This is a genomic window from Deltaproteobacteria bacterium GWA2_45_12, assembly GCA_001797365.1.
In the GTDB taxonomy this organism is placed as follows: Bacteria; UBA10199; UBA10199; order UBA10199; family UBA10199; genus UBA10199.
The window spans coordinates 255-45,848 of sequence record MGPH01000058.1 but is presented as its reverse complement, the minus strand read 5'-3'; the positions used below and the strand labels follow the sequence as shown (position 1 = coordinate 45,848).

The 45,594-nt window shown below is 45.1% G+C and carries 37 protein-coding genes, 1 other RNA gene and 1 pseudogene (1 of these 39 cut by a window edge); 16 read left to right on the top strand and 23 right to left on the bottom strand.

Features of this window, described 5'->3' with window-relative positions:
- Nucleotides 1-376 precede the first annotated feature (376 nt).
- Nucleotides 377-4,609 carry a hypothetical protein gene (locus tag A2048_04520; protein ID OGP07843.1) on the top strand — a complete coding sequence of 1,411 codons (4,233 nt, stop codon included), beginning with the start codon at nucleotides 377-379 and terminating at the stop codon, nucleotides 4,607-4,609.
- Nucleotides 4,610-4,614: 5 nt separating this feature from the next.
- Here A2048_04520 and A2048_04515 read toward each other — a convergent pair whose 3' ends face one another.
- A complete protein-coding gene (locus A2048_04515; protein OGP07842.1) occupies nucleotides 4,615-5,040 on the bottom strand; it encodes a hypothetical protein in 426 nt (141 codons plus the stop codon).
- A gap of 305 nt (nucleotides 5,041-5,345) precedes the next feature.
- On the opposite strand from A2048_04515, the gene ffs reads away from it, so the two are divergent.
- The 6 genes from ffs (at nucleotide 5,346) to A2048_04485 (ending at nucleotide 9,163) form a co-directional block, all read left to right on the top strand.
- Nucleotides 5,346-5,444, top strand: an RNA gene (gene ffs, locus A2048_04510) — signal recognition particle sRNA small type.
- Between the two features lie 84 nt (nucleotides 5,445-5,528).
- Nucleotides 5,529-7,166 (top strand): DNA polymerase III, subunit gamma and tau, encoded by a 1,638-nt coding sequence (locus tag A2048_04505; GenBank protein OGP07841.1) that lies wholly within the window; start codon nucleotides 5,529-5,531, stop codon nucleotides 7,164-7,166.
- Nucleotides 7,167-7,234: 68 nt separating this feature from the next.
- Nucleotides 7,235-7,546, top strand: coding sequence for a nucleoid-associated protein, YbaB/EbfC family (locus tag A2048_04500; GenBank protein ID OGP07840.1), 312 nt, complete (start codon nucleotides 7,235-7,237; stop codon nucleotides 7,544-7,546).
- Between the two features lie 94 nt (nucleotides 7,547-7,640).
- The gene (locus tag A2048_04495; protein ID OGP07839.1) at nucleotides 7,641-8,228 is read left to right on the top strand and encodes a recombination protein RecR; all 588 of its coding nucleotides are present in this window, start codon (nucleotides 7,641-7,643) and stop codon (nucleotides 8,226-8,228) included.
- On the top strand, nucleotides 8,229-8,465 hold the full coding sequence (locus A2048_04490) for a hypothetical protein (protein OGP07838.1): 237 nt from the start codon (nucleotides 8,229-8,231) through the stop codon (nucleotides 8,463-8,465).
- A gap of 53 nt (nucleotides 8,466-8,518) precedes the next feature.
- Nucleotides 8,519-9,163, top strand: coding sequence for a fructose-6-phosphate aldolase (locus tag A2048_04485; GenBank protein OGP07837.1), 645 nt, complete (start codon nucleotides 8,519-8,521; stop codon nucleotides 9,161-9,163).
- An 11-nt stretch (nucleotides 9,164-9,174) separates the two neighbouring features.
- On the opposite strand, the gene A2048_04480 is transcribed toward A2048_04485, so the two are convergent.
- Nucleotides 9,175-9,756, bottom strand: coding sequence for a hypothetical protein (locus A2048_04480; GenBank protein ID OGP07836.1), 582 nt, complete (start codon nucleotides 9,754-9,756; stop codon nucleotides 9,175-9,177).
- 26 nt (nucleotides 9,757-9,782) lie between these two features.
- Nucleotides 9,783-10,298, bottom strand: a complete 516-nt coding sequence (locus tag A2048_04475) for a 2-amino-4-hydroxy-6-hydroxymethyldihydropteridine diphosphokinase (GenBank protein OGP07835.1) — start codon at nucleotides 10,296-10,298, stop codon at nucleotides 9,783-9,785.
- 45 nt (nucleotides 10,299-10,343) lie between these two features.
- Here A2048_04475 and A2048_04470 point away from each other — a divergent pair, with 45 nt between their 5' ends.
- Nucleotides 10,344-11,579 carry an LL-diaminopimelate aminotransferase gene (locus tag A2048_04470; GenBank protein ID OGP07834.1) on the top strand — a complete coding sequence of 412 codons (1,236 nt, stop codon included), beginning with the start codon at nucleotides 10,344-10,346 and terminating at the stop codon, nucleotides 11,577-11,579.
- A 40-nt stretch (nucleotides 11,580-11,619) separates the two neighbouring features.
- Here A2048_04470 and A2048_04465 read toward each other — a convergent pair whose 3' ends face one another.
- Nucleotides 11,620-12,186 carry a hypothetical protein gene (locus A2048_04465; protein OGP07833.1) on the bottom strand — a complete coding sequence of 189 codons (567 nt, stop codon included), beginning with the start codon at nucleotides 12,184-12,186 and terminating at the stop codon, nucleotides 11,620-11,622.
- Nucleotides 12,187-12,274: 88 nt separating this feature from the next.
- On the opposite strand from A2048_04465, the gene A2048_04460 reads away from it, so the two are divergent.
- Nucleotides 12,275-13,474 carry a 4-hydroxy-3-methylbut-2-enyl diphosphate reductase gene (locus tag A2048_04460; GenBank protein ID OGP07832.1) on the top strand — a complete coding sequence of 400 codons (1,200 nt, stop codon included), beginning with the start codon at nucleotides 12,275-12,277 and terminating at the stop codon, nucleotides 13,472-13,474.
- A 9-nt stretch (nucleotides 13,475-13,483) separates the two neighbouring features.
- Here the strand turns inward: A2048_04460 and A2048_04455 are convergent, their stop codons facing one another.
- The 3 genes from A2048_04455 to A2048_04445 form a co-directional block, all read right to left on the bottom strand.
- A complete protein-coding gene (locus A2048_04455; protein ID OGP07831.1) occupies nucleotides 13,484-15,730 on the bottom strand; it encodes a DNA internalization-related competence protein ComEC/Rec2 in 2,247 nt (748 codons plus the stop codon).
- A gap of 78 nt (nucleotides 15,731-15,808) precedes the next feature.
- Complete coding sequence (locus A2048_04450; GenBank protein OGP07830.1) at nucleotides 15,809-16,489, bottom strand: hypothetical protein; 681 nt, start codon at nucleotides 16,487-16,489, stop codon at nucleotides 15,809-15,811.
- A 53-nt stretch (nucleotides 16,490-16,542) separates the two neighbouring features.
- On the bottom strand, nucleotides 16,543-16,908 hold the full coding sequence (locus tag A2048_04445; GenBank protein ID OGP07829.1) for a hypothetical protein: 366 nt from the start codon (nucleotides 16,906-16,908) through the stop codon (nucleotides 16,543-16,545).
- A 241-nt stretch (nucleotides 16,909-17,149) separates the two neighbouring features.
- Between A2048_04445 and A2048_04440 the strand changes: the two genes are divergently transcribed.
- The 3 genes from A2048_04440 (at nucleotide 17,150) to A2048_04430 (ending at nucleotide 19,257) form a co-directional block, all read left to right on the top strand.
- Nucleotides 17,150-17,725, top strand: a complete 576-nt coding sequence (locus tag A2048_04440; GenBank protein OGP07828.1) for a hypothetical protein — start codon at nucleotides 17,150-17,152, stop codon at nucleotides 17,723-17,725.
- Entirely contained in the window at nucleotides 17,722-18,339 is a 618-nt protein-coding gene (locus A2048_04435; protein OGP07827.1) for a hypothetical protein, read from the top strand. The genes A2048_04440 and A2048_04435 overlap by 4 nt, the downstream gene beginning before the upstream one ends.
- 111 nt (nucleotides 18,340-18,450) lie before the next feature.
- Complete coding sequence (locus tag A2048_04430; protein ID OGP07826.1) at nucleotides 18,451-19,257, top strand: hypothetical protein; 807 nt, start codon at nucleotides 18,451-18,453, stop codon at nucleotides 19,255-19,257.
- A gap of 252 nt (nucleotides 19,258-19,509) precedes the next feature.
- On the opposite strand, the gene A2048_04425 is transcribed toward A2048_04430, so the two are convergent.
- Entirely contained in the window at nucleotides 19,510-19,740 is a 231-nt protein-coding gene (locus tag A2048_04425; protein ID OGP07825.1) for a hypothetical protein, read from the bottom strand.
- Nucleotides 19,741-19,840: 100 nt separating this feature from the next.
- Here A2048_04425 and A2048_04420 point away from each other — a divergent pair, with 100 nt between their 5' ends.
- From A2048_04420 to A2048_04410, 3 genes are all read left to right on the top strand, one after another.
- Complete coding sequence (locus tag A2048_04420; GenBank protein ID OGP07844.1) at nucleotides 19,841-21,814, top strand: acetate--CoA ligase; 1,974 nt, start codon at nucleotides 19,841-19,843, stop codon at nucleotides 21,812-21,814.
- 87 nt (nucleotides 21,815-21,901) lie between these two features.
- On the top strand, nucleotides 21,902-23,188 hold the full coding sequence (locus A2048_04415) for a hypothetical protein (GenBank protein OGP07824.1): 1,287 nt from the start codon (nucleotides 21,902-21,904) through the stop codon (nucleotides 23,186-23,188).
- A gap of 126 nt (nucleotides 23,189-23,314) precedes the next feature.
- Nucleotides 23,315-25,036, top strand: a complete 1,722-nt coding sequence (locus A2048_04410) for a hypothetical protein (protein OGP07823.1) — start codon at nucleotides 23,315-23,317, stop codon at nucleotides 25,034-25,036.
- 22 nt (nucleotides 25,037-25,058) lie between these two features.
- Here the strand turns inward: A2048_04410 and A2048_04405 are convergent, their stop codons facing one another.
- The 8 genes from A2048_04405 to A2048_04370 form a co-directional block, all read right to left on the bottom strand.
- On the bottom strand, nucleotides 25,059-26,384 hold the full coding sequence (locus A2048_04405) for a hypothetical protein (protein ID OGP07822.1): 1,326 nt from the start codon (nucleotides 26,382-26,384) through the stop codon (nucleotides 25,059-25,061).
- An 82-nt stretch (nucleotides 26,385-26,466) separates the two neighbouring features.
- Nucleotides 26,467-27,699: a hypothetical protein gene (locus tag A2048_04400; protein ID OGP07821.1), complete on the bottom strand. Its 1,233-nt coding sequence runs from the start codon at nucleotides 27,697-27,699 to the stop codon at nucleotides 26,467-26,469.
- A gap of 51 nt (nucleotides 27,700-27,750) precedes the next feature.
- The gene (locus tag A2048_04395) at nucleotides 27,751-29,520 is read right to left on the bottom strand and encodes an acetolactate synthase, large subunit, biosynthetic type (GenBank protein OGP07820.1); all 1,770 of its coding nucleotides are present in this window, start codon (nucleotides 29,518-29,520) and stop codon (nucleotides 27,751-27,753) included.
- Nucleotides 29,521-29,633: 113 nt separating this feature from the next.
- Complete coding sequence (locus A2048_04390; protein ID OGP07819.1) at nucleotides 29,634-29,897, bottom strand: acyl-CoA-binding protein; 264 nt, start codon at nucleotides 29,895-29,897, stop codon at nucleotides 29,634-29,636.
- Nucleotides 29,898-29,980: 83 nt separating this feature from the next.
- On the bottom strand, nucleotides 29,981-31,258 hold the full coding sequence (locus tag A2048_04385) for a hypothetical protein (GenBank protein OGP07818.1): 1,278 nt from the start codon (nucleotides 31,256-31,258) through the stop codon (nucleotides 29,981-29,983).
- Nucleotides 31,227-32,066, bottom strand: coding sequence for a hypothetical protein (locus tag A2048_04380; GenBank protein ID OGP07817.1), 840 nt, complete (start codon nucleotides 32,064-32,066; stop codon nucleotides 31,227-31,229). Before A2048_04380 ends, A2048_04385 begins: the two co-directional genes overlap by 32 nt.
- A 137-nt stretch (nucleotides 32,067-32,203) precedes the next feature.
- A complete protein-coding gene (locus tag A2048_04375; protein ID OGP07816.1) occupies nucleotides 32,204-34,813 on the bottom strand; it encodes a hypothetical protein in 2,610 nt (869 codons plus the stop codon).
- Nucleotides 34,814-34,897: 84 nt separating this feature from the next.
- Entirely contained in the window at nucleotides 34,898-35,260 is a 363-nt protein-coding gene (locus A2048_04370; GenBank protein OGP07815.1) for a hypothetical protein, read from the bottom strand.
- A gap of 109 nt (nucleotides 35,261-35,369) precedes the next feature.
- On the opposite strand from A2048_04370, the gene A2048_04365 reads away from it, so the two are divergent.
- Entirely contained in the window at nucleotides 35,370-36,227 is an 858-nt protein-coding gene (locus tag A2048_04365; GenBank protein OGP07814.1) for a TIGR02757 family protein, read from the top strand.
- Here the strand turns inward: A2048_04365 and A2048_04360 are convergent.
- The 7 genes and pseudogenes from A2048_04360 to A2048_04330 all read right to left on the bottom strand — a co-directional run.
- Complete coding sequence (locus tag A2048_04360) at nucleotides 36,206-36,934, bottom strand: hypothetical protein (GenBank protein OGP07813.1); 729 nt, start codon at nucleotides 36,932-36,934, stop codon at nucleotides 36,206-36,208. The genes A2048_04365 and A2048_04360 overlap by 22 nt on opposite strands.
- A 29-nt stretch (nucleotides 36,935-36,963) precedes the next feature.
- Entirely contained in the window at nucleotides 36,964-37,398 is a 435-nt protein-coding gene (locus tag A2048_04355) for a hypothetical protein (GenBank protein ID OGP07812.1), read from the bottom strand.
- A gap of 232 nt (nucleotides 37,399-37,630) precedes the next feature.
- Nucleotides 37,631-37,888, bottom strand: coding sequence for a hypothetical protein (locus tag A2048_04350; GenBank protein ID OGP07811.1), 258 nt, complete (start codon nucleotides 37,886-37,888; stop codon nucleotides 37,631-37,633).
- A complete protein-coding gene (locus tag A2048_04345) occupies nucleotides 37,885-38,595 on the bottom strand; it encodes a hypothetical protein (GenBank protein OGP07810.1) in 711 nt (236 codons plus the stop codon). Before A2048_04345 ends, A2048_04350 begins: the two co-directional genes overlap by 4 nt.
- 45 nt (nucleotides 38,596-38,640) lie before the next feature.
- On the bottom strand, nucleotides 38,641-39,459 hold the full coding sequence (locus tag A2048_04340) for a hypothetical protein (GenBank protein OGP07809.1): 819 nt from the start codon (nucleotides 39,457-39,459) through the stop codon (nucleotides 38,641-38,643).
- A gap of 88 nt (nucleotides 39,460-39,547) precedes the next feature.
- A complete protein-coding gene (locus tag A2048_04335; protein ID OGP07808.1) occupies nucleotides 39,548-44,518 on the bottom strand; it encodes a hypothetical protein in 4,971 nt (1,656 codons plus the stop codon).
- Between the two features lie 132 nt (nucleotides 44,519-44,650).
- Nucleotides 44,651-45,594: pseudogene (locus A2048_04330) on the bottom strand (hypothetical protein); it runs 154 nt beyond the window's last position.

Here is a 45,594-nt window from a genome sequence, read left to right as displayed (position 1 = left end):
CCTATAAAACATTAGCAGCTTCGCTGCTACCCGCTTTCACCCACGGGCTTACGCCCGTGGTCCTCAGCGGGGTTCTGATAGAAATGCAGAAGGTCTCCCCATCTGTTCCCACGTCAGTGAACAAGATACCCAAAATTGGAGAATGGTCCTTGGTGCCGTTGATATTGGGTTAGGAGAAACCTCTCAAAAGATAACTCCACCCGAAGATATTCATTTCAAGGAGTGTGGGTGTACTAATATTCCAGTTGCCGTTGGAAATAGTTATAGAGACAGCACTCCTATCCAATTACCGAGGGATATACAGACACGTGTCGATGCTATTGAACACCGGTGTAGTAATATTAGCGGGGATTGTCCCTTCTCTAATATTGAAACAGTGGACGAAGATAGGAAAATTGGTTCGATCGAAACAGAGATTCGTAATCATCGCAATTTTCATCTTCGCATCGGCGGGGCTCCACCGGAGGCACCAGGTGTTATTCATATCCATCACGGCAATGGGAACATCATAGGCGCTGATGATTCTTATTATGTTCCCGGGTGCCAAGGGGCTGAGGCGGCTGGTGGACAAGTAGCAGGTAATTTGGAACGTGGCGTGATTACGAATGCTTTACTCTGCGAAGTGAATGTTCGCAAAGTTCTACGGTTTGAAGAACTGGGCGCCGAATACATTAATGAGCAAACGGGTCGATGCTTAGAAGAACAAGGTTTGAGTCCTGAGCTTGATCTTGACGTCATTACAAGCCCTGGGGTTACCCCCGATAGCAATCGTGATGATCGGGAGAGAAGGGCCGTAGATTTTGCGATAAACAGATTAGCAACCGACCCATGGCCCGAGGTCACCGAATGCATTCGTCAATCGGTGGAGCTGTTTTATCAGGCTCCCCTCCGTAATCTTTATATGAGTGAGGGTTACGATTATGAAAATCCAGATACCGATGGAGATGGTGTCTGTGATTTGCAAGACACCTGCGTTCAACTTCCAAATTTTGACGATTATCCTGATGTTGAATCGGATGAGGGTCCTGATCCATTCGACAATGATGGTCTTGGATATAGTTGTGATAATTGCCCAAGGCATCCCAATCCTAAAAACGAACAAGGAATTCAACCCGAAAGCGATGGAGATGGAATTGGAGATGCGTGTGATATTTGCCCTGGTGACCATGCGATGCCCTTTAATGTAGAAGATCCTCTTCGAGACTTCGATCTCGATCACGTTAATGATCAATGTGATAATTGTCCTGAGATAGCCAACCCTCTACCTATAAGAGTAGGAGAGAATCGACAACTAGATCAAGACGAAGATGGTTTAGGGGATGTCTGCGATCAATTTCCCTATGATAGGAATAATGATTGTGATGGCGATGGAGTTCCTGGAAGAGTAGCAGCCAATTCTGGAGAACGCGTCGATTTATTCCCATTCGATCTAAATAGTATTGAACAGGATTCAGATGGGGATGGGATTCAGGCCTGTAGTTTGGATACTTCTTGTCCCATTGCAGATGTGCGATGCGATAATTGTCCGACGCATAACAATCCCAGCCAAAGCAATACCGACAAGGATCTTCCCTCTGGAGACCCTCAAGGAGATGCCTGTGATGACGACGATGATGGTGACGCGTTAATTGATGATCTTGACAACTGCCCTTGGCATTTTAATGACAATCAAGATGATACCGATGGTGATGGTTCTGGAGATGCCTGCGATCCCCCCGACAGCGATCATGATAACATCATTGATGAAGCGGATAATTGTCCACACGATTTTAATGAAGCCCAAACGGATCGTGATCAAGACGAAAAGGGAGATATTTGTGACAGATGCCCCGACTTAAACAGTGCAACGCAAGATTACGACCAAGATTGTGTCGCTGATAGCGATGACAATTGTCCACAAACAAAAAATGGGCGTCTAGAATCAAACGACCAAGGGGATCTTGACGGCGATGGAGTGGGTGATGTGTGTGATAGCTGTGTTCGAAATGCAAATGCCGGACCGCAACAAAATTTAGATACTGATGGAGATGGGGTGAAGGATACGTGTGATAATTGCCCCTCCCTACCAAATGCCGACCAAAGGAATAGTGACGGAATACTGACTGGAGATGCCTGTGAAATCATCGTTCTCTCGCTCACAGGGACAACCCTCTACATTGATTGGGATGATTTGAACGAACAAAGAAGGTCTGTTCAAGCCTTTTTTGTAGCAAATCCTATTGGAAATGCCCGTTTGGGAAATGTTCGGTGTTTCATTAAAGATTCAAACAATCAACATATCAGTGAATGCACACGGGTCGAGATGGGAATAAATAATCAAAACCTACCGATAGGAAATCTAACTTGGAATGGACGAAAAGAGGACGGTTCGGTTGCCATTCCCGGGATTTATAAAATGGAACTGCAAGGGCAAACTTCTGATGGACGAGATATCTCTCCACCAGCTCCGGTGATGTTTACAATCCACCGCATCCAATTTTTTAAAATGGCACAAGGATTAGCTCAGTCGGGAGGAAATGGAGCCAATAACAATCTGCCGCCCATCGAAAAATTAGTGCTCTATGTCAATAATGACGATGACGACCGTGATTTTCTTGAAGATCTAGCTGATAATGAAACACAAAACGACAATGACATCGTTCCTCTGACTATACGGATGGATCCTCCATTGAGAGGAGAGTTAACAGTTCGGATTGTTGGTGATAATCCTGAGGATCCCCAGCCTCCGGTCAGTCTATGGTTAAATCCTTCCCATTCAAACGCTTTGGCACGCCCTTATGTTATTGAAACGGGAGAAAATCCTACCTCAGTTATTTATATTGAAGGAGGAAAAGGGGGAAAACAGCAACTACAAGTTGAATGGAATTCTCGCGAAGCTGGGGGTCAAGGACTTGCTCTCTCCGAAAAAAGATTGCCTTTAAGCATCATTCAAATTGATGTGGTGAAAGATAAAAACAACAATCAGCGAACAGAGTGTGCCCCCAACCAGCCTGATAATTGCGGAATTGGTATTGTGGATAAAACAAATAACCCTGTAGATTATTTGCAAATCGCTCGATGGGAGAGAGGATTCTATAAGGAAGTCGTGAGAGATGATCAGGGAATTGAGACTGGCATTCTCCAAATTTATAATGAAGGAGATCCTTCACGCAATTTTATTGACCGAGATTCTGAGCGATTTTATATACGTATGATTAACCCAGAGGCCAACCTTAATTCTCACGCCATTGATATCATTCAAAGCACTAATCCCTTTTCTCTTTCTCTTGGAACTGTTCGTCAATCGGCTTCTTTTGACGATCTAACTCCGATCACATTGACGGAAACAGGTCCCAATACAGATATTTTTGTTTCCAAGTCCCAAATTTTAACAACAGCCACCATGGGGATGACTTTAGATAATGATAGCAATGCTGAGGACCTGATGACTTGCCACATTTCTCATCGATGTTCTGATGATCAGTTTAATGCCCATGATGGTTTAGTCGGTCCCGTGGTAGATGATGCTCCAGAAGATAGAACTCACATGACACTAATCGATGGTTCTGTCCGGGTGCGCTTTCAGGCATCAGAGCAAATTGGGGCAATCGAAAAAGAAATTTCTATCTGCCAAAGAGAACCCGATCAAAGAAAAATGGTTCAGATGCGAATTTTTGTTTTTAAAGAATCATTTTTGGATACAGGAATTAGATTACCTGATGGTAATATCGTTGGGGCAGGAAATGGTCGTTTTGACTATGAAGATCGGGATCAAAACGGCATTTGCAATGACTCCAACGGTTGGGAATGCGAGCCTTTTGCTGATATTAATACTAAAAACGAAAATAATAAGAATGAAATATTTTATCTAGACAATCTAACTATTGACATGTTCTTGCCAAGTGGCGTTAGAAATCCCATCATTGACTCTTCCCTTGGAAGTTCTATTCGAATCACAAATATACTTTGGCAACAAGGATGTGTTGCCATCCTACCTGAATCAATTCAAATTATCGAACCTCCACGGAATCCGGGATCAGAAGTAGATATTTTTTACGAACCCGGGACCGTTAATATCGAAGACATAACTTTAGCAAGGATTATTAGAGAATTTAGAGGTCAGCTTTTAGTAGAGGGACTGAATGTTTTTGTAGTACCTGGGCTCATGATTAGGGCTGATGGGCAACTTATGGCTGGGGCATATTTTGGTCCCGATACAATGTCAGAGTTTGGATTGCCTGGATTTGAAGGAGGCATTATTTTTGTCGACAATTATTATACGGTTATGAGTGGTGTTATTGCCCATGAAATAGGCCATGCTTTCGATAATTTGGCTCATGAGGGTTATCCTCCAATTTCTTCGGAAAATTCAATTTTTGAGAAAATTTATTTCTACCCTTATGGTAAAATGGAAGATCTTTTTTTAATAACAAGTAATAGAAGATTATCTTCCCTTGCCATCAGTAGTGCCCATGTTCAAAGGTCCCCAGGGGCATTCCAAACTCCGGGCAATAGAATACTTGTTCAATTTGATCCCAATATAGATATAGAAGATACTATTCAGAATTTTATTAATAATCTTGCAGAAAATCCCGCAGTTAATATTCAAGAACCCCCAACCCCACCATAAAATGATTATTCACAAGAGTTTGTATGATCACATGAAGAACAGGATGTTGTGTTACCCTGAAGGAAATCTGCTTCTTGAAAAAGGGAATAAGCCACATTATTAAAAATATAAGGATTTGAATTGCGTTCAATAAGCATTTTTGAAAAATAATCTTCCCTGTATCGGAACTCCGACCAAAAAGCCGTTGCTTTTGCCAGCGCTCTTGTTTGCTCTTGAGGTGATATTTTTAAATCCCGGTTCCGGTCTTCAACAATCACGTAATAACGGCTAACTGCGAGAGCCAGGTGATCTATTTCAGATTTAAGAATTTTAGTATCAATGGCAGGAACAATTTGAGAGGCATCCCTTATTAATAACAGGTTTTCTCTCGTTAACGTTCCCAGAATAGCTTGCGCTGCGCTTTGTACGCTATTATCTACAACTTGGCTCATATTGATATTTCACTTTCTCCACTTTTTTCGTCAATTTCCAAAAAAAGTTGCCATATAACCGGCTATTTTTCACTTTTTTATTCTTAGCTTTTTAAGCATTTAAAAAATGCCGGACCATTTGTAAAGCCAACAATATTCATATCTTAAGCAATACCTGTGAGAGCTGGCCGATGACAAGGCATGTTGGCTCTTTTATCGATTTACAGGTTCAAAAACTGGGATTGGCTCCAGAATGGGCATTGGCCAAAAAATTCTAACCATTTTTCCCTTGGAAATGAATAGGTGGAGATGCTAGCTAAATTCCTAGCCGGGGCCCGTGCGGGGGTTTTTAAGCCCAAACCCGCCAGGTTCGGAAGGAAGCAACGGTAAGCTTGTGGCCCGGTGCTACGGGTTTCCCGGCTATTTTGTAGAAGCTGAGTTATGGGTTATGGGTTATGAGATGTTCAAAAAGATGTCTCATAACTCATAACTCATAACTCATAACTATTTTGAGTTATCAAGTTTTCGCCCGCAAATATCGCCCTCAGCATTTTGACGAAGTCATTGGCCAAGAAGCGGCTGTCACCACGCTTAAAAACGCCATTGATTTAAAGCGCATTCATCATGCCTATCTTTTTTGCGGGGCCCGGGGTGTGGGGAAAACTTCATTGGCCCGTATTTTTGCCAAATCACTCAATTGCGAAAAAGGCCCCACCACCACCCCTTGTCAAACCTGTTCTTCCTGTGTCGGTATCACCAAGGGAACATCTATGGATGTGTTGGAAATTGATGGGGCCTCAAACACTTCAGTCAATGATGTGCGTGAATTAAGGGAACAAACAAAGTTTCTACCTTCCCACGGCAAGTATAAAATTTATATTATTGATGAAGTGCACATGCTTTCCACCAGCGCTTTTAATGCCCTGCTTAAAACATTGGAAGAGCCACCCCCGCATATCATTTTTGTGTTTGCCACAACTGAACCTCACAAAATACCCATCACCATTCTCTCACGCTGCCAGCGCTTTGACCTTAAAAGGCTCCCTCAAGACAAACTTGCGGGGCATTTAAAAAACATCATGTCCCAGGAAAAAGTGACCCTTGATGATGAAAGCATTCATCTTCTCATCGGCGCCTCGGAAGGGTCGGTGCGCGATAGCCTTTCTCTTTTGGACCAAGTCATCAGTTTTTGTGGCAATCACCCTTCAAGCGAGCAAATTCGGGATATTCTGGGGTTGGCCGACCGTGTATTGCTTCTTGAAACCCTCAGGGCCATCCTTTCAGAAGATATTGGCCACGCCCTCAAACAGGTGGAAGGACTTTTTAACAAGGGTTTTGATCTAAAAATTTTTGCCGAAGGGCTCTTGGAGCTTTTACGTGATGCTCTCATTGTTAAAGAAAGCCCCTTATCTCCCACAAGCCTCTCACAGCAAGAAAATGAAAACCTCAAAGATTGGACACAAAAAATTCCCTCGACTCATTTGCTGATCTTGTTTCAAATTTTATTGCGCGGCACCGAAGAAATTTCGCGAAGCAGTCTTCCCAAAATCGTTTTTGAAACCACTCTGATTAAAATGATGAAAGTACGCGAACTCGTTTCGATACCGGAATTGGTGGAGAAGTTAAACGCTGAGAATAACCCACCAAACATGGTTCGACTTAGGCTTCAGCCGGAACCAGCAACTAGCAACCAACAATCCTCTCCTCCCTCTTCTACCCACGAGCGACCAGCGACAAGTCAACCATCCCCCGACCTCCACTCCCTCTGGCGATCCTTTGTCCAAAAAGTTTTGGAGACCCGGCCCCAAATTGGGGCCATTTTGGAACATGCCCGCCCCTTGAAAAAAGTGGAAAACCTCATTTCTCTTGGCTTTGATCCCCAATCCATCTACCCTGACATGCTCAAAGACCGGCTTAAAACCATTGAAGAAATGGCGGTTGGATTTTTCAAACAGCAGATTCATTTTTCATTGGAAAAATCGGCGGAAAATCAGAAACAAGGTGGCCCTACAGTGGCCCAACAAAAACAAGAAGAGCAAATTCAACGTTCAACCAAATTAAGAGAAGATGCGTTAAATGACCCAAGCATCAAACTGGCCCAAGAGATTTTGGGAGCCAAAGTAAAAGAAATCAGGGAAATCAAATAAGTCGGCTATCATCAACGGGCCATCGTAAAACTTTACGATGCCCGACAAACGATGGTCGGCCAGAAAAAATGAACATCAACCAAATCATGAAGCAAGCCCAGCAGCTTCAAAAAGAATTGAAAAAACAGCAGGAAATGCTTGCCACCAAGGAATTTGAGGCGTCAAGCGGCGGAGGCATGGTCACCTGTAAGGTAAATGGACGTGGAGAAGTGCTCAAAATAACCATTGATCCTGAAGTAGTTAATAAAGACGATATCGACATGCTCCAAGACCTCATTATGGCTGCCGTTAATGAAGCCACCAACCGCGCACAAGAAGCCCAACAAGACCAAATGGGTGGCATGATGGGTAATCTTGGATTGAAAATCCCCGGGATGTAAAAAACTCATTTGCATGCAAGTTCCGGTCCCTGAGCGGAGTCGAAGGGACCACCTCGACTCCGCTCGGTGACCAGCCAAATGACCACCCCAAAAAATGACCTCTCTTGACCTTCTCACACATGAATTATCAAAACTTCCCGGCGTGGGGAATAAAACGGCCCTACGCCTGGCTCTTTTTATCACGCGTCAACCGGCTCAATATGCCCTCAGCCTGGCAAAAGCCTTAACCGAGGTCACTTCAAAAATCCGTTTTTGTTCGGTTTGTTTTCATTTAACAGACCAGGAACTATGCTCCGTTTGTACCAACCCCATGCGGGATCATAAAATTTTATGTGTGGTTGAAGAATCTTCTGATCTTATGGCCCTGGAAAAAACGAAAATCTATCGCGGCCGTTATCATGTGTTACAAGGGGCCCTTTCTCCCTTGGATGGCATTGGACCGGACAATCTGCGCGTTAAAGAATTAATCCAACGATTGCGTTCCGAGCCCGTGGAAGAAATCATTCTGGCTACTTCCCCCAATGTCACAGGGGATGCCACAGCCCTGTATGTTTCAAAACTGATCAAACCTCTGGGGTTGCGCATGACCAAATTAGCCTCAGGGCTTCCCGTGGGAGGCGACATTCAGTATGCTGACCCGGTCACACTTTCTCGCGCTTTTGAACACAGGATGGAGTATTAAATGGGTTTGTTCAGATTAATTCTATTATTTCTTTTATGTTATTTTTTGTTTAAGTTTCTTTTTCGACAAAAACTAACACCATCTGGAACCCAAGAATCTTCTAAAAAAATTTTAGACACAATGATTGCCTGTCCCGCTTGCGGTGTTTATAATCCACAAAAACAGGCGTATGCAAAGGATCGAAAATATTTTTGCAGTGAGGAATGTTTTAAAAAAACGTGTAAGGGCAATTCATGAATTGCCCTTACCGGAATTGCCCCTACCGGAAATCATGAACCACGGAGAAAATTATGAAAATCTTCATCGACAGTGCCGATATTAAAGAAATCAAAGAAGCCCATGCCATGGGAGTTATTGATGGGGTGACCACCAACCCGTCGCTAGTCGCCAAAACGGGGCGCAAATTTGAGGATGTACTCAAAGACATTGTCGCCGTCGTCGATGGCCCCATTTCCGCAGAAACAGTCACCATCAAGCATCACGAAATTGTTGAAGAAGCCAAGATTTTGGCCAAAATCCATCCCAATATCGTCGTTAAAATCCCCTTGATTGAAGAAGGCCTGAAAGCCATCCGCACCTGCACAGAACTTGGTATTAAAACCAATTGCACTCTTTGTTTTTCGGCCAATCAGGCGTTACTCGCCGCCAAAGCGGGAGCTACTTATATTAGTCCTTTTGTGGGAAGACTTGATGATATTGGGCAGGTAGGCATGGATCTCATCAAACAAATTAAAACCATTTATACCAATTACCGGCTAAAAACAGAGATTTTGGTGGCCAGTGTACGCAACCCCATCCACTTTCTTGATGCCGCCCTCATCGGAGCGGATGTGGCAACAGTCCCCTTTGCAGTTATTCAACAACTGGCCAAACACACGCTTACCGATCTTGGATTAAAGAAATTCTTGGATGACTGGCAGAAGGTTCCAAAATGATGGGACACGAATCATACCTCTTTTAAATTTAATACCACCTGGCGGACGCATTCTTTAAAGGCATCCACAACACCCTGGCCCTTAATGGCCACAGTTTCAAAATCAGCCCAGTGATAAATGTTGAGGGTTTTTCGCAATTCATCCACTTGCGGTGCGGAAGGGAGATCTCTTTTATTGTATTGCAACACGGTGGGGATATCCCCCGGCACATAGCCCATGGCCTGCAAATGATCCCTTAATTCACTCATGCTGCGGATATTGTCTTCCAATTTTTCCAGGCGTGAATCAGCGACAAAAAGAAGGCCATCCACTCCTTTTAGCAAAAGCTTCCGGGAATCCTCGTATAAGACCTGCCCAGGAACGGTATAAACCTGAAATTTGGTTTTGTACCCTCCAATGGCTTCAGAAGAGAGTGCTAAAAAATCGAAAAAAATGGTTTTATCCGTTTCGAGGTTCTTTTTGATTTTGGATTTTTTGGACACCTGAATACCCTCTTGAACTGCATGAATTGAAGAGGTTTTTCCGGATCGGGCTGGCCCGTAATAAACTATTTTAAAATTAATTTCTTTCTTGTTTGAATCAATAACAGCCATAGAAACGATATGCTAAAGAAGGCTTTCTAGCGAGTCAACAACATTAATGGGGTTATTTTCTGATTTTGTCCCATGAGTTGGACCATTTCCCCCACTGTTTTTTTCAAAACAGGGTGCATCCACTGGGGGGCTATTTCACAAAGGGGGACCAAAACGAAGGAACGATGGGCCATTTCAGGGTGGGGGAGTGTCAGTTGGCTCGAATTTAAGACCACGTTCTCATAGGCCAAAAAATCCAGATCAATGATTCGTGATTCCCACTTGGCCCGGCGCTCCCTTCCCATCTCTTTTTCAATTTGAATGAGGATTTCCAAAACTTTGGCCGGGCTAAGCTCTGTGGTCATTTCACAAACAGCGTTGACATAGCAAGGCACAGTTTTGGGCGAAACCCCGCCGGGCACTAAAGGTTCCGACTCATAGAAAGACGAGGTTCTGACCAAATGAAGTTGGGGATGCCCTGAAAGAAGCGTTAAAGCTCTTTGACATTGAGCCAAAGGACTCCCCAAATTAGCTCCGATACCGATGAATATTTGCTTTTGCATGCAAGTTGACCTTTAAAATTGAATACGTTAAATCAACCATCTTTTATGGCTCAAATCAACGACAACTATCTCAAACTGGCCGCCGGTTACTTGTTTCCTGAAATCGGGCGACGTGTAAAAACCTTTCAGGAAAAAAATCCCAAAGCCGATATCATCCGCTTGGGCATTGGCGACGTGGTACGTCCCCTCTCCCCAACGTTGATCAAGGCCTTCCACCAAGGGGTGGACGAAATGGCCAAAAACGAAACATTCAAAGGATATGGTCCGGAACAGGGATACCCGTTTTTAATCCAGGCCATTATTGAAAACGATTTCAAACCTCGCGGCGTTTCTTTAAAAGCAACGGAAGTTTTTGTTTCCGACGGTTCCAAATGCGACACAGGCAATATTCAGGAAATCTTTAGCATCAACAATAGTGTGGCCGTTACCGACCCTGTTTACCCCGTTTATGTCGACACAAATGTAATGGCCGGACGTACAGGCCCCTTGGATAAAAGCGGACGTTATGCCGGGCTTGTCTACATGCCCACCACGGCCGAAAATAATTTCACACCGGAACTTCCCAAACAAAAAGTGGATCTCATTTATTTGTGTTCACCCAACAACCCCACGGGGGCTGTGATGGACAAAGCCACTCTTCAAAAATGGGTGGACTATGCCCGTAAAAATGAAGCCGTCATTTTGTTTGATGCTGCCTATGAGGCTTTTATTTCAGAGGCTCAAATTCCCCATTCCATTTATGAAATCGAAGGAGCCAAGGAAGTGGCTATCGAATTCCGGAGTTTTTCAAAAACCGCCGGGTTCACCGGGACGCGTTGCGCCTACACGGTAATTCCTGAAGAGCTGAAAGTAAAAGATTCACAGGGTAATAAAGTATCTGTCAACAGTCTGTGGAGCCGCCGTCACACCACCAAATTCAATGGGGTAAGCTACCCCGTTCAAAAAGCGGCCGCCGCCTGCTTTAGTCCTGAAGGAAAAAAAGAAATCCGCGAGACCATTGCCTATTACATGAATAACGCCAAACTCATCCGCGAAGGCTTAAGTTCGTTGGGCATCCAGGTTTATGGTGGGGTAAACGCCCCCTATATTTGGCTTAAAACCCCTGCCAAACTTTCTTCCTGGGAATTTTTCGACAAACTTCTTTCCGAATGCCACGTCGTGGGCACCCCTGGCGCCGGCTTTGGTCCTTCGGGCGAAGGCTATTTCCGCCTTTCAGCGTTTGGATTTACAGAAAAAATCGAAGAGGCGATTGAACGGATTAAAACGCAGTTGAAACTATAGGACACCCTGAGGCTCTCGAAGGGTGACTCTGCAACATTAATTACGGACAAAATTTCTTACCTTGAATGAGCAGTTCAGCTTCTTGGCGATTAACATAGTCTTGCCAGTCTTTTTGTGAAAAAGAAGCCTCGTTTGCCCTAATTTCGTCCGGAAAAGCTTGATTATAAATGATGAGGGAAGAATCATCTATGTCCGTTTGCAAATTGACACTGCCATCTTTGAGTTGGCCTTTAAATTTCTCAAACTCCCTTTTAAAGTAAACTTTTTCCAAAGGAGGCAGATTGGCATAGCCTCGGACAATCGAATTGATGACCTGAGTAGGAAAAACATCCCAGTTGGCAGTGGGTTGAAGAAGAGGAACATCCAGAGTGTAGTTTGGTTTCATCTTACTTTGGGCTTCCATGTTTTCAATGGTTTGGTCAACCCAGAAAATCAAACCCAAAACAAGCCCTCTGGCAGCTTCTGGGTCAGGCGCCTGAAGGGCCTTTAAACTTAACCCCAAAAGCATCTTTCGCGTCATTTGAAAATGATGGATGGCATGTAATTCTTCAGCGCAAATCAAGTCATCGCCACTAATGTCATAAGTTTGAAATGAAACAGAAGTCATAGTGTTTTAATTATCGGTTTTGTCACCAGAAAGTTGCCCCACATTCCCCCTTGTATTCCTCCTTCAACCTGACTAAATAAGGACCCCCATGACTGTAAACGAAAGCATTTTGGATTTTAAGATGAACCGCAAGGGCTTTGGGCTTAAGGACGATATCAAGACTGATCTTGACCGCTATTATAAGAGCCAACTTGTTGAAGAAATTAAAGCCGCCGGTTACTCCAAAACCTATGGGCCCCTTACCATCCACTTGGCCAAGGAATTTGGATTTTGTTACGGTGTTGACCGAGCGGTGGAGCTGGCTTACGAAACCCGCAAACGTTACCCTGACAAACGCGTTTTTCTCACCACCGAAATCATCCATAATCCCTTGGTTAATACCGATCTTCAAAAAATGGGCATTCGTTTTTTAGCGGGCCAATACAAAGACGCCGATTTTGATGAAATTAAGGAAAATGACGTCGTCATCGTACCCGCCTTTGGCACCACCGTGAACATGCTTTCAAAGCTCATGGACAAAAAATGCGAACTCATCGACACTATTTGCGCTTCCGTGATTGTGGTGTGGAAGCGCATTGAAAAATACGCCAAAAACGGGTTCACCGTGGTTGTTCACGGAAAACATTACCACGAAGAAACGCAGGCAACGACGTCCCGTGTCTCTGTTTTTCCAGATGGAAAATACATCGTTGTTTTCAATGAAAAAGAAGCCCAGGAAATATGCGACTATATTGTTAAAGGTGAAAACAAAGAAACCTTTATCGAAAAATTCAGGGAAGTGATGTCCCCCGGTTTTGATCCTGACCGCGATTTTATAAAAATTGGTTTGGCCAACCAGACCACGATGCTGTCTTCTGAATCGCTGCAAATTGCCAACATGATCAAACAGGCCCTTATCAAACGTTATGGCGAAACCGCTTTAAACGAACACTATATGTCCTTTGACACCATTTGCAACGCCACGCAAGACAGACAAGATGCCATTGTAAAATTGAAGGAAAAAAATCCCGATTTTATTTTGGTGCTTGGGGGTTACAACAGTTCCAACACCAATCACCTGTGTGAAATGGCTGAAAAAATCGCCCCTACCTATCATATTGACCGCACCGAATGCCTGGTTTCATCCACCTTAATCCGCCACAAGCCTTTTGGAAAAAAAACTGAAATTGAAACAAGGCAATGGCTTAAAAATGGCGCCCTTTCAGTGGGGATTACTGCCGGCGCTTCCACACCCAATATCGAAATAAGCCGGGTGGTTGAAAAACTATTGTCGTTTGTCCAAGCCTAAAGGTACTCTTTAGTATCTCAGAATAAAAACTTTCTCTCCGACAAATCTATCCACCAAAAAACCACCCTCTTTAAAGTGAATCGTAATGGCTCCGTCACGATCCGTCCGGAAAAATGGAATTCCCCATTGTCCCAAACGTTCCACCACTTCCGGATGCGGATGGTGAAAACGATTACCTTCTTTAAGCCCTGCCGTGGCCAATTGGGGATGAACCGCTTGTAAAAACATTTCGCTGGAAGAAGTGCGGCTTCCGTGATGCCCCAGTTTTAAATAATCCGCAGATTGTAATAATCCTTCCTCAACAAGGCTGGCCTCCGAAGGAAATTCCGCATCTCCCGTAAGAAGCGCCGTATGCTCTTTTACTTTTATTTGAAGTACGATGGATTCGTTATTGTCCTTTTTTTGCTGCATTCCTGCAGGGGGCCAAAGCACACTGACCTCGGCTTGATCCATTTTCGTCTTCATCCCTTTTGTCATTTCACGTACGACGATTCCTCTTTGTCTGGCTGATTTTATTAATTGATTGTAACGTTCATCCTCCGAGACAAACCCGTTCCACCACAGTTCACGCACCGGATATTTTTCCAAAAGGGTTTGTAATCCAAGATAATGGTCCGTATCGGCATGCGTTACACAAACCACATCAAGGGCGGGAATGCGGCGGTAAAGAAGATTTGGGATAAGAACATTTTCTCCCATATCAAAATAAGCAGACCCTCCCCCATCTACTAAAATGTTCTTATGACCTGGTAATTCCAACAAAAGGGAATCTCCCTGGCCAACATCTATTTGTGTAATTGAAAATTGATTTCCGGGTTTGAAAAAACCAAAACTCCATCCCACTTCTGACACCAAAATCAAGACAAGGATGGCAACCCCACTCCACTTCACTTTGGATGAAAATCGAAAAAACAAAAACATCAAAATCAAATAATACAAAACGAGTTCTCCTTTATACGGTGGGTAAAAGAGAGGTGGTGGGTCTAAAAATGAATCCAACCCATGCAAAACCGTAAGAAAAAAAGCGGTCAGTTTAAGGCCCATCCATAAAAAGACTTTAGCCAGGCCGGGCACAAGGGGGGCCAGCACCAGTCCTGCCAAACCCAAGGGCACCACAAGCATTTCAACATACGGGATGGCCCACAGGTTCATCCACAAACCATGGGGTTGCAGGGTGTGGAAATAAAAAAGAAGCAGGGGCCCCAACCCGATAAAAACAGCCAGAGAAGAGCTGACAAGATTGCCTGCAAAATTTCCAAATCGGCCAAACTTTGTAAAAAAAATGGCCATTTTATTTTTAAAAGTGGGCTGAAAAAGGATGAGGCTTAAGACAGAAACAAAAGAAAATTGAAACGACACTTCAAACAAATCATACGGATTTAAAATCAGGATAAGAAGGGCGGCCAAAAATAAAATATTGAGGGGATCGCGGTCCTTTTTAAAAACAAGGGCAATCAGATAACAGCTGATACCAATATAGGCTCGCATCACCGAAGGGCTTGACACACAAATAAACAAATAGATGTTTACCAGAGCCAAGGTGCCCACAGCCGCCACCTGCCGCCAACCATACAAATAAACTTTGGGATAAATTCGCCCCAAAAATAAAAGCCCCTTAAAAAACAGGGCCGCCACAACAACAAATTGCAATCCGGACAAAACCAAAAGATGGGAAAGCCCCATTTTGCGAAATAATTCGTTTGTTTCCTCACTCAAATGGCTTTCATCCCCCCACACCATGGCAATGAGCACGGCTCCGGCTTCCTTGTTGGGATCACGATGAATCCACCGGGTCATTCTTTTCTGAAACCTGTTTTTGGCTTCGACAAAAAAATGGGTGTGATCCTTTACCTTATGAAGGGTGGAAAGATTGGAAACAAAAGCCGTGGCTTCGATATTGTGGCGGTAAAGATACTGCCGGTAATCAAATCCGCCCGGGTTTTGATAATGAGCCGGCTTGGATAATTTGATGGAATCAAAATGAAATTCATCGCCTGCATTCCACGAAGCCGGGATGGGTTCGGCCGTTGTGATTTGGATCTTGCCTGAAAAATCGGTTAATAACGCATTTCCTTTTAAAGGTTCAACAATCAATTTGTTTTTGGATGGATCTTTTAAAAGAAGTTTGGCCTCCAAAGAAAATTTTCCTTTGGGTAAATGAATGTCATGGGCTCTAAAAAATGAATCATGAATAAGAACCGAAAGAATCAAAACAAGCAGGGGCCAAATTAGGGGACGAGAAAAAAATTCTCGCAAAGAATAACCGTTCACGGAGGCGGGGTATCATAAAGGGCCATGTAAGGGCAATTCATGAATTGCCCTTACGAATTGCCCTTACGAATTTTCCAACAACCTCTCTTCTTCAATAATTCTCTTTAATTCATCATCAATTTGATGGAACAAACTCACAGTGGTCTCGCGTATTTTTTCGTAGGCGGGGCTGCGGCTTTTATTGGCGACCATCAAGGCCAGCCTGTTCTTTAAACCCCTTAAAAAGACTTGAGCTTTCTTGCTGGGATACTGGCGTGTCATTTCAATGAAGGAAGTTACATTCATTCCATTTAAAATAAGCTGCCCCTCTTCATCTAACTTAAAAGTAATGCCATCTGTTTTTTCGTCGTATCGACGTTTTAATATGCGTGAAATCTTGGCCACATAAGCATCCACCAAGGCCATGATGTGGCTTAACTCCCCTGTAGGATCAATGCTGTCGGGATCACGGTGTTTTTTCCCCAAACGCCGGCGTCGTTTGGCCCATTTCGTATAAAAAGTGTAATTTTGGTAAGCGGCCAATTCCCGGGCAAAATGGGATAATTCGGCGGGGCTTTTGTCGGCGAGCTGATTCACCACTTTAGCCACGTCTTCTCCATTGACCAAAATATGTCCGTTGGAATAACGCCAATCCCCTGCAGGTGGTTTGGGAAGGGGCGGTAATTTGGATAATTTAACTCCTGAAGGTGCCGGAGTGATCTGAGGCTTATCTAAGGGAAGGATGGATCTAAGAACTCGAACCATGACTTATTGTCTCTTAAATAGAGGGCCTGCTTCAAGGGAAGTTTAGAAACATTTTAACGTAAACTTTTTTTAAGATAGGCTTGATGGGACAAATCGAAATCGCCAATCATGTCTTTGGTTCCTGGATTTTTGATTAAAGCTTGGCGAAATTTTTCGAGATGGGCCTGTTGAATATTGCTTAATTCTATATTTTCAATATTGTGCCCTTTGTAAAAAATGGCCTTGCGATCACGATCAAAATGAAGGGAAATGACTTCGTTATCTCCAACAAAAGTGTAAGTCACCTTGGAAGCACTATGAAGAAGCTTGCCATCGTAGACCCCCTTCTTCTTATAAAACTGTCCCAGGCGAGGAGACTCTAATGTTGGCCTTGGTGGTAACGGTGATATTGGTTGATCTAAAATACCCGGACTTTTCATGACCTTAAACCCCAACCCCCTGCAAGGTAATAATGCAGGTTCTATGCCAAGCCCAAAATATTAGGTAACTTATTGATCTATATATATTTTTAGGGTCTGTTTTTTGACGTTTGGGGGAAGTTAGAAGATTTCAAAGTGAGAAGTTCTCGAATTGAGATTCTTGAAAATAATTATTTTTCGATTTTAAATAATTATTTCAAAGTCTTATAAATTAATTCCCCATTTGGAAAAGGTGCAAAAAATGCCTACAAAAACGTCTCCTTTTTTATTTTATGAATATGCATCGCCTATAGGAGCCTTAAAAATTCAGATTTCAGGGCATGGAATCCAGAAAATTTCCTTTATAAGGGCTGAGTTTCCCCGCCCAGGGCGCGGAAACCGCGCCCCTACGAAAAATCCCCCTCTTTCCCCCTTTATTTCCGCCAAAGGCGGATCAGCCTCTGGCCGAAAAGGGGGACGTAAGGGGGATTTAAAAACTAAAATAAATTGTTGGCTTGATGCCTATTTCAAAGGGTCAAATAAACCTTTTCCGTGGGAGTTAATTGATTTGCCCTTTGGAACAAGCTTTCAAAAAAAAGTGTGGAAGCAATTGTGGAAGATTCCTTATGGAAAAGCGATCAGCTATAAGACGCTGGCCCAAAAAGTGAAGCTCCCCAAAGCCGCACGCGCCGTGGGCAATGCGAATGGAAAAAACCCCCTGCCCATCATCATCCCCTGCCACCGCGTGATCGCGGCGAATGGAGGGATTGGGGGGTATAGCTGTGGAGTGGGTATTAAGAAAAAATTACTGGCCATAGAAAACATTAAAGTAGGATGACCCCTTTTTTTAAGCCAATGGATATTCAAAAACCTCGTCACGAATTTTTCATGCAACAAGCCCTCAAAGAAGCCCAAAAGGCCTTCGATGCCGGTGAAATTCCCATTGGGGCTGTTTTAGTGGAAGATGGAAAAATTATTGCTCGTGCTTATAACACGCGGCAGAAGACGCGTAATCCGCTCCACCATGCTGAAATGATCGTGCTTACCAAAGCGGGGAAAAAGAAAAAAGATTGGCGGCTTACCAACACCACTCTCTATGTCACCTTGGAACCCTGCCCCATGTGCTTGGGCGCCCTTCTTCAGGCGCGCGTGGGGACCTTGGTGTTTGGGTGTGCGGATCCGAAGAGGCAGAGTGATACGGGAGAAAATCCCCCTGTATCCCCCTTTTGTAAAGGGGGACAAATCGAGCTCCCCTCTTTATTTCCCCCTTTACAAAAGGGGGATACAGGGGGATTTTTCCCCTCTCTCAAAGGAATAAAATCCATCCACGGAAATAACCATACGCTTCAAATTATCGGCAGCATTCTCGAGAAAGAGTGCGCTATGATTCTTCAGGAATTTTTTAAGCAGAAGCGTAAAACCTCACACTTTAAACTAAAAAAGACCGTATAAAAACTCCGCAACTTTATTTTTAATTTCGCGAAAAGTAAGAATCCAAGTGAATAACTTATGAATTTTAGAATTCCGAATATAGGTAGAATACACTCCTTTGGGGTCGCTCGCATGGGTGCCGCCCTTCAAAGAAGATGGGGTCATGTATCGGCACCGGTGCAGCAATGGGCCCAATATCGACAACTACAGAAAATAACGGCAGGAAGAGTTTATGAAGAGCCCGAGGTCATCATCGACAGCCCGACAATGGATCACGAAGCGCCACTGTTACAGCAAGACCATATGCTCACCGGAGTCCATTATGCTCTTTCAAGGCTCACCTCCCCCAAACGACTCAGTACAGCGAACATCATTCCTAATCAACCTGACCCCCATGAAACAGCTCTTTGGGAAATAATTACAGAGCTGCAACGCTTGCAAAGCCTTATCGATAGATGTTTAGAGAATCCTTCTACAAAAAAATCACGGTATTTGCGAACAATCTATCATCTCATTTCCGAAGCGCTCCACAATGCGAAAGATGTTTTTTCTGGATACTTCATGCAAGAACCGTTGGATAATTTCCCTGTATTAGAATTTGATTCTCTAGCTCCCTTCCCTGAGATCTTACATCGTGTTCCTTCCTCTATTTCTGAAACAGACACCCATCGGGTTTTCGGCCTGGACATTTCTTCCAACTCTCTTACCCACAAAATTATGAAATTAAAATACACATTGTACCCCGGTGTTTCGAGAAACTACGTCCCTATAAAACACTTGTCTGGAAAATCCACTTTAAGAAATTGGCTGAAAGAATTGCCAACAGGATTGCTTTGGTTCCTGGTAGTTGAGCTTCCGATGATTATTTTAGGACCTCTTGCTGATCTCACTGACTCCATTAGACGTTCTCGAAAGCCTGTGGAGAAGGATGAAGTGTAGACCCCATTATTGAATGTGCTATAAATTCAAGTCGTGTCATCCAAACCTTCTTCTATTTTGTCCCGTCAATGTCCCGCACACGGGATCCCGCTACACGGTGATCGAAGGGTCATCCCCTCAATTTATTTTCCCCTCCCTCAAAGAAATAAATTCTCTCCATGGGAATAATCACACAATTGCGATTAGAGGAGGTCTGTTAGAGGGACAATGTCAGACCTTGCTTCAGGAATTTTTTAAAGGAAAAAGGCGTCCCTAATCTAGATTTTCCGCATCTCCGTCATCGAATTCGTTATCCCTTGCATTCTGCGCCTCTTGCGCACATACATTTGGACGATATTTCCCAATGATAACTTCCGTATATCTTTGAAACATCTCAAATGGATTATCTGCTCCCAACACATAAACTCTTTGTTCCTCTGGAGTGATGGGATGTTGGCAAGGCCCAAGGGCAGGGACCAGTTTTATAGTGCCTACTTGCGTCATAAAATCTCCTTTTCTGTTATTTATTATCGGTTTATAAAAGAAAAAATTGCTTAAAAAAAATTTTTAGGCCATGAATTATGGATAAGAATTGGATATGATTATGCAAAATTCTTCTTCTATTTTGTCGCTTCAACACAATGGCAAAACGTATCCCCCATCCAATTCGTTTGCAAAACAAGCCCACCTTCGGTTTTTGGAACAATATCAAACGTTGTACGACCGTTCCCTCAAAGAACCCCAAAATTTCTGGCTTGAACAAGCTAAAACCCTTACGTGGTCTAAATTTCCAACACATGCTCTTAAATATACATGGGACTCAAAAAAGCGGATTATTCAACACAGTTGGTTTGAAGATGGAGAGCTTAATATTGCCGTCAATTGTCTGGACCGCCATCTGAAAGGACCCACAAAAGACAAAATCGCGATTCTTTGGCAGGGAGAAAAAGATGAGGAGATAAAAAAGATTTCTTATGGCGAATTGCATAAACTTGTCTGCCAATTTGCCAATGTCCTCCTCCAAAAAGGAGTCCAAAAAGGCGACCGCGTCTGCCTCTACATGCCCATGATTCCCGAAGCCGCTGTGGCCATGCTCGCCTGCGCGCGACTGGGTGCCATCCACTCCATTGTGTTTGGTGGATTTAGCGCGGAATCGCTTTCTCATCGGATTATCGACTCGCAATGCAAAGTTTTAGTCACGGCAGATGTTGGGTTTCGTGCAGGAAAAGAAATCCCACTTAAAAATATTGCGGATGAAGCGTTGGCGAACTGCCCTTCGATTGAACATGTCATCGTCGTCAAACGGGGTGCTGGAAAAATCACAATAACACCTAAGCGGGATGCATGGTGGCACGATGAAATGGCCAAAGCCTCTCCCAAGCATGAAGCCCAGCCGATGAAAGCGGAGGATCCGCTCTTCATCCTCTACACCTCAGGCTCCACGGGAAAACCCAAAGGGGTTTTGCATACGACCGCTGGATATTTGCTGCACGTTTCGCTCACTCACAAATATATTTTTGATTGCAAGCCGGAGGACATTTACTGGTGTACCGCCGATGTGGGCTGGGTGACGGGGCATTCCTATATTGTCTACGGCCCCTTGGCCAATGGGGCCACAGCCTTGATGTTTGAAGGCGTGCCAACCTATCCCGATGCCGGACGGTTTTGGCAGGTGGTTGAAAAACACAAGGTTTCGATCTTCTACACCGCCCCCACGGCCATTCGTTCGCTGATGCAGGCAGGAGAGGCATGGCCGAAAAAATATAATTTGGATTCGTTGCGTCTTCTCGGAAGTGTGGGCGAACCCATCAATCCCGAAGCTTGGAATTGGTATTACCAAAACATCGGAAAAGAAAAATGCCCCATTGTCGATACATGGTGGCAAACAGAAACGGGTGGTATCCTCATCTCCCCGCTTCCCGGCGCCCATACGTTGAAACCGGGAAGTGCCTCTCGGCCTTTTTTTGGAGTTGAACCAATTGTTCTTAAGGATGATGGAACTGAATGTGCCACAAATGAGGGCGGCAAGCTCTGCATCAAAAAACCCTGGCCGGGGATGATGCGCACCACCTGGGGCGATCACGATCGCTTCATCGATACTTATTTTACGACATTTCCAAATCTTTATTTCACAGGGGATGGTTGCCGCATCGACAAGGATGGCGATTACTGGCTCTTGGGCCGTATTGATGACGTGGTCAATGTCTCGGGGCACCGCATCGGAACCGCCGAAGTCGAAAGCGCGCTTGTCTCGCATACAAGCGTTTCGGAGGCCGCCGTCGTCCCCATGCCCCACGCAATCAAAGGCCAGGGGCTGTATGCCTTCGTGACGCTGAAAGAAAATATTTCAGGCAACGAATCCCTTTTAAAAGAATTAGCTGCGCACGTTCGCGAAGAAATCGGCCCCATCGCCGTGCCCGATAAAATCCAATTCGCCGCAGCCCTCCCCAAAACCCGGAGCGGCAAAATCATGCGCCGCATCCTCCGCAAAATCGCCGAAAATGATTTGGATAATTTGGGGGATATTTCCACGCTGGCGGATCCTTCGGTGGTGGAGAAGCTCATTCAAAAAATATAATAAATTCAAATACTTAATATTTATAAAAACAGTTTATTGAAAATTATTCATAGACATGAATAATTTTATTGAAATTTATTCATAGACATGAATAAATTTGCCATGGCCTTTGAACGTCACTTAACCAAGCAATTAGGTCTTTTTAAGAATAAGATCATTTTCATTTCGGGCCCCAGGCAGGCAGGGAAAACGTTTTTAATCACGCATTGCCTCAAGCCTGATTTTGAACTCAATATGGACGTGGCCTCCGAGCGTCTTCGCTTCAAGAAAATGCCGGAAGAAATCATCAATTGGTACGAACGCTCCATCGGCCCGTTTCCCAAAAAAGAAAACCTCTCCCCTAAGCCTCTTGTTTTTATCGATGAGATCCACAAGGTCAAGGGATGGCGTAATCTCATGAAGGGAACCTACGACAAGACACACCATGTTATTAACTATGTGGCGTCCGGCTCCTCTGCTTTTGAATTACGCAAGCAGGACAAAGGGGATTCTCTGGCGGGAAGAGCCGTGTGGTTCACACTGTTTCCCCTCTCCTTCAGGGAATATGTCCAATCCATGGCTCCTGAAATTGACTTAGCCCCGGCTTGGAAAGGAAAGGGATTATTGAGAGAGGCCATCCGGTCCAACTTTAAACATCAAAAAAACTTGCGTGGCCTCTGGAACATTTATGCCCAGCATGGAAGCTATCCGGAAAATCTCCTCCAGCAAAATGAGATTTTTTTAAAACAATGGCTAACGGATTATCAGGCGGCCATGCTGGATAGGGATTTGAGAGACTTAAACTTGGGTAAGGATGTAGAAAGAGTTTATCGGGTTTATGAATTACTTTTGGAAGGCATGGGCTCTACTTACTCTATCAACAGTCTGGCGCAAACTTTGGGAGTGTCGCCAAATACCATTAAAAGTGACATTCGTGCCTTGCAACAGGTTTTATGGGGCTATGACATCCCCGTTTGCCAAATTTCCAAAGCCAAACAAATTCGCAAGGAGAAAAAATTCTACCCCATGGATTTTTGCTTTGCCCGCTACCAAACACCCCTGATGGAAGGGGCGCCTTTCGAAAGTACAGTAGCGTGCCTGCTTTACCGTGGGTTGTGGCCCGAAATATCCGGCTTTCTTCCTCACTTCAAGCTTGGCTTCTACCGGGACTACCAACAACATGAAATCGATTTTGTTTTGCGCGATAAAAAAAGTATCGCCATCGCCATTGAATGCAAACTGAAAGTCAAACATGGAACGGGGCATCTCCCTTATTTTGAGAAGCATTTCAAACCCACCGAATCCCTCCTGGTTGTCGAAGAAGAAAATATCTTCTCAGTAAACGACAAAATCACCAGCGTAAGCATTGAGGTTTTTGCGAGTTGTTTGGAGTAGGTTTAAGTTATGAAATATCCCAGTTTTTTCATCTAAAAATTTTAAAAAACTCCTCCAAAAAACCTAGCAACTCTTTTATCACGTTTACCGATAATAAGATGACATTCTCAATAACGGAGATTTCCCATGAAAAAAATATTCTTTTTTGCCTTATTTCTTTTGTGCTCCCTGACCCTTATCGGTTGTGGTGGAGGGGGAGACAGCGATGAAAAAAATATTGACCTTCCTGATCCGAATGAAGTTCCCAACTCACCCCCGGATGCGGCCCTTTTTGGGGTTTGGGAATTTCATGCGACCTCCCCTGCAACCAATTGTTCTTTCGTAGACAATATTGAAGGGGAAGAAACTATTTCTTACTACCGCATTTCCCAAACAGAAGAGGGGTGCCGCGTGACCCGTGTCTATGTGCTTCGGGAAGTCGGTTATGGGGGAGCTGAAGAAATATTGGAAAATACGGCCACCCTCCGCTGCCTCGCGGGAGGTTCGGTGATCACTTTTGAAGAAACCTACGAAGAATCCGTTTTTGAAGAATGCAATGCCTCGGTGATGGGCGTAACCCGGTTGACTCTCTCTTCCGATAAACAGGAACTTTCCGGCCCCAGTGTCGGTGATCTCGATTTTTCATCCGAATGCAGTGATTTAAGTGATGGTGCCGTTAGTGACTGCCAGGTTTCCGTTAAAATAAAAGGACTCCGTCGAACCGATTTGGATGATGCGGAAGATATTGATGATCAAGGAGATGGTTTAGGCCCTTTAACCCCCGACATTCCGGGTGAGTCAGAAAATGGCCCCTTGGTCGCCGCCGCTTTTTCCCACGCTTTTTATATCGATCCTTGGAACAGCCACTTAAGTGGCTGGGGCAGCAATGCCTATGGCGAACTAGCCTCTTCCCCTTCTTCCTACAAACCTTTCCTTAGTAACCCTGATGTTCAATTTCCCAACCGATTGATTTCGCTTTCTGGAGGAGTTTATTACTCAACGGCTCTTGATAACCAAGGAATTGTATGGAGCTGGGGTCGAAACGATTTTGGCCAGTTGGGCCTTGGTTATGAAAGTGATCCTTCCCCAACACCCCAAACAATTGAAGGAATTTCCAATGTCATCTCTCTTGCTTCCTCCAACTATCATTCATTAGTGGCCCAGAGGGACGGCACCGTATGGGCGTGGGGAAAAAATGCAAGTGGAGAACTCGGCGATGGCACAACCATTTCCCGTAATACCCCGGTTTTGGTCCCCGGTTTATCCAGTATCACTCAGGTTGCCAGTTGTTATGCTCATTCCCTCGCTCTTAAAAATGACGGAACCGTGTGGGCCTGGGGACGTAACGAACATGGGGAATTGGGCACAGGAAATACTGATGATCAGCACCAACCGATTCAAGTTCAAGAACTCACCAATGTACGCGCCATTGATTGCGGATGGGGGCATTCGGTCGCTCTCAAACATGACGGTACGGTCTGGGTCTGGGGAGATAATTTCAGCGGTCAATTGGGGAATGGACAAAGTGGTTTTCAAGCCCCGCCGGCCCTCCAACCCATTAAGGTCGAAGAATTAAGCGGGATTACCAAAATAGCTTCGGGTGGATTCCATACCTTAGCGCTTGCCGACAATATAACCCTATGGGTCTGGGGCTCTAATAGCGATGGTCAAGCGGGAATGAGCCTTGATCACCGTGTGGCCGCTCCCCATACCATGGAAAGGCCCCCGCCCACCGAAAGCATCGATGCCGGTTATCGTTTCAGCCTCTTGATGGATACAGGGGGTGGAATCTGGACTTGGGGCGATAATTTTTACGGACAATTAGGCAATGGAACAAGGGAGGATTCGGCAACGCTCGTCGATCATTAAAATTAAGCATGCCTTTTTTAACTCATCCCACCTGAAGTAGCCGTGGAAGCTGGCCAACAAGATATAAGGGAATGGAAACCAGCAATCCTTCACGCTGTAATGGTTTTTGTGAAAAGCGAATGCCCCTGGGAAGATCATATTCCTTAAGGATTAGATTCAGGCTCTTTAAAGAGCCGCTTTTTCCTGATTTCACTTCAACAGGATAAATCTGCCCCTGATGCGCCCAAAGATAATCCACCTCAGCCGAGCTACTCTTGGCTTCCCGAAACCAATAATAAAGCTGCGGCTCTTCTCCTTGAAACAAATGCAAAAGCCCCTGCCCCACAAATTGTTCGGCCAAGGCACCGCGATGTGTGTCCATGATTTTATCGGGATTGAGAATTTCGGCCCCCAGGCCGCTCATCGATTGAAGAAGGCCAATGTCCAAAAATAGGGTTTTGTAAAACTTTTCCTTTTTCCCCGCTGCCAAGGGAACCTGCCGCGCCGTTGACTGAAACACTCGATGAAGAATGCCCACCCCTTCCAAAAGCCCAATGGCTTTTTTAAGTTCCAAAGCCGTGTGATCAGTGCTGACCTTTGCATAAACAAGTTTATTTCCGACTAAAGAAGGCATGGCATTCAGAACGGCTTCCAAACATTCCTTCTTGGCCAAACGGTGGTATTTGCCGAAATCCTGATTGTACGTGGTTAAAATATCGTGCTGAAGTTGTTTGCAGCGCAGCAAATCCTTGGTGCGTACATATTCTTCAACAACAGCGGGCATCCCGCCCAAGAAGAAAAATTGGGTTAACAAACTTAAAAGCTTTTCGTGCACTGGCAAAGCGGGTGGGTGATCAAAATCCACTTCCGCAAGGTGGTTCATCAAAAGATTTTCTCCTATAGCTTTTAAAAATTCCTCAAAACTGAAAGGGTACAAATAAAGATACTCGATCCGCCCTACGGGTACTTTAATGGAATCGGATTGCAGCGCCATTTCCAAGGACGATCCCGCGCCTATCACATGCAGGCCCGGCTTTTGTTCAAAAAAATAACGAAGGGCTGTTATGGCCTGGGGACATTCCTGAATCTCGTCCAAAAACAGAAGGTGGGAACCTTCCTGAATGGGTTGATTGGAAAGCAAACTTAAAACATCCAGAATTTTTTGTGGATCCAATTCCTTAAAGGCTTCTTTGTATTTGGGATATTGCTCGAAATTAATAACGATGGTTTTTTCAAAAAAGCGGGCACCCCATTGTTCGATCAAGGTCGACTTTCCCACTTGCCTGGCCCCGCGGAGCAAAAGAGGTCGCCTATTGGGAACTTTGGCCCATTGATTCAAATAAACTTCTATTTTTCTTTCTAGGTACATGTTTTATTAATTATTTAATAAAATAATACCTAATTTTTCATATATTTTAATAAAATACAAGGTTATTTTATTTAGAAGAGTTTTAGAATGATTGATCGGCCCCAATATCCATGAGCCCATCGCGGCTTTGCCCTTCGAAATCTTCGGGTACATCCACAAGGGAAATACCCGCCCCAATGGCACTTGAAATGGCACTGAGATATGGGCTATCCGGCGATAAAAATTCCACATCTTTGGCGAAGGTCATGTTGCTACGAAGAAGAAGGCCCGTATTTCCTCCACGATCCCAGATATCTTGCGTCACCAAATTATTGGCGACATCGATGTTTTGGCTCTGCCTCACCTCAATGGCGCCCGGATAACCAAAGATACGCACCGTATTATTATAAACCTTAACTCCACGAGCCCCTTGAATTTCAATCCCTGCATCGCCTGCTTGAATCCGATAAATAAAATTATTGCGGATGATCCCCCCCGTGTGCCCCCGTCCCAATCCGAAGGCAATATTACGAAAACTATTCGCAATCGTGTTTCTTTCCACAATCGTACCGGAAGAATTATTCCAAAATAAAATGGCGGGACCACTGACATAATCGTCAATGGAACAATCATCTACCTCGCATCCGCTTCCATCTCCTGTAAGATTGTAAATAAAATTATCCCGCACCACCCAATCGATCCCTTCGTGAATATCAATGGCATCCACATAATCACCCTTGGCCTTACCTGGGTTATATCCAATGGAGGAACATGCAATCACCCCCTTACGCACACCCCCGGGGGTGCCTTTGATATGCTGGGTTCCGACATCATAAAGACTTACATTATAAATATGCGGCGCTTGGGCGCCCAATTCCCCTTTGATGGAGATGGCATGATGTCGCTGGCCCGTCATGCTTAAATCGGCTACCGTGCTATTAGCACCGGTAAAAGTAAGCCCCTCGTTCCCCACGGCATATCCTGCCCCTTGAATAAGAACTTTATTTTTGTCCCCGCTTTGTCCCCGAATTGTCACCTCTGCAGGGATGTAAATGGCATAGGTATTCCCCATGGGGTAAACACCATCCCTTAACAAAATTTCGGTATCAGGCGTTGCCTTTGAAATGGCCCCCTTCCAGTCATCATTGGGACCTACAACAAGGGTAACAGCCCTTTTTCGATAAATGGGCGAATCTACATAGGCGGGGCAAAAGGAGAGGGCCGATTGAGGTGGGGCTCCACCCCCATCATCTTGGGGGGCCTGTTCATCTTGGTTTTGACCATCAGAATTTTGGCCTGAACCTGAAGAACCGCACTGAAAACAGACACACCACACTAAGATTCCTAGAATTTTTAGGAAGATATGAAACACAAAACCTTATAACGATCATTCCACCAAAACGCCTTTTTTCTTCCAATAATCCTTGAGTGTGATTCCTTCGCGCAAAATGGAGTCGAGATACGTGCGGCCGCCGGGAATCATGGGAATGACGTGGCCATGCGATTTGTCGTCATAGGGGTATTTTACATCCAGGACATACGGGCCCTTGCTGGAGAGCATTTTCTTCAAAGCGGGAACAACTTCATCCGGTTTGGTAATGGTGTCACTGGCAATGCCAAAGGCATCGGCAATTTCTGCAAAATCAGCCCGGCCCAAATAAGTGTGCCCCCGGACACTTTCATAAAAACGGTCTTCCCATTGGGCCACCATCCCCAAATATTGATTGTTCAAAATGATGCTCTTCACAGGAATTTTTTCCTGCACCAGGGTTTGCAATTCCTGGATGTTCATTAAAAAGCTGCCATCCCCGTCAATATCAACCACAGTCCGTTTGGGGAAAGCAATCTGCGCGCCCATGGCCGCAGGCAGGCCAAAACCCATGGAACCAAGACCCGATGAACACAAAAAACTACGTGGTGAATGGAATCCAAAAAACTGCGCGGTCCACATCTGGTGCTGACCCACGCCCACACTAATAATGGCGTCCTTGGGAGAAAGACGGGAAAGCTCTTCAATGACATGCTGGGGCATGATGGTTTTTCTGTTTTCAGGATAACCGTGGGCAAATTCTTTTTTCCAGCCTTCAACCTGCTTGTGCCACGCATCAAGCTTTAAGGGCTTGGCCATTTTGTTCCATTCTTTAAGAACGGATTTCACATCCCCTAAAATGGGGATATCCACCTTGATGTTTTTGTTGAATTCGCTGGCATCGATATCCACATGAACAAATTTGGCCCCTTTGCAAAACTCGGAAAGTTTTCCGGTAACACGGTCATCAAAACGTACCCCCAAGGCAATCACCACATCCGCCTTGTTCATGGCAATATTGGCGTACACGGCACCGTGCATGCCCAACATGCGGAGCGAAAGCGGATCGTCTTCAGGATAAGCTCCCAACCCCATCGAGGTTGTCGTGATGGGAATGCGTGTTTTACGAACAAAAGTCCGCAACTCATCACTGGCTTGGCTAGCGATAATACCGCCCCCCGCATAAACAACGGGGCGCTGGGCTTTACTGATAAGTTCCCATGCTTTTTTAATCTGTTCGGAGGATGGTTCCACCACGGGATGATAGCCGGGCCTGTCAATGCGTTTTTCAAAATTGGGCACCGCTTCCTGCTGTTGAATGTCTTTGGGAAAATCGATAAGCACAGGGCCTGGCCGCCCTGTTGAGGCAATATGGAAAGCTTCATGGACCACGGCCGGAATATCGTCAATATTTTTGACCAAATAACTGTGCTTCACACAGGGAAGGGTCGCCCCCACAATATCACATTCCTGAAACGCATCCCCACCCATCATCGTGGTGGGCACCTGTCCTGTAAGGGCCACCATGGGAATGGAATCAAGCTTACAATCCATAATCCCCGTAATCAAATTGGTGGCACCAGGACCGGAAGTAGCCAAACAAACACCGGGCTTCCCCGTGGCGCGCGCATAACCATCAGCCGCAAAAGCCCCCGCCTGTTCATGCCGAGGCAAAATCATGCGAATTTTTTTGGAAAGGGTAAGCCCTTGGTGAATTTCCATGGAAGTTCCACCGGGATATCCAAAAATCACTTCCACCCCTTCGCGTTCAAGCGATTGAACAATAAGATCACGCCCTTTAAGTTTTTTGGGTTCAGTCTGTTTTAATGCAGATGATGGTTTTGACATACAAATCTCCCCTCCTTTGTAAGGAGTGGATTCAGGGGAGGTATTCCCCCTAAAACCCTACCCCACCTTAATCCTCCCCTTATAAAGGGGAGGAGACCAATTAGATTCCAAAATTATTTTGCTGCTTCTTCCACCAAGGTGCTTACCAATTTCACATACTCAGCCATGGCAGATTCCTTGGAAAGCCCCTTGCGCGAAGCCCAGGCTTCGTACTTGGCTTTTTTTACAATATCAAACATGCCGGGTTTGTTGCCGGAAACATCCCCTTCAGTGGATTGTTTATACAAAGCATATAAATTCAAAAGAACTTCATTGTCTTGGGCGGGAAGTGTCTTCAGTTTACCCTGCGCCTCGACAAATTGGTCTTGGATTGACATAAGTTACCTTTCTAGAAAAATGACGTATGGACAATCCTCGGATTGTCCTCACAACAGCACAGGTTTACGGCTCTATAAGGATTTCACGGATTTCTCAAGAGCAAAAAACGTTTTTTTGAAACGCCTGCCATCACCGGTTTTTCATCACTATCAAGGGTTACCCCCATAAAACCGGAAATATCCCTGGACGATAAACTCATCTTAAAGACCCCTTTTTCATAAAAAGAGGGATCAGGGATCCCATGAGCATCATACTGGACAAGGGCCATTCCAAAATAAAACTTTCCTCTTTCATCCTGACCCGTCTGATATTCCCCTGCCAAAAAAATATTTTCATTTGAATCGATCACAATTCCATGAGCCAAATCAAAACCGGGGGTTATGTCTGTAAGGACAATACCTTTTTGGCCAAAAGCAAGGTTTTTAGTTCCATTCTTATTTAAACTCGTTGCAAAAAAAGCTGTATTGTTAAGCCCCATTTGTTGGTATCCGGCTGCAAAAATTCCCCCCTTTTTACTTACAGTCACAGAGGAACAAACGCCGGATACACCCTCTTCATTGGCCCAAACAATTCCTTCATTTCCAAAAGAGGCATCCAAATTTCCTTGGGAAGTGAACCGAGCCACGATGCAATAAGTGATGCCCCTGTCATCTTGGATGGCCCCGGCCACTACGGGGCGATCTTGGGAATCGAGAACGAGAGAATAGAGAATCGTAGGGGCGCTGCTTGCCGCGCCCTTAATTTGGGGCGCTGCTTGCCGCGCCCCTACGAAGGCGGGATCACGTTTCCCATCCGGAAGATACCTCACCACCAAAGGGTGTGTGCCATCCCCATCCTCGGAAAACCCTGCCAACACAAGCCTCCCTTGGGAATCACGGGCCATGTAATGAATTTCTTCATCCCCTCCAAAATCATCAACAACAAAACCATTTTTACCAAACTGGGGATCCGGCTTTCCTTGCGTATCAAGTTTGACAAGTAAAACATCCTTGTGAAACCAGCGTTGGGAATAACCAGAAACGTACACGGCTCCCGTTTCATTGGCCGTTAGGCCATACAAATATTCTTTTCCTAACGGATCAATGCGAGCCACTCCCTTGTGCCCGAAGGATGAATCGAGACTGCCGTTGGCCAAATAACGAACCACCGCGCCAAAGGCATTGCCGTTTAAACGTGCCGCCCCTGCCATAATTACTTTGTTGTCGTCAGTGACAAGGACCACTTCTGCTTTGGCGGGCGCCCCCCCAACATGAGTCAGGGCCTGTGTGTAGGCAAAGACTGGTAAAGATGAAAAAAGAATCAATACAAAAGCAGGGATACTGAAAATTTTAAAGCTGCAACAATTGCCGGGCATTTTCATAAAAAATCTTTCTTTCAACTTTCTCTCCTAACTTGAAACCAAGAAGTATCTCCTTTTCCCTTTTCCATTCATGGGGAATAACCGGAAAATCCGTTCCAAACAAGAGCCGATCGACATACTTGATAAACCACTCTCTTTTTATCTCAGCAGGAAAATGGCCGGCCAAGGCCATGGAGGTATCCAGATAAAGATTTGGATATTTATCAAGAAGCGAAAAAAACTCCCTAATTTCTTCATACCCCAAATGGGGAACGACAAATTTTATATCCGGAAAACGCTTGATGGCCGCTTCAAAGCGGGTCACTCCTGTCACCGTAGCCACGTCATAACCATATCCACGGCCTGGTTTATCTTTAAAATGAGGGCCAGTGCCACAATGGATGAGAACGATTTTTTTGTATTGACTGCAAACCTGATAAATTTCGTCCATACGGGAATCATCCGAGGCCACTTTTTGGACATGGGAATGGATTTTTATTCCCTTGAACCCAAATTCTCCAAAACACTGTTTTAAAATTCCGGTTTTGTTTTTGTCATCGGGATGAAGACTGCCGAAGGGAATGATAAAATCAGGATGTTTTTGAGCAAGATCAAATGCAAAACGATTTAAAGTCTCGGCCATGCCTGCCTTGTGCGGATAATGCAGGGACACAACCTGACTTACGCCCTGTGCTTTAAGATGGGTGATACGCTCTTCAATACTTTGCTGATGCAATACCGGCCAATCCACTTCCTTAAACCAGCGGCAAATAGCGGTGAACACGCCATCGGGAAAGAAGTGGGTGTGGAAGTCGATGAGAGTGGGCATATCCTTCCCCCTTTAAAAAAGGGGGATACAGGGGGATTTTCCCCGTACCCTCCCCGAATTGAAACGGATACGGCAAAGCGGGAACGGGAACAAATCCCCCTTAGTCCCCCTTTTTTAAAGGGGAAAAGAGGAGGAGATCAACGATGCATTGCTTTAAGTCCAAATCCCCGCATCCCCGAAAACTGCCGTGCCATGGGATGAGCACGCAATCCCCAATTTCGGCTTTGAACATTCGGGCGATTTCGAAAAACCCTTTGCGTTCTTGGAGCGTCGACGGCCGTGATCTTTGAATCGACTAGAGTTCCACCCAACAATTCAGAAACGGAACCCGTCCCCGTTCCTTGTCCATCCGGAGAAGCAAGGGGAGCCACCTCCGCAGCCTGAGTCGAAGCAGAGCGGGTACGGCGTCCAGAAGGATCCGTGGGCTTAAGCGGGGTGGAACGAGGCACAATCGAATAACCACCATGGTCCAGCATGGTCTGGGCGATCTCGTTATTCAAAACACTTTCATCCATGGGGGTGTTGAAATCTGCCACGGCCAAAACAGTTTCAGCATTTTTTGTCAGTTCAAGATCATAAGACCGAAGTACATTGTTCAGCTCGCGGAAGGTATTGCGCACTTTCCTCAACTCCGTTTGTGCAAACACACGGGCGATCTGCACAGCTGTCTTGGCTTGATCGTCTCCAAACATCTGGCCCAATTTCAAAGCGCGTTGGATGGCAGAGTCCATCGCGTAAGCGCTGATAGCTAGATTCGCTAAATGAAGGGCAATGGCCTGGCCTTGTTGTTTATGCGCCGGTTGTCCCGAATTTACGACAATATCGGCCAAATCCGTATTGGAAGCCACAAGTCGATAAGCTTCATTGGCAACAAGCTTGGCGATTTCAGTTTGCTTAAGAGCCTCTACCAGAACATCGCCATGGAAGTTTGCTTCGATATGATCCATGGCCTTTGCCACGGTTGCATCAAAATGAAATTTTTCATCCATTCCGGCTTTAGCCATTTGGCTTAAGATTCCGCGTGAAATAACAAAGAGGCGCTGGATTTCGTTGGAACCTTCATAAATCCGTGTCACGCGCGAATCACGATAAAGCCTGGCAATCGGATATTCCTCGATAAATCCATATCCCCCATGCGCCTGTACACCCAGGTCGGCCGCATTTTGGAAGTTTTCGGTGTCAAAAACTTTTGCAATGCCCGCTTGGACCGAAAATTGATTCCACAAGGCAATTTTTTCAACGGGACCAAACACACCCGCGGGCCTGGCCGCATCGTATTCTCCGGCAATGCGGTAGGTCATGCTCTCGGCGACAAACGTACCGATGGTTTGCCCAGCAACCATGGCGCGCACAGCGCCATATTCGGCAATCGAACTGCCAAATTGTTTGCGATCACGAACATATTTTACCGTATAGTCCACGGCTTCCTTGGCGTTGGCCACACTGCTCGTGGCCAGCTTCCACCGGCCCAGAGTCAAGGTGCTCAAAGCAATGCGCTGCCCCTGACCTTCGGCGCCCAAGAGATTGGCTTTGGGAATTTTAACATCAGCAAAAGAAAGTTGAACCGTGGAGGTTCCATGCAACCCCATTTTTTCTTCTTCACGCACAACCGTAAAGCCTGCCGTTTCCTTATCCACAATGAAGGCCGTAATTCGGCCACTAAGCTTGGCAAAAACAATAAAGACATCGGCAATGCCGCCGTTGGTAATAAAGGTTTTAGAACCATTCAGCACATAATTTTCCCCATCCACTGTTGCCGTAGTCTTCATTCCTGAAGTATCCGACCCTGCATCCGGTTCGGTCAGGGCAAAAGCGCCAATGGTGGTGCCTGCCGCCATGCCCGGCAGATATTTTTGTTTTTGCTCTTCAGTCCCATAAAGGATGATCGGCATGCTGCCAATGCCGGCCATGTTCACGCCCAAAGAATCGGGAATGGATTTGGGAACACCACGGCTCATCGCTTCAATGATTTGGGCCGAAGTGGCAAGATCAAATCCAGCGCCTCCGAATTCATCAGGGAATTCGGACCGGATGATGCCTTGATCTCCAAAAAGTCTAAAAATTTTCTTGAGAGCCGTAAAATCTCCCGGTGCATGGCGCTCCACAGCATTACCTAAGCCTGTAGCGAGAATTTCTCTCTCAACGAGTTTTCTCATAGTTTCAATAAACATGTGCTCGGTGTCTTTATCTTTATCTTTCCAAAACGCTTCGGGCGTCCCCAAATTTTCATACGCGTCCCCCGCCAAGCCGCTAAAGATGGGAAGAGCCTCGTGTGATGCGGGGACGTAGGTTCGGGCGGTTTGGAGAGCCCCCTGTAGTAATACATTAGTTTGTCTCAAATAAATAATCCTGGCGGCAGCTAAGCCTAAATCGGGCACTGTTCTTTCAAAATGATCCCAAAGACTTAACAAATGCTCTTCACCGGGAGGAGTTCCGGCAACCAAGGCCGCATGAAATAAAATAAGGCCCATGACCTCACTCATTTCGGGGAATTGATGAATGCGCTGATTTTCCGGAAGACCGGGTTGTAAAAAAGTAGAAGCTAGCCCGGGATCCATAAGCCGTAAAGCATTGGAAATGGGGCCTCGCACGGGAGGTTGTTCCAAGTAAAGAGGGGGAACTCCCACATATTCATCATTAGAAATGCGGGAAGCCAATTGAACAAATTGATCTGCCGCTTGGGGAAAGCGAACGATCATATCAATAAGAATGGGTCCCCAAAAAGAGCGCGCATCGACATTAGGCATAAATTCCTCCTTAGCCCCCGTTTAGGACGCCCTAACAAACACTCTTAAAAAGGCAATGGGTATTTTTAGTACGTTTGGGGGAGGCTATTGCACATCCAGCACTTCCCACGATTTGACTGTCCACCCAAAAGGAGGACTTTTGCGGGTAAGCAAGAGAACACGGGCCACATGCCCGTCGTGGAAATTAAGGAAAACTTCCACTTCAGCCAGATTGAGAGCCCTTTCTTCAACACGGTTTATTTCAATTTTATCAATGGGGACCTGCCCAAAGGCCGATTGCTTGTATTTGTGCCCATAGCTTTTAAAAAAGCTTTGGGCCATGCCATGGGCTGATTTGGGAGAGGGGGCACGTCCGCCACACGCGGCCAACAAAAGAAGAACGATAAGGATGATCTTTGACTTTTTCATGCTGGTGGCGATATGAGCAAAATCAATTGAGGAAGTCAAAAGAAGTTTATTGGAAGTTTATTGGACATGCCCCGTGTGCGGGACAATCTCAGGGTGTCCGGTTTTTGTAAGGGCAATTCATGAATTGCCCTTACGCGGATAGTTATTCATGAAAGATCAAACTCGTTTATTTAATCAGCTTGAAGATCTCTATTTCCGTTTCAACCAACGCAAATACGTCAGTCCCGATCCACTTCAATTTCTTTTTGAGTACGACAAAATCGCCGACCGTGAAATTGTGGGGCTCATCGCCTCTTCCTTAGCCTACGGCAATGTGAAGCAGATTTTGGTCAGTGTGGAAAAAATTTTGAAACCCATGGAAGGCCACCCTGTTTCCTTTGTTACAAATACGTCGGAAAAGGATTTTCAAAAAATTTACAAAAATTTCAAACACAGGTGGCATACGGGGGAAGATATTGCAGGATTGTTGGTGGCGTGCGGGAAGGCGATTGAATTGCATGGGGGATTGAAGAATTTATTCGTGTCTTGTACGGGCGAACCTTGTGTTCGCCCGTCCCCGCATGGGCGAACACAAGGTTCGCCCGGACATTCCAAAAATAATAATGATGATAATTCCTACCTCCCCGCCCTCGCGGGATTCGTCCAAACCCTCCGCAAATTGGCCCCAAACATGCGCCAAAACCTGCTTCCCTCCCCATCCGATGGCAGTGCCTGCAAACGATTGTGGATGTATTTACGATGGATGATACGAAAAGATGCCGTCGATCCCGGCGGCTGGAATCTTTCCCCTTCCAAACTCATTGTTCCCATTGACACACACATGTTTGCCCTGGGTCGAAAACTCAAACTCACGCGCCGCAAACAAGCCAACCTGCAAACCGCCATTGAGATGACTAAACGATTTAAACAAATCTCCCTGGAAGACCCGGTCAAATACGACTTTGCACTGACAAGGTTGGGGATACGGGCGGAATTGGATTATGGTTATTTGGAAATTTTTTTCTGAATCGACGCCATATCCTTTAAAGATTGAATCTCGGATAAAGGTTTTTCTTTTTTTTCAAATTCCCCAAAATCATGAATGAGCTTTTTCTGTAACTTGGAAACTCTTTTGTGAGCCTCCTCTACTGTTACTCCTGTTTCTGGAAGCGCAAAGTGGCAGGCTTCTTTTTTCAAAAGAGTCCCGTTTAAACTGATGAGCATAGATTCCGCAGTTACTCCCGCATCGATTTTTCTTCCACACTCAATCAAGGTGGCTACATCCACAAAACCTATTTTTGAAAAAATCCAATCCAGATCGAATAAATCTTTTTCCGAACATCGGCTCACCAAACAAGCCACCTTCATGCAAAAAAGGGTTTCCAATCTGGCGACGGGAATACCTTCCTCAGTGACAAAGGGCTCTCCCAAATTTTTTAAGTTTTCATCGAGAACAATGTCCAAAGTGAAACGGTGTTTTTTGAAATCAACGGCCGCATGGAAATAATGGGGCGTTGAAAGCTCCTGTGAAAAAACGGCGCCCTGTTTTTTAAGCCCCGCCGTTTGCCGAACCATGGCGGTGAATGAAGAAGGGGTTGTTGCAAAAAGATCAATGTCATCCGATCTGCGATGCTCCGCATAGACACCCGCAAGAGCTGTCCCTCCCACCAAGCACACATCGGTCCAGGACCCCGTAAACAAAAGCCGAAGCGCTTCATGCAACGCGTTGGGCACCGCCTTTTTTGAAAATTGAGGAAGAGGTTTTATCGATTTAAATAGAGCGGCCATATTTTCTCCAGCTGAAGCCGCCGTACCGGCTTGATGAATTTTTTATACATAGGAAATTTTTGAATGATTTTCTTGCCCCCAATAAAACTCGCCTGATGAAACCCCACCACCTGAACCAAGCGAGCCAAGGCTTGCGGCACACCGCGATGAAGCGCATTTACAAAATGTGCCAAGCTGGGATAGAGCGCATCCCATAAAAATATTGTTTTCATTTGAGGTTCATCCACATCCAATTTTGTTAAAAGCAATTCCGGTTGAATACCGGTGCTCTCTGCGAAACGAGTAAGCGTTTTCATTTCCATATTGATGAAATTGGTCTCTTCCCCCTGATGAAACCATTTCGTCACTGCCGCTCGACTCACTCCAGAGGCTTTAGCCACATCGGTCTTGGATAGATTTTTTGAAATCATTATATTTTTAAGTAATTGAAAATACATAATTATTATTAACTATTGTTAACTATAGTAAATAAAAATGCCGGCGGGATCAAGGGTATTTTGAGATATCTGCCACTGGCAGCGGCTCATGGAGCCTTCCTCCATTGGCAAAGCCGCTGGAGCTGGATCAGCACCTCTGGTGCCCCAGATGCCGTGAGCACTGCGAACGGCCTCCCCCTCAGCGCGCCTCTTCCATCGATAATTTTTACTTCATCTGTTTATAAAGAAAATCCCAAAAAGGGACTCGTCCGGCGCCTAAAGGGTCACTGTTCACAAAACGGCGGGCTTTGGGGTAATGTTTTTTGTAAACGCGCACACTGATGAAATGGCGAAACGCCTCTCTAAACGGGACACGACACAAGACCCTTACAAAAAAAGGTAAAAACCTCTCACTGCGGGGGTTTTTGAGCGTCCTTTTGAACTCTTTAAGACTAATAGCCATGTCCCAGATAGGATTTGTCATGAGGCCACTCCTTCTCTCATTAATTTTTTAGAAACTTCCTTCAATGTTCTATAAATTTCCTCGGAGGATGCATCCACTTTAATCAAGTTCAGCCCTTCTTGAACCTGTTTTTTGGTGATCTGGCCAAAAATTAAAATGATCTTCTCTTCATTCATCGAAACATTGTGCTTGCGGTAATAATCAAAGACCTTGCCGATCTTTTTATAATGAGAATGCAGGGTATACAGATCAATAATGTCTTTAAACCGGGTGATGGTGTTCGTTTGATGATACTGCTCAAGCAAGGAATAAAATTTTCGATAGAAAATCTGTTCAATGGAATCAACCCTAAAGGTCAATCCGGATTCGGCCTTTTTTAGGGTCGGGTTCCACATCCCGCTAAAAGGGTCTTCTAAAAAATCAACCTTGATCTTAAGCCCTTTACCAGCGGCGTAGGAAGCAACCTTCAAGCGACTAGGCAAATTTGTTTGTCCTATCATCTCAAAGGGCCCAATTCCCCTCATGAGCAATTCAACCTTGGCAAAGGAAAAATCGGGTTCCTCACAAAAAAAATCCAAATCCTCCGAGAAACGGTGGTGAAGGTAAAAACGGGACAAGGCAGTCCCTCCCGACAGGACAAAAGGGAAATTTTTTCTTTTTTTAAATAAAGAAAGAATCTGGTCTTGCTGTTTGTAAACTTGCCTCTGCTTTGGCGTCAGTTGAACCATAATTGGCACTCAATTTAATCCAATGTTCGTTGATAATCCATCATTTCATTCATCCAGCATCCCGAAAACAGAAAGCTTCTCATTCACCCGATCGCGCAAATGATCAAGCCAGGTAGGTTCGCGAAGCAGTGCCTGCTTTTCAGCCAGCTGATGCATGGCCTGGATGACCTGCGCGTGGATGCGCTTGACCTGGGCTTGGGGTTTTTCGCCATTTTTCTTGGTGATGGGGATGGGCTCGCCCACATTGTGTATCAATTTGGCAGGAAGCGGTAACAAACCAATGCCGCAAAAAAGGGGAAGGGAAAACCGGGTTGTTTCCAAAATTTTGATCCGCCATTTAAGCAAAAATTTGGAATTAAAATAAACATCGTTAATGCCCCCGCAAAAGGAAGGAATAATGGGTGTGTTCGTTTCAATGGCCAGTTCAACAAAACCCTTTCTTCTTTCCCACGGAATACGCTTCATTCCCGGGTGAGCCACCAAGCCCTCATAAATTCCACCGGGGGCCAGCATGAGGCAGTTGTTTTCTTTGAGTAGCTGGCGAGCATTATATTCATTGGCATTAACCACTCCCCCTTTCAAAAAAAACTCCCTCAATCCAGGAATGGAAAATAAAAACCCCGCACCCAAGCCCCGCGGATAAATGCCACGAAGCTCGATTAATTTTTTGGTCAATAAAAAACCATGAAAGGGAATGATGCCATGGTTCATCACAACCACGCATTTCTTTCCTGCAGGAATACGGTCCAAGCCATGGGCTTCGTACTTAAAATAACGTTCGATCCAATGAAACAAGGGAATAATCGCATCGATAAAATCATGGTCGTGGTGATGGAGCTGATTGCGGATATGGAGAGATTTCATGAAATGCACGGTCCCTGAGCGGAGTGGTCCCCGAGCGGAGTCGAGGGGTCGAAGGGCCGGCTCGCTTCGACTCCGCTCAGCGACCGATTTATGCCACTTTCGCAGCCTTGATGATTTTATAAAAATAGCCCTGTGACACACCCAATTGGCGAATAGCGGCATAGGGATGATTGTCGCAATATTCCAGGACGGCCTTGAAAATTTTTGGAATATAATTTTTCAAACTTTGGGCGGCTTCATAAACAAACTCGTCCTTATAAATGGGGTTTTCCTTGTTTTCAAGATCGTATTCCTTGATTTTTTTGTACAAGGTGGAAGGAGAAATGCCCAGCCCTTGTGCCGTTTCATTTTTTTTGAACTGATAATGGGCATATCCCTTGGCAATAATCAGGGTTTCATACTCGTTCCATGTCTTGGCCGGGTCATATTTATTATGACTATCAAAAGCTATTTCCTTGGGACCAAAAGGTTCTTTGGCCGCCACAAGAGCCAAATTGCCCAGACCTTTTTGCTTGAAATTTTGCAGCAAACTGTAATTGGCGGGAATGCTGGAAAAATCAAGTTCATTGCCGGTTCTTAAGGCACACGCCACATTCACCAGATTTTCAAGCTCACGAATATTGCCGGGCCAGTTGTGTTGAAAAAAGGCTTTCATGAGTGCTGGAGCCACACGGATTTTGTCTTTGACATTGTTTTCTTGTTTGAATTTTTCAACAAAATGGTTCGCCAATAGGGGAATGTCTTCCTTCCGTTGGGCCAGAGGTGGTAAAAACAGTTTTATCTGGCATAGACGATAATAAAGATCTTCACGAAATTGATTTATTTTGACCATCTCCTCCAAATTTTTATGTGAAGCCGAAACAATACGCACATCCACCTTGATCGACTTGGTATCACCAATGCGCCGCACTTCCCCTTCCTGCAACACACGCAACAATTTCACTTGCAGCTCGGGCTTAAGCTCGCCAATTTCATCCAACAAAAGAGTCCCCCCGGTGGCTTCCTCAAAAAGACCCTTCTTGTCGCGATGGGCCCCTGTAAAACTTCCCGCCTTGTAACCAAACAATTCACTCTCAATAAGATTGGGAGGAATGGCCCCGCAGTTAATGGCAATAAAACGTTTGCCGGAACGAATGGCATTATTAAAATGCATGGCTTTGGCAATCAATTCCTTACCCGTACCCGAAGCCCCCGAAATAAAAACCGCCAGATTGGTTTCGGTAATTTTATCCAAAATCTTGAACACTTCCTGCATGGGTTTGCTTTTTGAAATGATATGCGAATAGGAATATTTTGATTTGTAATCCCCCGTTTCGCTCCGAAGGATTTCCTTTATTTCTTCCAGTTCGCCGGCGGTCTGTTCCAGTTTTGCCTCCAACTGGGCTTTGGCTTCCTGGTATTGATTAAGAAGCCGTGTATTTTCGATGGCAATCCCCACCTGGTCGCAAAACGCCTGAAGGATGGACATGTTCATGTTTTCAAAAGCGTGTGTCTTCATGCGATTATCCAGATACAAAACACCCACAATCTTGTTGCGTGATTTCAAAGGCATGCTCAAGATGGATTTGAGTTCGTTTAAAACGATGGATTCCGAAGTATCAAAGCGCCCGTCAGCTAACGCATCCTGACTGGCCACCACCTCCCCTGTTTCCATACAACGCTTTGCCACGCTGGTTGAAATTTGCGTCAAATCGGCATTCACCGCTGTATTAGCCGATGATTTTATTTCCAGTTCACCTTCATCACCTACCAGTAAAATCAACCCGCATTCGGCACCGGTAAATTCAAGGGCGTAATTAAGCACCATTTTCATGAGCAATTGGGGGTCATGTTCGGTATTTAAAAACTTGTTTATCTGCAAAATTTTTCCGAATTCCGAATCGCTGATATCTGTTTTTTCAACCTTCATGACTTTTAAATTCCAGGGAAGGCTCGGCAAAGAAGACGAAGCAATTCCTTCTTCTTTTGTCATGCTTTCCTGGAATTTTTTGATTTCTTCCTGCTCGTGGGTCTGCTTGGCCAGCTCTTGGGCCTTAAAGAGAGCCTGATCCAAAAGGGATGTGTGATTTTCCTTGTGATAAACCTTGGCGCGTTCCAGCCAAACCCAGAATTCATAGGACACCAAATGAGGGTGTTCCCCAACCAGTTTATAAGCGGCATCCAGCGATTCTTCAGCCTTGGGAAGGTTTTTCAACTCACGGTAGGCTTCGGCAATCTCGATATGGCTGTTAAACAAATGAAGCCAGGTATAGGAATTCTTGTGCGGGATATCCTTGAGGGTGTTGATGGCATAAACAAGATAGGAATAAGCATCGTGAAATTTGCCATCCATTTTGTAAATATTGCCAAGGTTGAGCGAAATGGTGGCCGCAGTTTGCCAATCTTCCATCTTTCGGGCAATGGCCAAGGCCCTTAAATACCCGTCAATGGTCTTGGTAAAATCTTTTTCGTAATAATGCAAATTCCCCAGGCCGTTATACGTGCGCAACATCAGGTCGAGCGCATTGACCTGTTTGGCCAATTCCAGGCTTTTTTCAAAAAATTTAAGGGCCTTGTTTCGAATGCCCGCTTTTTCAGCCTCAGGAGCATCGATCATTTTTTTAAAAAAGAGATCGCCACGCACATAAAGGGCCCTGGCCCATAAATACGTATCCCCCGCTTTTTCAACAAAGGACTCAAGCCCGTCCAAGTATGCCGAAGCTTCATCATACCGTTTTTGCAGGATAAGAAGATCGGCCAACCAGTTATTAGTGACTTGTTTCTGGTCAATTTCTGAAAGGGTTTCCCATTCCTTCAATGTTTTCCTGAAAATAGATTCGCTTTCAACCAACAACCCTTTTTTCATGAAAATATTGGCCCGGTTGTTTTCCAAAATGAGTTTTTCAACATGAAATGAGGAATCTTTTTCATCTAAAAGAGTCAAAGCCTCATCAAATAATTGGAGGGCATGGTCAAATTCGTCTATTTTTCCATAAAGATCCCCCAACTGCTGCAACAGATGAATACGCAAAGATCTCTGGATTTCAGGACCTTCTTTAAGATGTTCAAAATGGGTAATCGCCCGACGAATATCGCGTATATCTACCAAGCTTTCAGCTAATCGTTGTTCCGCCTTGTTTGTCAGATTCTTATCCGAAATATTTTGGGCTTTTTCCCAGGCATTTTCAAAAATGGAAACCGCTTTGCCATGGTTTTCTTTTTTCAAAAATAAATCGCCCAAGATTAAAAGAGCCTCGATGGCCTTCAGGGCATCCGTCCCCTGCCCTTCATGCCAAAGGGCTTTCTCACGATCATTGACATTTTGGCGATAATAAAGGGCCAGGGCATCGTGCTTTTTCTGTTTGTGTGCCAAATTTAGCCCCTGATAAATGACATCCCTTAGTAAAACATTGGTGAAAAAATAATGATGTTCGCGATCGGTTCGGCTGATGAGGTCTTCCTTGGTTAAAAACAAGAGGGCCGCCTGAGGATTGGGAAGATTGGTCAAGAAACGGATCTCATTAATGGACAAGGGTTCTCCGGCCACAGCCAGCCATTCCAAAACGGCTTTTTGGTTTTCATCCAAAACCTTAATGCGAGCTTCCAAAAGCTGGGAAAGAGTTTCCGGAACTTCCAGTTTGTCAAAATCAATACCAATGTCTTCAAAAGTAGCCCCCGACCAACGACCCGAAGCATCGAGTAAAAAATTGGAAGCCAGCATGGTTTTAAGCAGTTCACTGACAAATAACGGATTGCCATCAGTGCGTTTAAAAATCTGTTTCACAAGCTTTGCCGGTGGATTTTCCAGACCCATGACCATGGCCAGATATTGGGTAAGTTCTTCTTCGGTAAAAGAATGGAGATGGATAATTTCGGCATGGCTCCAACCCACAGGGGCTTTTGAGGTGGCCCATAAAATGATGACCTTTTGGTTGGAATATTTTTGAAGAAGCTGGTTTACCTCATCCGGATTTGCAATGGCCTGCTCATCAATTTGCAAACAAAAAGGAGGCTTGGATGATTCCATCAAAAAACTGTCCCACATAATGACAGGGACGGCATTAAGCTGGCAATGATACTTGAATTCGGACAACAATCTTGTTTTGCCCGTGCCTATTTTCCCTTCCAAAATAAGAAGACGACTGACATGGGTGTCTTCCTGTTTCATGATCAAATCAAAAAGATTACGGAAAATATCCACCTCTTTGGTGCGCCCGATGAGTTTCCCTTTTTCAGGAAGATAGGAAAGCCTTGTGACCACTGTTTCCATTTCGTAATTGCGGCCCGCCAAAAAATTAAAATCACGAATCACCGAAGCCCCATCGTGATAACGGTCGGATGGCTTTTTGGCCAAGAGACGGGCAATGATGGTATCCCAAAATGCCGGAACGGCCGAGTTAACCTGGGAAGGTGGTTTTGGAATGAAATTTTGATGCCGGGCAAAGGTTTCTTTTAAATCTTTGCTGGCAAATGGATTCTCACGCGTGAGCACCTTGTAAATAAGCACACCCAATGAATACAAATCGGTGCGGCCATCCAGATTGCCCCCCATGATGATTTCAGGCGCCATATAGGCGGGCGTTCCCACTTTTTTGCGGGGGGAGGAAAATCCAGCCAATCCGAAATCAATTATTTTAGCCACACGCTTTTCATTGTGGATGGCGACCAGAATATTTTGGGGTTTGATGTCAAAGTGATAGATTCCACGCGAATGAAGATAGGAAAGGGCCCTTAAAATCTGGACAACCAAATCTTCAACGGCTTCCATGGGAAGCAACTCCGTCGCCGTAAAAAAATCCCTGCCCTCGATAAGTTCAGAAGTGAAATAATATTTTTCGATTTTTGGGTCGAATCCAAAATCCAGAATACGGGCAATGCCGGGATGGTTTAATTCAGAAAGAATTGAAAATTCGTTTTTGAAATTTTGAAGGGCTTCGTCGCGGGAAACATTGAATTGGACTTTCTTTAAAAACTTGAGCGCTTTTTTGCCATCTGCATCTTTAACAGCAAAAACATCACCTGAAAGCCCACTTCCAAGGGTTTTAATGATTTTGTAGCGTTGGTCGATTAAATCGAGCATTTTTGAATTTCATCATTTCCACCCCTGGAAATGTATTTATTTTAAAGGATGCTTCCATCTTATGTATATATAAAAAATTTTGACACCTGGATTTATTTATCTAAGCATATAAAAAATAAAGATTTTTTATTTTTACCGAAGAAGAAGACGTGGCCCCGCCGGACTTCCCAAAAGTCTCGGCCCACCCATTCGGTGGGCAATCTGGGCCATGGTGGAAGAGCGATGGGATAAGGAGCGAGGAAAGGGAACCCCCGCTTTTACTTTTAATTGACTGGCCCTGTGGAGAAAATCACCGCAACCCTGCACGGCCACGGGTTCTTCAAAAATAAACCCCATTTCTTCCCCAACTACCAAGGCCTGTTGATGGGAAGGGGGTAAACTACGGAGCCCTCCCTCGCGCATAAGCAGACTTGTCCAGCCGGCCCTGGAAACAAGCCCCCGAAAAACGACTTCACTAAACATTCTTGCCGTATTTGCCCGACCCCAATTAGGTAAAACTTTAATACCAATTCCTGGAAAAGGCGCACCGGGAAAACCATTCATCCCGTCAGCCCGCCGTGTGGCATGGGCGATCACTTCAAAAGTGCTTTCTTCCTGCCCACCCTCCCATTGAACAGAAACGGATTGGGGATGAAGAACGACTTTTTCAAAACCCAGCCATTGCCGATGCCTGCGCGCGGCCATTCCCCGTTCATCGACGGTTTCTTCATAAACAGGCGCAATGGCCACACCCCCGCTTAAAGTATGGGCAAAAAGAACGGGCGGACCATCATCGAGAAACCCTATTCCCAAATTAAGAGGAACTGTCGTGGCCTGTTGCATAAAATGGACGAGGCGCAGCGGCACCGGGCGGGGCGCCCCATACAGCATGGCCAAATCATTGGCTCCGCCCATGGCAGAAGTTCCCATCCATATCCCACTGGCCAGCATCGTTGTCGCCACATCCTCGGGTGACCCTTGTACATAATCTGTAAGGTTGGGAAAAAGATAGGTCATCACCCCCACTACCATATCATTAACGGTACCATCCCCGCCCAAAGCCAAAAGCCCAACAGGATTTGATTCCGATGGATTGA

Coding starts and splice junctions, on each gene's coding strand:
- A2048_04500 (OGP07840.1), top strand. CDS start 7,235: ATGAACATCAACCAAATCATGAAGCAAGCCCAGCAGCTTCAAAAAGAA.
- A2048_04375 (OGP07816.1), bottom strand. CDS start 34,813: ATGCCTAATGTCGATGCGCGCTCTTTTTGGGGACCCATTCTTATTGAT.
- A2048_04450 (OGP07830.1), bottom strand. CDS start 16,489: ATGGTTCGAGTTCTTAGATCCATCCTTCCCTTAGATAAGCCTCAGATC.
- A2048_04340 (OGP07809.1), bottom strand. CDS start 39,459: ATGAAATCTCTCCATATCCGCAATCAGCTCCATCACCACGACCATGAT.
- A2048_04470 (OGP07834.1), top strand. CDS start 10,344: ATGGCTCAAATCAACGACAACTATCTCAAACTGGCCGCCGGTTACTTG.
- A2048_04345 (OGP07810.1), bottom strand. CDS start 38,595: ATGGTTCAACTGACGCCAAAGCAGAGGCAAGTTTACAAACAGCAAGAC.
- A2048_04380 (OGP07817.1), bottom strand. CDS start 32,066: ATGCCCACTCTCATCGACTTCCACACCCACTTCTTTCCCGATGGCGTG.
- A2048_04480 (OGP07836.1), bottom strand. CDS start 9,756: ATGGCTGTTATTGATTCAAACAAGAAAGAAATTAATTTTAAAATAGTT.
- A2048_04425 (OGP07825.1), bottom strand. CDS start 19,740: ATGACGCAAGTAGGCACTATAAAACTGGTCCCTGCCCTTGGGCCTTGC.
- A2048_04465 (OGP07833.1), bottom strand. CDS start 12,186: ATGACTTCTGTTTCATTTCAAACTTATGACATTAGTGGCGATGACTTG.
- A2048_04485 (OGP07837.1), top strand. CDS start 8,519: ATGAAAATCTTCATCGACAGTGCCGATATTAAAGAAATCAAAGAAGCC.
- A2048_04415 (OGP07824.1), top strand. CDS start 21,902: ATGAATAAATTTGCCATGGCCTTTGAACGTCACTTAACCAAGCAATTA.
- A2048_04405 (OGP07822.1), bottom strand. CDS start 26,384: ATGTACCTAGAAAGAAAAATAGAAGTTTATTTGAATCAATGGGCCAAA.
- A2048_04515 (OGP07842.1), bottom strand. CDS start 5,040: ATGAGCCAAGTTGTAGATAATAGCGTACAAAGCGCAGCGCAAGCTATT.
- A2048_04435 (OGP07827.1), top strand. CDS start 17,722: ATGACCCCTTTTTTTAAGCCAATGGATATTCAAAAACCTCGTCACGAA.
- A2048_04390 (OGP07819.1), bottom strand. CDS start 29,897: ATGTCAATCCAAGACCAATTTGTCGAGGCGCAGGGTAAACTGAAGACA.
- A2048_04490 (OGP07838.1), top strand. CDS start 8,229: ATGGGTTTGTTCAGATTAATTCTATTATTTCTTTTATGTTATTTTTTG.
- A2048_04385 (OGP07818.1), bottom strand. CDS start 31,258: ATGAAAATGCCCGGCAATTGTTGCAGCTTTAAAATTTTCAGTATCCCT.
- A2048_04395 (OGP07820.1), bottom strand. CDS start 29,520: ATGTCAAAACCATCATCTGCATTAAAACAGACTGAACCCAAAAAACTT.
- A2048_04410 (OGP07823.1), top strand. CDS start 23,315: ATGAAAAAAATATTCTTTTTTGCCTTATTTCTTTTGTGCTCCCTGACC.
- A2048_04445 (OGP07829.1), bottom strand. CDS start 16,908: ATGAAAAGTCCGGGTATTTTAGATCAACCAATATCACCGTTACCACCA.
- A2048_04335 (OGP07808.1), bottom strand. CDS start 44,518: ATGCTCGATTTAATCGACCAACGCTACAAAATCATTAAAACCCTTGGA.
- A2048_04350 (OGP07811.1), bottom strand. CDS start 37,888: ATGACAAATCCTATCTGGGACATGGCTATTAGTCTTAAAGAGTTCAAA.
- A2048_04495 (OGP07839.1), top strand. CDS start 7,641: ATGACCTCTCTTGACCTTCTCACACATGAATTATCAAAACTTCCCGGC.
- A2048_04440 (OGP07828.1), top strand. CDS start 17,150: ATGCCTACAAAAACGTCTCCTTTTTTATTTTATGAATATGCATCGCCT.
- A2048_04420 (OGP07844.1), top strand. CDS start 19,841: ATGCAAAATTCTTCTTCTATTTTGTCGCTTCAACACAATGGCAAAACG.
- A2048_04475 (OGP07835.1), bottom strand. CDS start 10,298: ATGCAAAAGCAAATATTCATCGGTATCGGAGCTAATTTGGGGAGTCCT.
- A2048_04355 (OGP07812.1), bottom strand. CDS start 37,398: ATGATTTCAAAAAATCTATCCAAGACCGATGTGGCTAAAGCCTCTGGA.
- A2048_04460 (OGP07832.1), top strand. CDS start 12,275: ATGACTGTAAACGAAAGCATTTTGGATTTTAAGATGAACCGCAAGGGC.
- A2048_04430 (OGP07826.1), top strand. CDS start 18,451: ATGGGTGCCGCCCTTCAAAGAAGATGGGGTCATGTATCGGCACCGGTG.
- A2048_04365 (OGP07814.1), top strand. CDS start 35,370: ATGAAAGATCAAACTCGTTTATTTAATCAGCTTGAAGATCTCTATTTC.